This window comes from Cedecea sp. AS113, assembly GCF_037152415.1.
GTDB lineage: Bacteria > Pseudomonadota > Gammaproteobacteria > Enterobacterales > Enterobacteriaceae > Cedecea.
In genome coordinates, this window is the sequence record NZ_JBBCMI010000030.1 from 1 (window position 1) to 40,651 (window position 40,651).

The window sequence follows — 40,651 nt, forward strand, 5'->3', positions numbered from 1 at the left end:
GATTACCAGACACCAGCTGAATTCGCAACGGACTGGCGAAACAGGAAATATGAAGAAAAACCAACCGACATTACTAACTGAAGGTTGTATCTAATCCTGGGGGCAGGTCATTGCTGCATGAAACGTATTCGAGGGTATTGACGTCTAATAATTTTATAGTACAGTTACATCAGGCGGTACACGCATAATAGAAGGTCCAGAACCTTAAATTCTGGAACCGGTGATGTAATACATCACGTCTGGGACAGTCTGAGCGCGATTGTACCGCCACAATTTCATTTTCCCCGGCCAGGTTCATAAACCGTGTAAAACCATAATCTTGTTTCTGCTTCACCACTGACTTCAGCAGGGTTAATCTTTCTTTCTCTTTTTAACACAACCATTACTTCTGATGAGTTGCGATTCTTTAAAATTACTTTTGCTGTTAGTCCAACGAAATCAACTAAGCAAATATAACCATCTTTTCGGTTTTCATACTTTTGTACTGGGGTTAACACTCGCCATGTGGACACATCATTTATAATCCTTGCAGCAATAGGTAATAAATTGAAACTGGTTTCTATTCTTGCAATTGGTCGCTTTTTTCGGGTTATATGGCTCCAGCCAGTTCTGTTGATTAGAACTGGGCCAAAGTAAGGGTTTGTGGCTCCAGTAAGTTTCCATTTTTGGTAGAATTCAATGCTTTTCGCTTTCAAGGTTAACTTTAAATTACTGTTTAGACCTGCAGGTAATTTACCACTTAAAGTGTCATTTTTTGATAGGTCTATCAGTGGCTTATCAGCATAGTCAGCCGAAGTTCTTGCGAGCCGCCTTAGAGGGCCCTTACACTCCGGTGAGGGCATGAACCTATTTTTTAAAGGAACTTTAATTAGTGTGCTAGTCTCATCAGAATAAGTTAATTTCGATTTAAGGTCGGCCCAGTAGGAATGTGCAACTTCATTTTCATCCCAAAAAACGAATATAAGTATGCATGGAATAGGTGATTTACTCCAGATTTCCTTCTTTTTACTGAGGTTACTAATGTTGAGCTTTATCTCATCTTTATTACGACTACTAATGTGTGTATCTCCGCTTTTTACTTGAACATGAATTAACCCGCCAGTAAAATTCCAGGATTGTTTACTTCGATTTTCTTTGTCTTTCGGGTCGAATTTTTTAGACCTTATATAAATGATGCCATCAAATCCATCATCATTTTCTTGTGAAATTGGTTGATACCCCCACCCCCATTTCGTCAATAAACTTGCCACATGGCCTACACCTAGAGCCCCGATTCTATTGCTCTCAGAAGTCATACACATTCCTGTAATTTGCGAATTATTTAGTACTTTTTGGTTCATATTTTAACTAACTACAACATCACATAATCCGATTAGAACAGTCAAATTTTTCTAAGCTGAAAGTGAAAAAGTTAACTGCCATGTCCACTTCAGGTACGAGGCTGCCCTGATGTCTCAACGGCAGCTTAAAACGATAGAAAAAGTTCGAAATTGTTTTCAAAAAAATTAACGTCTGCTCTTGGCACTAAACAGATCTTCATACTCTAGATATGCAAATATAACTTTTCTGAAGAAAGCGTAAATGTAAATCAGCAAAAAAATACCAGCATTGAGCCCCTCCATTTTGGAGGAGCTCAACTCAAACCTTTTATAGGAAACTTATGAGGCGACGGAGAACTTAGACTGTCCTTTTTTTCCGATATAATCCGCATACCACTGCATCATCTCCCTCCGCCCTTCCAGATACAACGCATGGTTGTACGTCCCACGAATCGCATTCTTATCGACATGCGCAAGCTGGGTCTCAATCCATGCGGTATTGAACCCTTCCTCATGTAAAATTGTACTCATCGTGTGCCTAAAACCATGTCCAGTAACCTTCCCCGTATACCCAATCCGTTTGAATACCTGATTAATACTCGCTTCACTCATCGTTTTACGTGGATCATTGCGCCCTGGGAACACCAACGGATATTGCCCGGACATTACTTTGAGCAGCTGTACGATTTCCAGCGCTTGGGTAGAGAGGGGTACAAGATGAGGCCGTTTCATCTTCATACGCTCTGCAGGTATTTCCCACACCGCTTTTTCAAGATCAAACTCACTCCAAAAAGCACCTCGGAGCTCGCCAGTGCGAACCCCCGTAAGGATCAGCAGCCGAGCGGCAAGAACAACTAACGGGCTTCCTGTATAGCCTGTGAGAGCTGTAAAGAAGTCTGGTAACTCCTCTACAGTAAGGAAGGGATAATGCTTCGATTCATGCCCTGACATCGCGCTGGTTAGATCCGCTGCAGGATTGTATTCCGCACGACCGGTAACTATGGCGTAACGAAAGACTTCACTGCAGCGTTGGCGAACCTTCTTGGCCTTCTCTGTCGCGCCACGGCTTTCCATTCGACGCAGCACATTCAGCAGAACCAGTGGTTTGATTTCATTCACCGGAAGTTGGCCGATATAGGGGAAAATATCTTTATTGAAAGCTTCGATAATGTCGGAGGCATAGCCTTCTGACCACCGGCTCACCTTCGTACCATGCCACTCAAGTGCCACAGACTGAAACGTGTTGTTGAGTTGCACATCGCGAACCAGCTTTTCTTCTTTCTTGGCAAAAGATGGATCGATACCCTCAGCCAGCTTTTTCTTGGCGTCGTCACGCAGTGCTCTTGCTTGCGCAAGCGACACTGCTGGATAGACACCGAAAGCCAGACGTTTCTCTTTTCCATTGAAGCGATACTTCATCCGCCAGTATCTGGAACCAGAGGGAACAACCTCAAGATACAAACCAGCACCATCTGCCAGCTTATAGGCTTTCTCTCTGGGTTTAGCAGCGTCTACCTGTCGCGCATTTAGCTTCATTGGGGGCATCTCCCTGGACCGAACACAGAATGCCCCCACTTATGCCCCCAACTGTGACTTGATTTCGGTTGAGTCCAGTTGATAACAGGAGATAGGATACGGGCCATGAACCGCAGTATACGGGCTTTTAGTTGATTTCGGTAGACTTGGGAAGAGTTTGAAATGGTGCCGATAATAGGAGTCGAACCTACGACCTTCGCATTACGAATGCGCTGCTCTACCAACTGAGCTATATCGGCTTTCCGGACGCGCCACGAGCGTGGCTGCGGTGTAAAAGGTTAAGGAAGATTGGGTGATGCGTCAACCACTTATCAAACTGACCGCTGGTTTTTGCATCACCCTGTCTTCAATTACGCACGAATAGTGTCGTCGCCGAAACCGATCCACTTGTAGGTAGTTAAGGCTTCAAGCCCCATCGGGCCGCGGGCGTGCAGCTTCTGGGTGCTGACCGCCACTTCCGCGCCCAGGCCGAACTGGCCACCGTCGGTGAAGCGGGTTGAGGCGTTGACGTACACGGCAGAGGAATCCACTTCGTTAATAAAGCGGTTCGCGTTGCGCAGCGTGCGGGTCAGGATAGCGTCCGAATGCTGGGTACCGTGCTCGCGAATATGGGCGATGGCATCATCGAGATCCGCCACCACTTTCACATTCAGGTGCAGCGACAGCCATTCGTCGTTGTAATCCGCCTCTTTCACCGCTTCCACCGCCGCCGGGCCGGTTTGCAGTACAGGCAGCGATTTCTCGTCAGCATGCAGCGTTACGCCGGACTCCGCCATCTGCTTGCTCAGCGCAGGCAGGAAGCCGTCGGCAATCGCCTGGTGCACCAGCAGCGTTTCCACCGTGTTGCAGGTGCTCGGGCGCTGGGTTTTGGCGTTCACGATGATTTTCAGCGCCGGTTCAATCTCGGCGGTGTCGTCCACTACGATGTGGCACACGCCGATGCCGCCGGTGATCACTGGGATCGTCGACTGTTCACGGCAGAGTTTATGCAGGCCCGCGCCACCGCGAGGGATCAGAATGTCGATGTAGCGGTCGAGGCGCAGCATTTCGGTGACCAGCGCGCGGTCCGGGTTTTCAATCGCCTGAACCGCCGCTTTCGGCAGGCCGCACTCTTCCAGCGCCTGCTGGATCACCGCCACCGTGGCGTTGTTGGTGCGCCAGGTTTCTTTCCCGCCGCGCAGAATGGCGGCGTTGCCGGTTTTCAGGCACAGGGAGGTGACGTCCACGGTCACGTTCGGGCGAGCTTCATAGATTACGCCCACCACGCCGAGCGGTACGCGGCGGCGCTCGATGCGCAGCCCGCTGTCCAGCAGCCCGCCGTCGATCACCTGCCCTACCGGGTCAGCGAGGCTGCATACCTGCCGCACATCGTCGGCGATGCCTTTCAGGCGAGCCGGGGTGAGCTGCAGGCGATCGAGCATGGCTTCGCTGAGGCCGTTTTTACGCGCTTCGTCCACGTCCTGCTGGTTGGCGGTCAGGATCTGCTCCGAACGCGCTTCAAGGTAGTCGGCAATTTTTTCCAGCACGCGGTTCTTTTCGCGGCCGGAGAGCAGTGCCAGCTGGTAAGAGGCCTCTTTTGCCGCTTTGCCCATTTGTTCAAGCATTAGTCTGCTCCTTAATTAACAATCATGTCGTCGCGATGCACGGCCACCGGGCCGTATTCATAGCCGAGGATGTCGTCGATTTGCTGGGAGTGATGCCCGGCAATGCGGCGCAGCGCGTCGCTGTTGTAGCGGCAAACACCGTGGGCGATGTCGCGCCCTTCCAGGCTGCGAATGCGGATCACCTCGCCGCGGGAGAAGTTGCCGCTCACGCTTTTGATGCCTTTAGGCAGTAGCGAGCTGCCACGCTCCAGAATAGCGGACAGCGCGCCGTCATCCACGGTGATTTCGCCGGCAGGCGGAGCGCCAAAGATCCAGCGTTTGCGGTTCTCCAGCGGCGACTGCTGCGCGTGGAAGCGCGTTCCTACAGGGTTGCCGGCCATGACGTCGCCGATAACGCCCGGCTTGCTGCCTGCGGCGATGATGACGTCGATACCCGCGCGGCAGGCGACGTCGGCCGCCTGGAGCTTGGTGCCCATGCCGCCCGTGCCGAGGCCGGAAACGCTGTCGCCCGCAATGGCGCGCAGCGCATCGTCGATGCCGTGCACTTCTTTAATCAGTTCCGCTGCCGGGTTGTTACGCGGGTCGGCGGTGTAAAGGCCCTGCTGGTCGGTGAGCAGCAGCAGCTTGTCGGCCCCGGCCAGAATCGCGGCCAGCGCGGAAAGGTTGTCGTTGTCGCCGACTTTGATCTCAGCCGTCGCCACGGCGTCGTTTTCATTAATGACCGGCACAATGTTGTTATCTAACAGCGCTCTGAGCGTGTCGCGGGCATTAAGGAAGCGTTCGCGATCTTCCATATCGGCGCGGGTCAGCAGCATCTGCCCGACGTGAATGCCGTAAATAGAGAACAGCTGTTCCCAGAGCTGAATCAGGCGACTTTGCCCTACCGCGGCCAGCAGCTGCTTGGACGCGATGGTGGCGGGGAGTTCGGGGTAGCCGAGGTGTTCACGCCCGGCGGCAATCGCCCCGGAAGTCACAATCACAATACGATGCCCCGCCGCGTGCAGCTGGGCACACTGGCGAACCAGTTCAACAATATGGGCGCGGTTCAGGCGGCGGGAGCCACCGGTTAATACGCTGGTGCCTAGTTTTACGACCAGCGTCTGGCTGTCACTCATGATTCTCTGCCGTTTCTACAAATAAGGGGAAATTAAAAAGCCAGATGACGTTGTAACAGGAGTCGCGCGGCTTGCCAACAGGCGGCGTGGGAAAAGGGCTAATAAGCCAGAAAGGATCGCTGAGGATAGCGGATATATTTTACATTTTTATGACATATAAACTTTATTACGTTTATTTAATCTTTCTCCTAAATTGTCATAAATCTTTAATCTGAGAACGATAAAACCCTTCCTGTTTTTAGCAGGAGCCCGACTCCTGGATCAATTTTGCAAGCGTTCATCATTCTTGGGATAACAAATGAAAAAGAGCACACTGGCATTAGTGGTAATGGGTATCGTGGCTGCTTCTGCTTCTCAGGCAGCCGAAGTTTATAACAAAAACGGCAACAAGGTTGACATCTATGGCCGCGTTAAAGCTGAACACTACTTCAGCGACAACACCGGTTCCGATGGCGACCAGACTTACGCTCGCCTGGGCTTTAAAGGTGAAACTCAGATTAACAGCCAGCTGACCGGTTACGGCCAGTGGGAATACCAGATTGCGGGTAACAAAGCAGAGAACGACTCTACCGGCACCAAAACTCGCCTGGCGTTCGCGGGCCTGAAAGCCGGTGACTACGGCTCATTTGATTACGGTCGTAACTACGGCGTGCTGTACAACATCGCCTCTTACACCGATATGATGCCAGAGTTCGGCGATGACTCTTTCGTCAGAACCGACACCTTCATGACCGGCCGTGCGACCGGCGTGGCGACTTACCGCAACAACAATTTCTTCGGTCTGGTTGACGGCCTGAAGCTGGCTCTGCAATACCAGGGCAAGAACGGGGCTGACAGCGCGAACACCCGTTCCGATACTTCTCGCCAGAACGGCGACGGCTTCGGTACCAGCCTGTCCTACGACATCGCTGACACCGGCCTGAGCGTGGGCGCAGCATACGCCAACTCTAACCGTACCAACGCGCAGAAAGCGTCCGTTTACGGTAAAGGCGATAAAGCTGAAGCCTGGACCACCGGCATCAAGTACGACAAAAACAACGTGTACCTGGCAACCATCTACGCTGAAACCCGTAACATGAACCCAATCAGCGTTCCGGGCTCCCTGGCGGGCACCAGCAGCAGCGTGTCTGGTTTTGCTAACAAAAACCAGGCGTTCGAAGCCATCGCTCAGTACCAGTTCGACTTCGGTCTGCGTCCATCCCTGGGCTACGTGCAGTCTAAAGCGAAAGACATCGAAGGCATTGGTGATGCGGATCTGGTGAAATACATCGACGTGGCCGCCACCTATTACTTCAACAAAAACATGTCTGCGTTTGTTGATTACAAAATCAACCAGCTGAGCGACAACAACAAGCTGAAGCTGAACAACGACGACGTTGTTGCGGTAGGTATGGTGTACCAGTTCTAATTCGCGATACTGCGGATAAAAAAATCCCCGTCAGCTTGACGGGGATTTTTTATTTTCAGGCAGAGAGTTTAAGCGACTTTTCCGCAAAGTTCTCGGCAGGCACCAGCCCAAGCTCAAGGGTGGCGAGTAAATCTTTCAGGCGTCCGTGGAAACCGCGCAGCGTCTGCTCCAGCTTTTCATCCACTTCTTTATCTTTTGCCGGGGTCGCCGTCCATTTGCCGTCTTTATCAAACAGGCCGAACTGCCAGGTGTAGGTAAACTGCTTTTCCTGGGCTTCCAGCACCATCCACCATCCCCAAAATTCGCGTTTCTCCGGCGCGGGCTTTACGTTAACGCACACCGCCAGGCAATCGAAGAAGAAACGGTTGTCTTCACACTGCTCTTCCCGGATATACGGGCCAAGCGAGGCGAACTTTCTGATCAGTCTACTTTTCGGGTGTCCACTCGGTAACGTCATTACGATCTCCTGTTGTGAAGCAACTGTTTTAGCAAACCGCCGTAATTTAGCAAATATTTAACGTAATCTTTGTTTCATCCAGCCGGTAACTTCCTGCAGCGCTTTGTCAAAATTTTGATACACCGGCTTAAACGGGATCTGGAGTAATTTGCCGTCGGCAGATGACGAAGTGATTAAACGGGATTCTTCTTCCGGGCTGAACGGATCGTTCTCCCAAAAGCCGGACAGCATCGGCGTTGGGCAGCGGCGGCCCAGCAGCCCCTGCGTTTTCAGGGAGTAGCGGTTTAGCTCCACGCTCAGCGCGCTGTCGGAGATGCTGGTCATGCCCAGGCGGCTCGCAAGCACGTCAATGTACATTTCCGGCACGTTGGCCTGGCGCTGCGGGTCGCTCAGCAGGGCGTGAACCACCGGCCCAAGGCAGGCAACGGCTTTCAGGCGCGGCGCTTCGAGGTAGGCCAGGCGCACGGCAACGTTGGCGCCAAAGCGGAAGCCAAATGCTGCGACGCGCGTGTGGTCAACCCAAGGAATGTTGGGCAATGCTTTGAGCACGTGCTGGTGCAGCACGCTGGAATCCTGGGTCAGCTTCCACTTAGAGGAAAAACCGACTGACGGCATGTCGATGGTCAACATCGCGATGCCCTGTGGGGCAAAATATTTCTCAAACAGGCTGTAATAATCGCTCTGTAGGGCATCGAGGCCGCCGCACATCAGCACGGTCGGGAATGGCCCTTCTACCCCTTTAGGCATGTGCAGGAAGCCGCTGATGGTGCCGCCACCGGTCATCGGGAATTCAAGCTCGCGCAGCCCGCCGGACAACCGGGGAGCCGCCTCTTCGTAAGCCCGATTAGCCAACACCTGGGCCTGCTCCGCCAACGCGTCCCCTTTCAGGTGCGGGTACGCCGCAATGCTGTAGAGGTTAGCCGCCTGCAGCCAGCATTTGCCGATTTTCTCTTCGTCCGTTTCCTGGCCGGCACGCTGCTGCCAGAGCATCGCCTGCTTCGACCATTCGTAGATCCAGTTCCCCCCGCGATAGCCCATCACGGTATCAAACAGGTCGTCGTTGGTACGTTCAGCCTCGGTGCAGGCAATCCGGGCCTGGACTTCGAGGATTTCACGCGGATCGACCCCGCGCCAGATCCACATCAGGCGGTTGATCATGCGGTACCAGTGGGGCACGTTTTTGCCGTCCAGCGCGGACTGGATCGCGGGCGTGGCGGTATGCCGTGCGCGACGAACAAGCGTGGACGTTTCCGGGTGTTTGAATCTTGGCTTAAAGAGGGTTTCGCTGAGGTTGGCCTGCGACATCGTTTCACTGCCTCCATGAATACGAGAAACGTCGCTATTGTAGCCTGATACGGTCCAAATAACACAAACGCCCGGCTATGCCGGGCGCCAAATAAATGACAAAGCTCAAATCATGGAGGGATTAACGGCCAGCCAACGGCGGCACAAACACCACGCCCATATCCCACGGCTGCTCAATCCAGGTGTCCTGCGGGATATCAATCACGTAATCGTCCACCAGCGGCTGACCGGCTGGTTTAGCGAAGATAGTGACGAAGTGAGCTTTCGGATACATTTCGCGAATGGCTACCGCGGTACCGCCGGTGTCGACCAGGTCATCGATCACGATAAAACCTTCGCCGTCGCCTTCCGCACGCTTCAGCACGGTCAGCTCACGCTGGTTGTCGTGGTCGTAGCTGGAGATACAAACGGTATCAACATGGCGAATACCCAGTTCACGAGCCAGCAGCGCGCCCGGCACCAGGCCACCACGGCTAACGGCAATAATGCCTTTCCACTGTTCGGCTGGCAGCAGACGCTGAGCCAGTTTGCGGGCGTGAATCTGCAACATGTCCCAGGTGACGACGTATTTTTCGCTCATGTGAAGTGTCCCGGCCTGTAAATAACGGCTTAAAAAGTATTCGAAGGAGTTTTGGTTGCGCGAGATTATAGAGATCTGGCGCACTAAAAACCAGTGCCGCAGGCCACTGGCAGCGGATTTTGCTCGTATTCAGCCTTCACGCAACAAAAGAAAGTGGTATTCTCAGAACATCGCGCAAGCCGTGCTTGTGGTGTATCTGAACCCGGCTAAAAACGTAACCGGTCAGCCAAAAAAACGACTCCAGGGAGACTCAACGTGTCTGAATTGTCTCAATTATCGCCACAGCCGCTGTGGGATATTTTTGCCAAAATCTGTTCTATTCCGCATCCGTCCTATCATGAAGAAGCGCTGGCGGAACACATCCTGTCCTGGGCAAAAGAAAAAGGCCTGCACGTCGAACGTGACCAGGTGGGGAATATCCTGATTCGCAAGCCTGCTACGCCGGGCATGGAAAACCGCAAACCTGTGGCGCTTCAGGCGCACCTCGACATGGTGCCGCAAAAAAACAACGACACCGTTCACGACTTCGCTAAAGATCCTATCCAGCCGTACATCGACGGCGAGTGGGTAAAAGCGCGCGGCACCACGCTGGGCGCAGACAACGGCATCGGTATGGCGTCCGCGCTGGCGGTGCTGGCTGACGACAGCGTGGCGCACGGCCCGCTGGAAGTGCTGCTGACCATGACCGAAGAAGCCGGGATGGACGGCGCATTTGGCCTGCAGGCGGGCTGGATGCAGGCAGATATCCTGATCAACACCGACTCCGAAACGGAAGGTGAGATCTACATGGGCTGCGCGGGCGGGATCGACTTTATCACTACGCTGCCGCTGCAGCGTGAAGCCGTTCCGGCTGGGTTTGACACCTTCAAGCTGACCATCAAAGGGCTGAAAGGCGGCCACTCCGGCGCAGATATCCATCTGGGCCTGGGGAACGCCAACAAGCTGCTGGCTCGCTTCCTGCTGGCTCATGCCGCGGAACTGGACGCACGTCTGCTCGACCTGAACGGCGGCACCCTGCGTAACGCCATTCCGCGCGAAGCCTTCGCCACGCTGGCCGTGCCTGCGGCGAAAGCGGCCGAGCTGAAGTCTGCGGCTAACGCTTACCTGGCCGTTCTGAAAAATGAACTGTCTGCGGTCGAGAAGAACATTACCGTGCTGGTGGAAGCCACAACGTCTGACAAACAGGCGCTGACCGCTAAAACTCGCGATACCTTCCTGCATCTGCTGAACGCAACGCCAAACGGCGTGATTCGTAACTCAGACGAAGTGAAGGGCGTGGTTGAGACTTCCCTGAACGCGGGCGTCGTGACCATGAGCGACGACAGTGCAGAAATTATCTGCCTGATTCGTTCCCTGATCGATTCCGGTAAAGACTACGTGGTTAGCGTGCTGGAGTCCCTGGGTGAACTGGCCGGGGCGAAAACCGTGGCGAAAGGCAGCTATCCTGGCTGGCAGCCGGACGCTAAGTCTCCGGTGATGGCCCTGGTACGCGAGACTTACCAGAAGCTGTTCAACCAGACGCCAAACATCATGGTTATCCACGCGGGCCTGGAATGTGGTCTGTTCAAAAAGCCGTATCCGGAGATGGATATGGTTTCCATCGGGCCAACCATTACCGGCCCACATTCCCCGGACGAGCAGGTACATATTGAGAGCGTTGGCCAGTACTGGACGCTGCTGACCGAGCTGCTGAAGGCGATTCCGGCGAAGTAAGTTTTACCCTCACCCTAACCCTCTCCCTATAAGGGAGAGGGGATTTTCTTTGTCTGCCTCATTTTCAGCGAAAACGTGTTTTTCCCCTTCTCCCTTCCAGAGAGAAGGCCGGGATGAGGGTCTAATTCACAACCCCAGCAGCAGTTGTCTCTCCAGTTGCGGGTCGAGCAGCGTCACATGCAGCCCCACCAGCCGGACGCCGCGCCCTCCCCGCCGTTCTTCCCATGTTTTACGGGCGGTGGCAATCAGGTCTTCTTTGTTCAGCTTCGGCCAGACGTGCTCCTGGGTCGTCAGCTGAAAGTCATTAAACTTCAGCTTGATGCCTTGCCGGGCGATACGCAGGTCGGCCCGCTCTTTGGCAAGTCGCCTCTCAAGCTCCGGGTACAGGCGTTCAATAATCTCTTCGCATTCTGGCCATTCATGAATGTCTTCCGCGAGCGTCCGCTCTACCCCCACCGACTTTCTCTGACGATCGTTACTGATCTCACGCTCATCAATGCCCTGGCTGCGCTCCCACAGCACCCGGCCAAATTTCCCAAAGCGTTTTAACAACATGGCCAGGTCAGCATTTTGCACGTCAGCGCAGGTTCGCAGACCGAGCGTTTCCAGCTTTGCCACCGTGACTTTGCCCACGCCGGGAATTTTCCCGAGCGGTAGCGTCGCTAAAAAGTCCGGCACCTGTTCGGGCGTAATGACATACTGGCCGTTGGGTTTATTGAGGTCGGAGGCAATCTTTGCCAGAAACTTTATCGGCGCAATGCCAGCTGAGGCGGTCAGGTTCAGTTCGTCGGCAATGGCCTGACGAATTTCGCGTGCTATCAACGTGGCCGAGCCCTGGCAGTGTTCGCTGTCCGTAACGTCCAGATAAGCTTCATCCAGCGACAAGGGTTCGATCAGCGGGGTATAGCGGGAGAAGATTTCACGAATATGGTTAGAGGCTTCTTTATAGGCGTCGAACCGGCCCGGCAATAGCGTGAGATGCGGACAGAGTTTTAGCGCCATCGCGGTCGACATCGCGCTGCGCACGCCGTATTTTCTGGCGGGATAGTTCGCCGTGCTGATCACGCCTCGCCGTTGGGCGCTGCCGCCAATAGCGAGGGGAATATCGCGCAGGGCAGGGTTATCACGCATCTCAACGGCGGCAAAAAAGCAGTCCATATCGACATGAATGATTTTGCGCATATCCACTCAACCAGAAAAATAACACTGGATAAGTATACAGCTAATTTTCAAAATGAGGAAATTGTCGCAGGCCACCAAATCTTTTCCTGCAAGTGGCATCACCTCGGGCATAAAGTGACACACCGCAAAAACTCCAATTGATTCCAATAAAATGTGTAAACGCCCGCGTCTGGCGCTTGCGAAAATTAGCCACGATGCTAATGTGAGCGCAATCCTGTACAGAATTTTCTGATTTCGGGTCCCTTTAGCCGTCCTGGCTGTTAGTTTCAGGTTTATCAAGGAATCAAGCAGTATGCGTAAGATCGCACTGATTATTGCGATGCTCTCTATGCCGTTTTTCTCTTTCGCCAGCCTGCTTAACAGCAGCGGTGTCGCCGCCCCTGTCGGCAAAGATAGCAGACAGCAGCTAATGGGCTCCCCGGTTTATATTCAAATCTTTAAAGAAGAGCGCACCCTGGAACTGTGGGTGAAGATGGGCGAGCAGTACCAGCTCCTCAACAGTTACCGCATCTGTAACTATTCCGGCGGCCTGGGGCCAAAACAGCGTCAGGGCGATTTTAAAAGCCCGGAAGGGTTTTATAGCGTTGATCGCAGTCAGTTAAAACCGGACAGCCGCTTCTATAAAGCCATTAATATTGGCTTCCCGAATGAATTTGACCGCGCTCACGGCTATGAAGGGAAATACCTGATGATTCACGGCGCCTGCGTGTCGATTGGCTGCTATGCCATGACCGACTCCGGCATCGACGAAATCTTCCAGTTTGTGACCGGGGCTTTGGTGTTTGGGCAGCCACGCGTGCAGGTGAGTATCTTCCCGTTCCGTATGACCGACGCCAATATGGAACGCCACAAGTACTCCACCTACATCAACTTCTGGAAAGAGCTGAAACCGGGCTATGACTACTTCGCGGCTAACCATCAACCACCGGGCGTGGCCGTGGTCAGCGGGAACTACGTCATCAGCAAACCTACCGTGATGACGCCAGTTCAACCGCAGCTGGCTTCAAACTATAAGCTCACCGAGGCAAAATAACGCCGACTTGCCTGGCTCAATTTTGTGCCAGGTTTCGTTGGCGGTCAGCGGCTGAGTTGCGATGACCGTGACCACATCGTTCGGTGTGGTCTCTTCCTGAAAATCAATTTCCACGTCCTGATCCAGCAGCTTAGCGACACCGAATGGCGCTCTGCGGGTGATCCAGAACAGGTTCGTCGAGCAAAACGCCATCACGTAGCGCCCGTCCGACAGCAGCATGTTAAACACGCCCTTTTCTCTAAGCTCTGCGCCCAGTTCAGTGATGTAGCGGAATACCGCTTCCATATTGCCCGGCGTGCGCGGGTAACGCTGCGTGAGTTTGTGCAGCAGCCAGCAGAACGCCTGCTCGCTGTCCGTTTCGCCAATCGGGCGGAACGTCCCCGTCTCCAGCGTGCGATAGCCCTTGAGTTGCCCGTTATGGGCATAGGTCCAGTTGCGGCCCCACAGTTCGCGGGTGAACGGATGGGTGTTTTCCAGCGCAACCTTGCCGCGGTTTGCCTGGCGAATATGCGCAATAACCGAGCAGGATTTAATTGGGTAATCCTGGACGAGGCGGGCGATGGGCGAGTTAAAGCTCGGCTGCGGATCTTTAAACGTGCGGCAGCCTTTTCCTTCGTAGAAGGTTATACCCCAGCCGTCTTTATGGGGGCCTGTTCCGCCTCCGCGCTGCACCAGTCCGGTAAAACTAAAACAGATATCCGTCGGTACGTTGGCACTCATCCCGAGCAATTCGCACATCTCTTCTCTCCCACAACGAATGCCCCTGCTCCGGGAGGAGCTGGGGCATTACGGGCTAAGCTTTAACCATTTCTTTTTCGATTAACTGAATCAGGATGTGGATCACTTTGATGTGAATTTCCTGAATGCGGTCCGCATAGCCGAAGTGCGGCACACGGATTTCGATGTCAGCCGTACCGGCCATTTTGCCGCCGTCTTTGCCGGTCAGAGTAATGACTTTCATGCCTTTCGCGCGGGCAGCTTCAATCGCTTTGATGACGTTGCCGGAGTTGCCGGACGTGGAGATCCCCAGCAGCACGTCGCCTTCGCGGCCAACGGCTTCAACGTAGCGAGAGAAGACATAGTCGTAGCCAAAATCGTTGCTGACGCAGGAGATGTGGCTCACGTCAGAAATCGCGATCGCCGGATAGCCCGGGCGGTTCTCACGATAGCGGCCCGTTAACTCTTCCGCAAAGTGCATAGCATCGCAGTGTGAGCCACCGTTCCCGCAGGACAGTACTTTGCCGCCCGCTTTGAAACTGTCTGCCAGCAGCACCGCTGCGCGCTGGATGGCATGAATGTTGGCTTCATCCTTAAGGAAGTTAGTCAGCGTTTCCGCCGCTTCATTTAGCTCACTACGAATAAGATCCTGGTACATGAGGAGGTCCTTGAGGTTTGAGTGAATTTCACATCCCGCAGTGTACCGGATAGCGCCGAAAGCGAGAAGCGTAACCCCGCGTGTAAAGCCGGGGTTTTCCCTGGAAGTGCGGCAACAATGTGAGCGAGGTTGTAATTATTTTGTAAACACATTGCTAAAGAAAGCAACATCCACTACAACCAATACATCACAAGTGGTCAGACCTCCTACAAGCAAGGGAGCTTTCTTTATGTTGATTTTAAGCATTGTCCTTACCGTTGTTCTGCTGGGTGTGTTGTTCTATCACCAGGCAAATCTGCTGCTTAGCAGCGTGCTTCTGCTCGCGTGGACCGCCGCGCTGGGCTTCGCTGGCATCTGGTCTTTCTGGGTGCTGGTTCCGCTGGCGGTAATTCTGGTGCCGCTGCTGGTCACGCCGCTGCGTAAATCGCTGATCTCCGCACCGATCTTCCGTGGCTTCCGCAAAGTCATGCCGCCGATGTCCCGCACCGAAAAAGAAGCCATCGACGCCGGGACGACCTGGTGGGAAGGCGATCTGTTCCGCGGCAAGCCGGACTGGCAAAAACTGCATAACTACCCTCAGCCAAAGCTGACCGAAGAGGAACAGGCGTTCCTTGATGGCCCGGTGGAAGAAGCCTGTCGCATGGCGAACGACTTCCAGATCACCCATGAGCTGGCCGACCTGCCCCCTGAGCTGTGGGCTTACCTGAAAGAGCATCGCTTCTTCGCGATGATCATCAAGAAAGAGTACGGCGGCCTCGAGTTCTCAGCCTATGCTCAGGCTCGCGTGCTGCAAAAACTGTCCGGCGTTTCCGGGATCCTGGCGATTACCGTCGGCGTGCCTAACTCCTTAGGCCCGGGCGAACTGCTGCAGCACTACGGCACCGAAGAGCAAAAAGATCACTACCTGCCTCGCCTGGCGCGCGGCCTGGAAATCCCTTGCTTCGCGCTGACCAGCCCGGAAGCCGGTTCCGATGCCGGCGCAATCCCGGACAGCGGCGTGGTTTGCATGGGGGAATGGCAGGGTGAACAGGTGCTCGGTATGCGCCTGACCTGGAACAAACGCTATATCACGCTCGCCCCTATCGCCACCGTACTGGGCCTGGCGTTCAAACTGTCTGACCCGAAACGCCTGCTCGGCGGCGAAGAAGACCTCGGCATTACCTGTGCGCTGATCCCAACCCACACGCCTGGCGTGGAGATCGGCAAACGTCACTTCCCGCTGAACGTGCCGTTCCAGAACGGCCCAACCCGTGGGAACGACATCTTTGTGCCTATCGACTTTATTATCGGTGGCCCAAAAATGGCCGGTCAGGGCTGGCGTATGCTGGTTGAGTGCCTGTCCGTAGGTCGCGGCATTACCCTGCCGTCTAACGCTACCGGCGGCCTGAAATCCGTGGCGATGGCAACGGGTGCTTACGCGCATATTCGCCGTCAGTTCAAAATCTCTATCGGCAAAATGGAAGGGATTGAAGAGCCGCTGGCACGCATCGCCGGTAACGCGTATGTCATGGATGCCGCAGCTTCTTTAATTACCTACGGCATCGTGCTCGGTGAGAAACCCGCCGTACTGTCTGCGATTGTTAAGTACCACTGTACCCACCGTGGCCAGCGCGCCATTCTTGATGCGATGGATATCGTCGGCGGGAAAGGCATCATGCTCGGCGACGCTAACTTCGTGGCCCGTGCTTACCAGGGCGCGCCGATCGCCATCACCGTTGAAGGCGCTAACATTCTGACCCGCAGCATGATCATCTTCGGCCAGGGCGCAATTCGCTGCCATCCGTACGTGCTGGAAGAGATGGCCGCGGCGCAGAATAACGACGTGAATGCCTTCGATAAGCTGCTGTTCAAGCACATCGGCCACGTGGGCAGCAACAAAATGCGCAGCCTGTGGCTGGGCCTGACCAACGGCCTCGGCAGCAGCACGCCGACCCGCGATGCAACTAAACGCTACTACCAGTACATCAACCGCCTGAGCGCCAACCTGGCGCTGCTGTCGGATGTCTCCATGGCCGTGCTGGGCGGTAGCCTGAAGCGCAGAGAGCGTATCTCTGCCCGCCTGGGTGATGTGCTGAGCCAGCTTTATCTGGCGACGGCGGTGCTGAAACGCTACGAAGATGAAGGGCGTAACGAAGCCGATCTGCCGCTGGTTCACTGGGGCGTGCAGGATGCGTTGTTCCAGGCCGAACAGGCGATTGATGACCTGCTGCGCAACTTCCCGAACCGCTTTGTGGCCGGTACGCTGCGGCTGGTTATCTTCCCGCTGGGTCGCCGCTACGATGCGCCGTCCGATGTGCTGGACCACAAGCTGGCGAAAATCCTGCAGGTGCCGTCCGCAACCCGGTCGCGTATTGGCCGCGGTCAGTACCTGACGCCAAGCGAGCATAACCCTGCTGGCCTGCTGGAAGCCGCTCTGCTGGATATTATGGCCGCCGAGCCAATCCACCAGCGCGTATGCAAAGAGCTGAAGCGCAATCTGCCGTTCACTCGCCTGGATGAACTGGCGAAGCAGCTGCTGGGTGAAGGCAAGATCACCGCCGATGAAGCGGCGATTCTGACCAAAGCGGAAGCCAGCCGCCTGCGCAGCATCAACGTGGATGAGTTTGATCCGGAGGCGCTGGCGACACAGCCGGTGAAGGTGCCGGAAAAGCACAGAAAGGTTGAAGCCGCCTGACCATTAACCCCTCTTATGAGGGGTTTTTTATTGCCAACAAAAGCACGTTTTCTCGTGCTACAGTGGATGAAATATTCTGCTAAGAGGCTGCCGATGGTGTCTGGTCTGAAAGTTTCCGTTCTGCAACAACCGCTCGTCTGGATGGACGGTGCCGCGAACCTGCGTCATTTTGATGTGCTGCTGGAGGGCGTGCGCGGACGTGACCTGATTATTCTGCCGGAAATGTTCACCACCGGCTTCGCGATGGAAGCCGCCGTGCAGTCAATGCCGGAACAGGAAGTGATTGACTGGATGCAGTTCAAAGCCCAGCAAACGCAGGCGATGATCGCCGGCAGCGCCGCTCTGCAAACCGAACGCGGGCCGGTGAACCGCTTCCTGCTGGTTCAGCCGGACGGCAAAGTGCATTTCTACGATAAGCGCCACCTGTTCCGCATGGCCGATGAGCATCATCATTATCAGGCCGGGGAAGAACGCGTGATTATTGAGTGGAAAGGCTGGCGTATTTTACCGCTGGTTTGCTACGACCTGCGCTTCCCGGTGTGGTCCCGCAATCGCAACGACTACGATCTGGCGCTGTACGTCGCCAACTGGCCCGCGCCGCGCTCTCTGCACTGGCAAAGCCTGCTGCAGGCGCGCGCCATTGAGAACCAGGCTTATGTGGCAGGCTGCAATCGCGTGGGCACCGACGGCAACGGCCACCATTACCGGGGCGACAGCCGGATCATCAGCCCGCAGGGCGAGATCCTGGCGAGCGTTGAACCTCACCAGGCGGCACGACTTGATGCCGATCTTTCGCTGATTGCGCTGCGGGAGTACCGGGAGAAATTCCCGGCCTGGCAGGATGCCGATCCTTTCAGCCTTTAAGAATGAAAGTATGCAGAAACCGGCCTATTCAGGCCGGTTTTTTTATTGTTCCGCCAGCACAGTCACGGCGCGAGTGAAAGCCTGGACGGCAAGGGCCACGTCGCTTTCAATAACGGATTCTGCCGGATGATGGCTGATACCCTTCTCGCAGCGAACAAACAGCATAGCGCTCGGCCAACGCTCGGCGATGGCAATGGCGTCGTGCCCTGCGCCGCTTGGCAACGACAGGCTCCGCCCCTGAACTTCGCTCACCGCCTGCGTTAGCGTTGCCTGCAATGCCGCATCACACGGCGTGGCTGGAATAGCGTAGTAGGCTTCTGCGGTAAACTGCATACCGCGACGGGCGGCAATCGCTTCCCCTTCGGCAAGAAGCTGGCCTAACAAACTCGCCAGGCTTTCGTCACGCGGGCTGCGAATGTCCAGCGTAAGCTGAACGTCGCCAGGGATGACGTTCACCGCGCCTGGCGCGCAGCTTAACGTTCCCACCGTGGCAACTTCGTCGGGGCCGTGGCGGCGCGTGGCGGATTCAATAAAGGTCATCCATTCGGCAGCGGCGGCCAGCGCATCTTTGCGCAGCGCCATTGGCACCGTCCCCGCATGGCCCGCATGGCCGGTAAAGCTGCAGTTCAGGCGACGGGCACCGTTAATGGCCGTGACCACGCCCAGCGCAAGGCCCTGCTCTTCCAGCACCGGTCCCTGCTCGATATGCAGCTCAAGGTAAGCGCTGAAATCGCTTTTTGGCCGCTCCGCGCTGGCAATACGCGTCGGATCCAGACCGGCAATCGTCATGGCCTGCGCCACGCTGACGCCGCTGGCATCTTCACAGCTCAGCCAATGCGCCGGCCAACTGCCGGTGATGCCTCGGCTCCCCAGCAGGGTAACCCCAAAGCGGGTGCCTTCTTCATCGCCAAAACCGACAATTTCGATGGCCTGCTCGAGCTGGATATTGTTTTGATAAAGGTACGCGACCACTTCCAGGGCACACAGCACGCCGAGCATCCCATCGTAGCGGCCCGCATTGCGCACCGTATCAAGATGGGATCCCAGCAAAATCGCCTGCGCGCCTTCTTGCCTGCCTTCGTAACGCCCACAAATATTGCCGACAGCGTCCTGCCAGGTCGTCATGCCGAGCTGCTCCATCCAGCCAGCGACCAGCTGATTCGCCCGCAAATGTTGCACCGAAAGGTAAACCCGGGTCAGCTGGCCCGCGCTTTCGCTGATAGCAGCTAGCTGGTCAGCCCTGTCCATGACGCGCTGGGCGGCAACCGCGGCATAGTTAGCATCCATAAGCGGCGCGCCCATTAGCGGGCACCCTGCGCGTAAACGTTCCACGCTGCCTGCATCGCTTCACCCTGCACGCTTTTAAAGCCGAGACGGTTAAGCACCGCTTCCAGCGCGGTGAGCGTTTGCAGCACGCAGTCTTTGCGTGCGTTGTAGCCCATGGTGCCGATGCGCCAGATTTTGCCCTGTAGCGGGCCGAAGGAGGTGCCGATCTCGATATGGAAATCTTCCAGCAGCAGCTTACGAACCTCTTCGCCGTGAACCTGCGCCGGGATAGCCACGCCGAGGACGTTGTTCATCTTGTGGTCAAGATCGCCGAAAGTTTCCAGCCCCATGCCCTGGATCCCCGCCACCATCGCCCTGCCGTGCAGCTCATGACGGGCAATACCGACGTCCAGACCTTCTTCCAGGATCACGCGGGCGCACTCACGGGCAGCAAACAGCATGCTCGTCGCTTCGGTGTGGTGATTAAGACGTTCCGGCCCCCAGTAGTCCATGATCATGCCCAGATCGAAGTAGTTGGAGTAGATCATCTCTTCGTCCCCGTCCTGATGGGCGGCAGTGCGAATGCCTTCTTCCACGCATTTACGGCGGCGAATGGCCTCTTCCATTTTCGGACTAAGGGTGACCGGTGAGCTGCCTGACGGGCCGCCCAGGCACTTCTGCAATCCGGCGGAAACGGCATCCAGTCCCCAGGCATCGGTGAGCAGTTCGTTCCCGCCAAACGATGCTGTAGCATCGGTGTAGAACAGCACGCCGTGGCGGCGGCAGATCTCCCCCAGTTCTGCCAGCGGCTGCAGCATCGTGGTGGAAGTATCGCCCTGCACGGTCAGTAGCAGGCGAGGTTTTACCGCTTTGATGGCGTCTTCGATTTGCTGCGGGCTGAATACTTCGCCCCACGGCACTTCAATGGTGTGCACTTCGGCGCGGCAGCGGCGGGCAATCTCACACAGCAGGTGACCAAAACGGCCAAACACTGGCACAAGCACTTTATCGCCAGGGCGAATAGCCGACAGCAAAATGGCCTCGATCCCGGCGCGGGAAGTGCCGTCCACCAGCATCGTCCATTTGTTTTCGGTGCGGAAGAGCTCGCGGTACAGCACCATCACCTCATTCATATATCCCGTCATCACCGGGTCATACTGGCCGATAAGCTGGCTCGCCATGGCACGCAGCACGCGCGGATCGGCATTGATCGGGCCTGGCCCCATCAGCAAACGGTGCGGCGGGTTGATCTGGGAAAACTGCTGAATATCAAACATGGCGATTCCTTGAGTCTGAGATTGAAACAAAAGATTCTTATAATCATCTTTTGCAACTAATGTGCCAGCCGCAGGCAAAATTTTTTCCGGCTGACAGACTTAAGCCAGCGCGGAAAAACAGGTTTGGGTAAAAACGATGAACTCTTTTGGCTCACCCGAACTGTGCAGTTGCACCGTCGAGGAGCATCAACGCTGTTCGAGTTCGTCCAGCTCTGTATACAATTCAGCGATATTATGGATACGCTGACGCCCACTGGTCAATGATTCATGCAGCACCGCGTTAGCCAGTAAATTCACCAGGCTCATGGCGCTGCTGTAGCTGTCAAACGCCGAAACGCTGTCGAGCGGCGCGCTCAAATGCCAGCCAGGATAACTTGCCAGCACCGCCGAACCCGGTTCGCTCAGCATCACCAGCGGTATACCGCGCTGCTGTAAACTGGTGAGCAGTGGCTTAATAATGCGCGGCCTGCGGCGAAACGCCACGGTGACGACGCAATCTTCCGGGCCGATATCCACCAGCTCTTCCGCCAGCGTCTGCCCCGGCTGCGGGAGCAGATGTACGCCGCTGCGCACCTGCAAAAGCTGCTGGCGCAAGTGCATCGCCACCGGCCAGGAGTTTCGCATCCCAATGATAAACAGCCGTTTTCCGGTCACAAGGGCCTTGACCACTTCGGCAAACGGGCCCGCTTCCAGCTGATTCACCAGTTGAGTAAGGTTCGCCATTTCCTGCTTGTAATGACGCGCCAGCAGCGTGTTGCCCTGCACGGCATCGCGGTTTTCCGTCAGCGGCATCCCGCTCTGGCGCAGGGTCCGCAGCTCTTCGCGCATATCTTTGTAGCGCTCGTAACCTAAGCGCTTAAACAGGCGGCTCACGGTGGCCTTGGACACGCCTGAAAGCCGCGCCAACTCGGCGCTGTTGTAGCTGATCAAGTCATCAAAGTGGTCAACGATGAACGAGGCCACGCGCTGCTCCTGCGGGGAAAAGAGCGCCCATGACGCCCGCAACCGCTCGTCTAACTGTTTCATGCCGACTCCTGCAACTTTTGTTTCATCAAAGCCTGACACAGTGAAACGATCCTCGTCAACCTGGAACATCTCTTGCTTCTGACTCCCCTACCCGAGCGGATTTCCTGCAAGAGAAGAAAAATATGCAAAGCAATATGGCCCCCGGAGGCATGGCGGTGACGCCCCATCATCTGGCTTCTGAAAGTGCGCTGTCTGTGCTGCGTCAGGGCGGTGATGCCGTTGAAGCGATGGTCGCCGCAGCCGCCACTATCGCGGTGGTTTATCCCCATATGAACGGTATAGGCGGGGATGGATTCTGGCTGATTGTTCCGCCTGAGGGGGAACCTGTGGCCATCGACGCCAGCGGGGCCGCCGGATCGCTGGCGTCACTGGATTTCTACCGGGGAGAACGCGCTATTCCCCACCGCGGCACCCGTGCTGCGTTGACCGTGCCCGGCACGCTGAGCGGCTGGGCAGAAGCACTGAAAGTGTCATCGGAGCTTGGCGGCGGGCAGATGCCGCTTTCCCGTCTGATGGCCGATGCTATTCGCTATGCGGCGGACGGGATCCCGGTCACCGCCTCTCAGGCGAACGCGACACAAAGCAAATACGCAGAGCTGGTTGATATTCCAGGTTTTGCCGACACGTTCCTGCAGCGCGGTGAAGTGCCCGCGACCGGGAGTCGTTTCACGCAGCCCCGGCTGGCCAGGACCCTGACGCGAATTACCGTAGAAGGCCTGGACAGTTTCTATCGCGGCCCGCTGGCTTCAATCATTGCCGAAGAGCTGGCCGAACTGGGACTGCCAATCACCGCGGCTGACCTCGCCGCACATCGGGCAACCCGCAGCAAACCGCTTCGCCTTGAGCACCAGGCCGGGGAAGTTTTTAACCTCGCCCCGCCTACGCAAGGGCTGGTCTCGCTGGCGATCCTCGGCATTACCGACCGCCTGTCGATGGCAAACGCCAGTGAAGTTCAGACCGTACACCGCATCGTGGAAGCCACTAAAAAAGCCTTTGCGCTGCGCGACAAGCACATCACCGACCCGCGCCTGATCGCGACCTCAATACAAAACCTGTTAGATCCCGAGGCGCTGGATCTGCTGGCCGCAAAAATTGATGACCAAAGCGCCGCCCCGTGGGGCAAAGGTAAAGGCCCCGGCGACACGGTCTGGATGGGCGTCATTGACGGGAATGGCCTGGCCGTGTCGTTTATTCAAAGTATTTATCACGAATTCGGCAGCGGGGTTGTGCTACCCCAAAGCGGCGTGCTGTGGCAAAACCGCGGGGCATCTTTCAGCATCGATGCAGAACATCTGCTGGCGCTGGCGCCGGGCAAAAAACCGTTCCACACCCTGAACCCGGCAGCAGCCAGGCTCGCCGACGGCAGAATGCTGGTTTACGGCTCGATGGGCGGCGACGGCCAGCCGCAGACGCAGGCGACAATCTTTACCCGCTATGTACTTCAGGGCATCGGTTTACAGGAGGCCATTTGCGCGCCGCGCTGGCTGCTGGGCCGCACCTGGGGGCAAGTTTCCGACAGCCTCAAGCTTGAGAGCCGCTTTAGCCAGGACACCCTCAACGCGCTTGAAGCCCTCGGACACGAGGTAGAAACAGTCCCCGCCTTCAGCGAGATCGTCGGCCACGCTGGCGCCATCGTCAGACATACCAATGGCATGCTCGAAGGTGCGTGGGATCCGCGCAGCAACGGCAGCGCCGCAGGCTTTTGAGGAAAATACCAATGAACCAATCTTCTTTTGACTGGCAGCATTACATTGTCCTGATGGAGCAACTGCTCGCCGTGCCGCTGACCGACGAGCGCCGCAAAGAGCTGGAGTTGCAGCTGACACGCATTGCGGCCATGGCTGGACCGCTGATGGCCTTCCCGCTTGCCGATCGCCAGGAAACCGCCGGAGTTTATACGCTATGACCGCCCTTTCTATCCGACAGATCCAGCAGGGACTGCGGGACAAAGATTTTTCAGCTACCGAACTGGCCCGGCAAACGCTGGCAAAGATTGAGCAGCGAAACCCGCAGCTTAATGCCTTTACCGAAATCACCCAGGATCGTCTTCTGGAGGAGGCGGCCTCGGTAGACCAATTGATCGGTCACGGCAGCCCTTTGCCAGCGCTCGCGGGCGTGCCTTACGCGGTAAAAAATCTTTTCGACATTAAAGGGGTAACAACCCTTGCAGGTGCGGAGTTGTTTGCCGGGCAACCCGCGGCCTCTGAAGATGCCTTCGCTATTACACGGCTGCAAAAAGCGGGGGGAATGCTAAGCGGGGCGTTGAATATGGATGCCTATGCCTACGGCTTCACCACGGAAAACAGTTATTACGGAGCCACCAAAAACCCGCACGATCTGTCACGTATTGCGGGCGGCTCGTCCGGCGGCTCAGCGGCAGTTGTAGCTGCGGGCATGGTGAACTTCACCCTTGGCACCGACACCAACGGCTCCATTCGCGTCCCGTCTTCACTTTGCGGGCTCGTGGGCCTGAAGCCGACTTTTGGTCGCCTGTCGCGCGGCGGCAGCCATCCTTTTGTCGCCAGCCTCGACCATATCGGCCCGCTGGCTCGGAGCGTGGAGGATGTCGCGGCGGTTTACGATGTGCTGCAAGGGTACGACAGTAGCGATCCTTTTCAGACTTCGCGCGCCATTGAGCCGGTTTGCGCAGCGCTTGAGCGTGATACGCCGCTTCGCGTGGCGGTGCTGGAGGGTTTCTTTGAAAGCTGGTGTGACGCGGATGCCAAAGAAGCCGTTAGCCGGGTAGCCAAAGCGCTCCAGGCTACGGAAAAAGTTTCTATGCCGGAAGCCGAACTCGCCCGTTCGGCGGCTTTTTTGCTGACCGCCGCCGAAGGGGGAAATCAGTACCTGCCCGCACTGCGAACCAGCCCTGAGCGCTTCGAACCTAACTCGCGCGAACGCCTGCTGGCGGGGGCTATGACGCCGTCGGCCTGGTACACCCAGGCTCAGCGCTTCCGGGCCTGGTTCCGCGATCGCACGCTGCCGCTGTTTGACCATTTTGATCTGCTTGTTGCCCCCGCCACGCCGTGCTGCGCCACGCTTATCGGGCAGCAAACCATGCATATCAACGGGCAAGATATCCCGGTCAAAGCCAGTATGGGGATCCTGACGCAGCCAATCTCTTTCCTGGGATTACCGGTTGTCAGCGCCCCGCTGGTCGCGGCCAGCGGTTTACCGATTGGCGTGCAATTAATTGCCGCACCGTGGCGGGAAGACGTGTGTTTGCAGGCCGCTCGCCGCCTGGAATCTCAGGGTATTTTACAGACGAAGGTAAGTTAAATGATGCGAGATAATATCGACCGCCCGGCCGTTTTAAATGAAGTCACTGCGGCATTTTATCGCTACGAGCAGGCGCTGATTAGCAATGATGTCGCCGTTCTGGATGAGCTGTTTTGGGAGGATGCTCGCACCGTGCGTTTTGGCGCAACGGAAAACCTTTATGGCATTGAGCAGATCCGCGCTTTCCGCAACGGGCGTTCGCCGAAGGGGCTGGATCGCCAGTTGAGAAATACCGTTATCACCACCTTCAGCGACGACCTCGCGGTGGCGAGCACTGAGTTTACCCGAGAAAGCAGCGATAAGATTGGCCGCCAGATGCAGACCTGGGTCCGGTTTGCCTCAGGCTGGAAGATTGTGGCGGCGCATGTAAGTTTAATGGGGTGATAGTCTGTTTCTTCACCATAAAAATCTTCTGTTTATGAAAGCCCATGTCGTGTTCCGTTCACCTTAAATACCGCTTCATATGTTGCCACCATACAGGTGAACGTCTTAGGGGAGTCACCGTCACTCCCCTAAGAACCCGGACTCCCGGCGAAATAAATCGACCGCTGAATCGGCAGACCTCCGTTTTATCTCCCAGTCCTCGGTCGGCTGAGATGCGTTCCCGACGCTCTCAGCCTCCGGCTATGACCCAACTCAGGCGGGGTTGAGCTAGCCGGGCGCCAGGGTTGTCAGGGAGATGGCGTTATCTCCCTGACACGTTCACCGTGCTCTGAACGTGCAGGGGAAGCAGAGATACGGGTGAACGGAACAGCAGCAAAGTAACAAATATCTCAGAAACGAGCCTCAAAGACGTATCTGTATAAAAATGGCATCCACAAAAGAATGGGAAGGCCAATAACATCATTCAACAAAAGGATGCGTCTTCGTCCAATGTTCGGCAATGTCCTGCCTTCTGCAAATCCACACCCCTTCATGTTGCTGCACGTAATCCAGAAAACGCTGCAAGGCCCGGAAACGGCCCGGTCGCCCTAACAGGCGGCAATGCATGCCGATAGACATCATCTTCGGTGCCGTGTCGCCTTCTTCATACAGCACGTCAAAACTGTCTTTCAGGTAGGTGTAAAACTGCTCGGCGGTATTGAACCCCTGCGCGGTGGCGAAGCGCATGTCATTGGTATCCAGCGTGTACGGCACGATCAGGTGAGGTTTGGTGCTGCCGTCTTCGCAGGCCACTTTGCTCCAGAAAGGCAGATCGTCGCCGTAGTAATCGCTGTCGTACAGGATACCGCCTTGCTCAACCACCAGCCTGCGGGTATTAGGGCTGTCGCGCCCGGTGTACCAGCCCAGCGGGCGGGAGCCGAACAGATCCTCCAGGATTTCCATCGCCTGATGCAGGTGCTGGCGCTCGGTGGCAACGTCCATATTCTGATAATGGATCCAGCGCCAGCCGTGGCTGACCACGTCGTAGTCAGCGGCTTTGATCGCGGCCACGATCTCCGGGTTGCGGGCCAGCGCCATGGCGACGCCAAACACCGTCAGAGGCAGACCGCGCTTCTGGAATTCATTATGGATACGCCAGAACCCTGCCCGGGAGCCGTATTCGTACAGGGAGTCCATCGACATATGGCGGTCCGGGAAACTGGCCGCCCCGATGATGTCAGAGAGAAATTGTTCCGAGCCGCTGTCGCCGTGCAGCACGTTGTTTTCCGCCCCTTCTTCAAAGTTCAGGACAAACTGAACCGCAATACGCGCGCCGTTCGGCCACTGCGCATGGGGAGGCTTGCCGGCATAACCGGCGAGATCGCGCGGGTAGTTTTCGGTAAAAGGGTAGCGATTAGGCTTTTGTTCTTCCGTCATAGTTGGCCTCTTTTAACCTTAACCCAGACGAGCAAAAGAGCCGGAAAGCGGCTTTTTATTCGGATAAGCGAGATCGCCAAATTTGCTGGTGCCGATCCCCAGCGCAACCAACGACTCCACTAGCTTCACCGCCGCCGTGACGCCGTCGATAACCGGGATACCGATCTCTTCGGTCAGCTCTTTCGCCAGGTTTGCCATGCCGCCACAGCCCAGCACGATCGCCCCACTGTTGTCTTCTTTTTTGGCCTGAATGCAGCGCTCACGCACCATGCGCTGGGCCAGCCCGGTGCCGTCTTCCAGCGCCAGCACGGGCAGATCGATGGCATGCAGCGCCGCGCAGTGATGCTCGAAGCCGTATTGCTGCAGCAAATGGCGGGCGATGATCACCGTACGTGGCAGCGTGGTGACAATAGAGAAGCGGGTGGCGACCATCGTGGCCATATGCATGGCCGCTTCGGCAATGCCAATCACTGGCCCGCTGGCTATCTCACGCGCAGCCAGCAGCCCTGGGTCGCCAAAGCAGGCGATGACGTGCCCGCTCACGCCCTGCGCTTTGCCCTGCTGAATTTGTTCCAGCACACCGATGGCCGCAATGGCTTCGTCAAAGTGCCCTTCTATTGACTCCACGCCCTGCTCCGGACAGGTCGCGAGGATTTGCGTACCGGGGGCGGCAACGCTACGCGCGGCTTCAGCAATGGTGTGCGTCATCGCCTGGCTGGTATTGGGGTTGATCACTTGAATAATAGGCTGGGGCATGGTTATTCCTGTCGGGTGCCAAAGAGGCGGGCGAAGTCTGGGGTGGTTTCACCGCTGCGCTCAAAATGCAGGCTGGAAACAATGTGATCGAAGTGGTGCTTCATCGCCAGGGTCAGCGGCTCAATGTCTTTTTTACGCAGCAGATCGATAAGGTGTTCATGATCGTCACAGCGGCAGCCCCGCTGCCACGGCGCGCCCCAGGCAGCGATCACCAGCGAGGAGCGGTGCGTCAAACTGGTGACCATTTCCGTCAGCACGGCATTGCCGGAGATAGCCTGCAGCTGAATATGAAACGCCGCTGAAAGGCGGATGGCCGCCGGCCCGTCTCCGTCGCGGTGCGCTTTTTCTTCCTGCTGGATGATTTTACGCAGCGCGGCCAGGTGCGGTGCCTGAAGATGCTCGAGGACATGAGGCAGGTTGGCGCATTCGAGGACGGAGCGTGTCTGGAAGATCGCTTTTGATTCTTCGACGTCCGGCATCGCCACAAATGCACCACGCCCGGGCAGCAGGGTGATCATTTGCACCGTTGCGAGGCGCGTTAAGACTTTACGGATCCCGGTTCGGCTAATGTCAAAAACGTCCGCCAGCGCTTCTTCCGGCAGTTTGCTGCCCGGCGGCAGCTGGTGTTCGACCATCGCCGTCATCAGCGATTGCCAGATAACGGCTTCTTTATCATGCAGTTCTGCTGGGGCTGTCACCCCGAAATCACGCTTCATTCACCTCTCCCGTTAGCACCAGGCACTTTTTATTTGTATACAATATCACTGATAATTGAATACAAGAAATGCAAACCTGGCCTGGTTCCTGCAATACCTATGGCAGACGTAATCCATCTTCTGTTTTTATAGGAGCAGATCCCATGCCAGGTATAGAGAACAACGCAACAGCCATGAAAGAGAGTGCCAACGCCGGCTACAGCCCGCGCCTGTGCAACGATGACCTGGCCCCAACCCGCCACCAGACTTGGTCCTGGTATAATATTTTTTCGTTTTGGATGTCGGATGTACACAGCATGGGCGGCTACGTGGTGGCAGCCAGCTTCTTTACGCTCGGGCTGGCCAGTTGGCAGGTACTGATTTGCCTGCTGGCAGGGATTTGCATCGTGCAGTTTTGTGCCAACCTGGTCGCCAAACCCAGCCAGATGGCGGGCGTGCCTTACGCGGTGATTTGCCGCCAGGCTTTCGGCGTCTTCGGCGCGAATATTCCGGCGGTGATCCGCGGGCTTATCGCCTTCGCCTGGTACGGGATACAAACTTACCTGGCCGCTAACGCCTTAATGCTGGTGCTCTTGAAGTTCTGGCCAACGCTTGCGCCGATGACGGGCGTGAGCTTCCTCGGCCTGTCTCAGCTCGGCTGGATCTGCTTCGGCATTATGTGGGTGCTGCAGGCGATGGTGTTCTGGCACGGGATGAATGCGATTAAGCGCTTTATTGATATCGCGGGCCCTGCGGTATACATCGTGATGATGGCGCTGGCAGGCTGGATCCTGTATCAGACTGGCTTCGATGGCATCTCCTTTACCTTAGCCAGCAAACAGCTTAGCTCCGGCGAGCAGGTGTGGCAGATGATCACCGCCACCGCGCTGGTGGTGTCGTACTTCTCCGGCCCGCTGCTGAACTTCGGCGACTTCTCTCGCTACGGTAAAAGCATGAATGAGATCCGCCGCGGCAACCGCTGGGGCCTGCCGTTTAACTTCCTGCTGTTCTCTATTGTCACCGTGGTGATTGTGTCCGGTACTCAGTCGCTGTTCGGCAAAATGATCACCGACCCGATCGAAACCGTGAGCCATATCGGCAACAGCCTCGCAATGGCGATAGGCCTGCTGACGATGATCACCGCGACTATCGGGATCAATATCGTGGCGAACTTTGTTTCTCCGGCGTTCGACTTCTCTAACTGCTCTCCGCAGAAGATCAGCTTCCGTGCGGGTGGGATGATCGCCGCGGTGGGTTCTGTGCTGCTGACGCCGTGGAACCTGTTCCAGTCCCCGGAACTTATCCACTACACGCTGGATGTGCTGGGCTCGTTCATTGGGCCGCTGTTCGGCATCCTGCTGGCGGATTTCTACCTGGTGAAAGGCGGTAAAATTCACGTCGACGATCTGTTTAACGACACGCCGAAAGGCCGCTACTGGTACAGCCGAGGCTTTAACCCGAAAGCGATTATCGCCCTGGTGCCTTCGGTTGCCGTTTGCCTGACCATCAGCTTTATTCCTTCGCTGCATGAAGTCGCCAACTTCAGCTGGTTTATCGGCGTGTTCCTCGGCCTGAGCTGCTACCGCTGGCTGGCCCGTAGCGAAAAAGTCAGCGTTGCTGCCGGTTTTGCTGGCCGCGTCGCCACCTCCAAAGAGTAAACATTGAGGCCTGGGCCCGAAGGGGTTCAGGCTTTTTCATTTCCAGACATACTCTTTTTCTTCTCTGAGACGACGGCTGGCCCAGCACGAGTGATATATTCTCCCTTCGACCTTTCCAGCAAAATTCCGTGTCAAAGGAGAGTCCCTTGCTCAGCAGTAAGAAGTCGGCCACTGAGGCTGCCCCCCATAAGCCGTCGGCCTGGTATGTTTTGCTCCTGTTCACCATTCCGCCGCTGCTTTGGGCGTGCAATTACATCGTCGGCAAAGCCGTTCGCAATGATATTCCCCCGGTGGGGCTCACCTTTATGCGCTGGCTGGTGGCGCTCATAGTGATTCTGCCGTTTGCGCTGCCTTATATAAAAAGAGACTTTCGTCGCTACCGGGAGTATCTGGGCTGGATTGTCGCCGTGTCGGTGACGGGGATCGTCTGCTTTAGCCTGCTGGTCTATATCGGCCTGCACCACACTTCGAGCACCAACGCGCTGTTGCTTAACTCCTGTATACCGGTGCTGATTATGCTGTTTGGTGCGCTATTCTTTGGGCACAAGCTCAGCGTTAAGCAGGTGGTCGGCCTGGCAATTTCCTGCTGCGGCGTGCTGTTTATTATCTTTAAGGGCGATATCCACGGGCTGCTGCAAATGGCGTTTTCATCGGGTGACCTGATGCTGCTGGCGGCCATGGCTTGTTTTGCGCTGTATACGCTGTGGATCCGAAAAATCCCTTCCGATATTAGCCGCATGGGGCTGCTGGGCGTTCAGGTGGCTATCGCGCTGGTGGTGACGCTGCCGCTGTGGCTGCATGAAATGAGCACCGGGGCTGTGCCACACTGGAATACCATGACGATTTCAGCGGTCGTGTTCCTCGGTGCATTCCCCTCTTTTGTTTCCTATCTGCTGTACGGACGCTGCGTGGAAGCCGTCGGTGCCGCGCGTGCCGGGCTTAGCATTCACCTGATCCCAGTCTTTGGCGTAGTGCTGTCGCTGGTGTTTCTCGGCGAAACGCTGCATCTTTTCCATATCATCGGGATTGCGACTATTTTGGTAGGTGTGGCGTTGGCCAGCAGGCACTAGAGGTGGTTTCAGCCAGCCCTCGCGCGATTGCGGTGCGGGGGTTAGGTGAGTTTTTAAGAGAGGCAGAAACGACGAAGGCCTGAGTCATTGCTGACTCAGGCCTTCTGAATTGTGGCGGAACGGACGGGACTCGAACCCGCGACCCCCTGCGTGACAGGCAGGTATTCTAACCGACTGAACTACCGCTCCGCGTTTTGTTCCCCGTCGGGAACGAAGCGGATATTACGGATTGCCCCGATAACCGTCAACGCTTTTTATCATAAAATTAACCGTTTGCCGCAAAAATCACCTGGGTGGTGATTTTTAACTCGTTTTGGCTATTTTTAGCTGCGCCAAAGACAGCTGCCGCCCTTCTTCTGCACCAAATCAAGGCGCGATTCATGGGCCACCAGCTCTTCATCACTGGCGTGGATCACCCGCATACCTGTTGCACGACGCACCACGCGCTGAATGCCGCCGCTGCCCTGCTGCTGCTGCACATCACCTTCCATAGAAAATTTGAGTGACGTTTGCCCGCCGGTCATCATCAGATAAACGTCGGCCAGGATTTGGGCATCGAGCAATGCGCCGTGCAGCGTACGTTTGCTGTTGTCTATTTCATAGCGAGAGCAGAGCGCATCGAGGCTGTTCCGCTTGCCCGGGAACATCTTACGGGCCATTGCCAGGCTGTCGGTTACCTTACAGAAGGTATCCGTTTTAGGAATGTCGCGCCGCAGCTTGCTGAACTCGTAGTCCATAAAGCCGATATCAAACGAGGCGTTATGAATGACCAGCTCGGCGCCGCGAATGTAGTCGAGGAACGAGTCTGCAACCTGATCGAAGGTCGGCTTATCCGCCAGGAACTCGTCCGCAATACCGTGAACGCCAAAGGCTTCCGGATCCACCAGCCGGTCGGGCTTGAGGTAGACGTGGAAGTTGTTGCCCGTCAGGCGACGGTTGATCACTTCAACCGCACCGATCTCGATAATGCGATGCCCTTCGTAATGAGCACCGATCTGGTTCATACCGGTGGTTTCGGTATCGAGGACTATTTGTCTGGTGGGGGTAGAAATCATATAGCTGTGCTCATCGCGCTCGTTTGTGTCAGACTTGACGTTTTCATCACAGGAAGTCTACCAGAGATGCGTAAACAGGTAGAAGTTTTCACCGATGGCTCCTGCCTGGGGAATCCAGGGCCGGGCGGCTTCGGGGCAATTTTGCGGTACAAGCAGCACGAGAAAATCTTCAGCGAAGGGTTTCGTCTCACCACCAATAACCGCATGGAAATGATGGCCGCTATCGTCGCGCTTGAGGCGCTGATCGAACCCTGCGATGTGGTCCTCAGCACCGACAGCCAGTACGTCCGCCAGGGCATTACCCAGTGGATCCACAACTGGAAAAAACGCGGCTGGAAGACGGCAGATAAAAAGCCGGTGAAAAACGTCGATTTATGGAAGCGCCTGGACGCCGCCCTGAGCCATCACCAGATTAAGTGGGAATGGGTCAAAGGGCATGCGGGACACCCGGAGAACGAACGCTGCGACGAACTGGCGCGCAACGCAGCCTCCCGCCCTACTCATGAGGATGTGGGTTATCAGCCGGACGCGGCGGCACCTTAGCAACGGCTTCGCGGTACTGCCGCGTGGCCCCTACCGCCGAGCGAATCTGATTTTTCGCTTTGCGGCTTTTCATTGGGTTCAGCGTCAGCGGCAGCGTGCGTTTTCGCGCCACGATAACGTGCATACAGCCCAGCGCCGGCAGATGCGTACTCAGCAAACGCCCACCTTGCTTATGCCAGGGCAGGACCTGAAAACTGCGCCGGTACATCACTTCAAAATTCAGTAACGACAGCCAGTCTTGTTGCCTCATGGGGGTAAACATTCGGCTATTATAAGGCACACGCTTACGCAGGAACGGGACCATTTTCCCCAGCCCCAGCAAGCTAATGGGATTAAAACTGCTGAGCACGATCCAACCGTCGTCGATCAGGACACGATCCACTTCCCGCAGCAGGCGGTGGGGATCAGGGCACCAGGGTAACGTGTGGGCCAACAGGCAAGCATCCACCGACTTCGCCGCAAAAGGCAAGTGCAGAGGATCGGCATTAACCTGAAGATGTTCACCCTGCAGGGCCACATTAACCTGATGCGAAATAGCACAAGCTTCGGTGTTCACTTCCGCACTCAGGTTGCCAATTTTCAATAAGTGAAAGCCGAACATTTTCGCCAGCCACGGGCGGAGCTGCTCTTCGAGCGCATCCCGATAGTGTTCTCCCCATCGCAGCTGCGCCCAATGATGGGGGGAAGTGATAATCTCAGGTATCCTTGCCGGTTTCATCACTACCTTCTTAATGGCCATAGAGAGGTTGAACTATGAATCTTAACAGTATTCGTGCCTTCCAGGATAACTACATCTGGGTGCTTAATAACGAGCAGGGAAAATGTGTGATCGTTGACCCTGGCGACGCCGCACCGGTATTGAGGGGAATAGAGGAAAACGGCTGGCAGCCAGAGGCCATTCTGCTGACCCATCATCATGCCGATCATGTGGGTGGCGTTCAGCAATTAAAGGACAAGTTTCCGAAGATTAAGGTCTACGGCCCGGAGGAAACCCGGCAGAAAGGCGCCACTCAGATCGTGGGCGAAGGGGATAAGTTTAGTCTGCTTGGGCGTGAATTTCGCGTGATAGCAACACCTGGTCACACTTTAGGACATATCTCCTTTTTTAGTTTTCCTTATCTATTTTGCGGCGACACAATGTTTTCAGGCGGCTGTGGAAGGCTTTTTGAAGGCACGGCAGATCAGATGTTTAATTCATTTCAAAAGCTTAATGAACTCCCCGCCGATACACTGATTTGTTGCGCACATGAGTATACGGAATCGAACATAAAGTTTGCCTTAAGTATTCTACCCCATGATGAGCATTTAACGGGATACTATCGAAAAGTTAAGGAGTTACGCGCAAAAAATCATTCAACATTGCCGTCTTCCCTGCAAACTGAACGTGAAATAAATATTTTTTTACGCACTGAAGGCACTGTTTTAAAAGAAGAAATAAAAAAAGAAACAAACTTGCAACAACCCCATGAGATATTCGCCTGGTTAAGGACAAAGAAGGACAGCTTCTGAATATTCTGGTTGTGTTGTCGAAAAGGCGACGGTATCATCGCTCGTCTTTTAAGCAACCATTGACACACACATGAAGGCAAAAGCGATACTACTCGCCTCTGTCTTGCTTGTCGGGTGCCAGGCGTCAAAGCATGATGCCAACATTCAACAGCACGCACAGAGTCTGTCTGCAGCTGGTCAAGGTGAAGCAGGAAAGTACACGGGTCGAGCGACCTCCGCGCGATGGATGGATGATGGAACCTTCCTCGCGCAAGATCAAAACCTGTGGAACTTCATCGGCAACGAGCTAAAGATGGGGATACCGGAAAACATCCGTATCCGCGAACAGAAACAGAAGTACCTGAGTAATAAGAGCTATCTCCACGATGTAACATTACGGGCAGAGCCGTATATGTACTGGATTGCCGGGCAAGTTAAGAAACGCAACATGCCAATGGAACTAGTACTACTACCCATAGTGGAGAGCGCTTTTGACCCCCACGCGACGTCTGGTGCAAATGCCGCAGGCATTTGGCAGATTATCCCAAGTACGGGGCGCAATTACGGTCTGAAGCAGACCAAAGCGTACGATGCACGCCGTGATGTAGTGGCTTCCACCACTGCCGCACTGGATATGATGCAGCGTTTGAACAAGATGTTTGACGGCGACTGGTTGTTGACCGTGGCGGCGTACAACAGCGGTGAAGGCCGCGTGCTGAATGCTATTAAAGCGAACAAATCGCGGGGTAAACCTACCGATTTCTGGTCGCTGGCTTTGCCACGTGAAACAAAGATCTACGTACCGAAAATGCTGGCGTTGAGTGACATACTCAAAAACAGTCAGAAGTACGGCGTACGTCTGCCGACAACGGATGAAAGCCGCGCGCTGGCGCGTGTTGAAGTAAGCATTCCGGTTGAGTTAACGCAGGTCGCCGAAATGGCAGGCATGTCGCTCACCAACCTGAAGACCTTCAACGCCGGCGTGAAAAGCACCACCGTTGGGAAAAATCAGCGCTATGTGATGGTGCCGAAAAAGCATGCCGAGCAGCTGAAAGCCTCTCTGGCTTCAGGTGAAATCGATGCTTTACAGCCAACGTTGGTGGCGGATAACCGCCTCAACGCGGGTGGCAACAAATCCTATAAAGTGCGTTCAGGGGATACTCTGTCCAGCATTGCTTCACGCCTCGGTGTGAATGCTAAGGATTTGCAGAGCTGGAATAACCTGCGCGGCTCGCACCTCAAAGTTGGGCAGACGCTCAGCGTGAAAGGTGGCGCCACGCAGCTGGCTGATAACAGCAGCATCACTTATCAGGTGCGCAAAGGCGACTCGTTGTCGAGTATTGCTAAACGTCACGGCGTGAACATCAAAGATGTGATGCGCTGGAACAGCGGTACCGATGACCTGAGACCGGGTGACCGTTTGACGCTGTTTGTCAGCGGCAACAGCTCGCCGGATACCTGATAGCCAGAACAAAAAAGGCACCTTACGGTGCCTTTTCTTTTTTACCTCACGCCTTTCGCGCTTCCAGCATGATGATATCGCTGGTGAATGAGCCGTCCCGCTGCAATTCAAAGTATTGTTTCACCTCGTCAGAGGCGCTTTTTTGATAGGCGCGGATTGCGTCCGATAACACTATCGGCGTGCGCATTCTGGCGATCCAGCTGGTAAATTCCAGATTCAACCTGTCACACAACACGCTGTGCGTGACCAGGCCCGCCTCATTGAACAGGCTAAGCCACTCTCCGCTGGAATAATTACGCACATGCGAGGTATCTCGAAGCGCCTCGACCGTTTGCAGCCAGATATCCTTAACCGGATGGCCTGGCGAGGTCACATCCATAAAGATGGCAATACCACCGGGCTTAAGCACGCGCTTTACTTCGCGCAGCGCCTGACCAACATCGTGCCAGTGATGCGCTGAGTAGCGACTGATCACCACGTCAAAAATACCGTCGTCAAACGGCAATGATTCCGCGTATCCCTGACGTGTCGCGATATTCGCTATTCCGCGCGTTGTTACCGCTTCAGCAACGACCGCCAGCATCTGCTCGGACAGATCATAAGCCACCACCGATTTCACTTTAGCCGCGGCAATAAAGCTGGCGTGCCCTGCCCCGCATCCCATGTCCAGGAGCGTGGCATGAGGGAAGTCATTCAGCCTTGCGCTAAGCCGCTCCAGATCGCGCCCGGAAGCATGAACCGTACTAGTCAAATAGGCGCTGGCCTGAGATCCAAACTGCTGGCCAACTTTGTCGTGATGGGATTGCGTTGTCATCGTTATGTCCTTGCGGTTAAGTGAGAAAAAGGGCAGCGCACAGGTCTGCCCAACGGCAGACCTGACGAACCTTATTTCAGCTCAGGCTTGCCGGGACGGAATTCAACTAGTAGCGGATTATGGTCTGATGCACGAGTCACCAGCACCGAAGCTTCGGTGACGTTCAGGCCACGATAGAACACAAAATCAAGAGGGCGACCAAACGCCCGACGGCGGTGATCGTCAGTAAAGCGGACTTCCCTGAGCGTCATCTCGCGGGCAAAGCGGAAGAGCGCGTTCATGCGTGGACGGCTCCAGGCATTGAAATCACCGGCCATGATCACCGGCCCGTTGTGATGCCCTATCTGGTCTCCAATAGGCCCCAACTGCTTGCTGTAGACATCGACACCGAGGCTAAAATTGACGGCGTGGATATTAATCACCATCAACATGCGTCCGTCTGGCAGCGGATAAACCGTGACCAAAGCTGATTTAGACAAGCGCAGGATCGGCTCGCGTTCACGCAGCGGGCAGCAATATACCGGATGGGCTGCAGACAACGTCATCACGCCAGAAGGATGCTGGGGTAAAACGAAGGCAGGAACCTGGTCGGCAGCCAGATAGTTAGAAGTCGCAAACCTGACCAGCTCAGGCGTCGTTTGCGCTTCCTGGAGCAACATCAGATGTGCGTCTTTGCCGAAGGTTTGCAGCACTGAAAGCCAGTCGGCCCGCTGCTGCTTAAAGATGTTCCACACCAGAACGCGAATTGTGTCCTGACCGGGTAAAGGTTCACCGGGGGGTAATGCCTGGCCGATAGTCGCGAACGAGCCAGGAGGCAGAATGCGCTCTGCTGGCTGTCCGGCTACATATCTCATGGCATAGGTATTCTTGTGCACGTTTGGCTAACGACCTCAGTAACTCAACTTGCCCGCAGCTCGCAGGCTATCTTTCAGTTATAGGGACTTTAGCGCAGACTTTCAACGACCATTACAAACCATTGCCTTTCCGGAACGTAAACAATCACGCTCCGGAAGGATAAAACTTAACCGATGGCAACCCGTGATTGCTTATCGAGTCGGCCACTTAAGCCTATTAACAGCAGTGCCAGAACAACAATCACGGCGCCAATCCAGGGCGTTTGCGCCAGGCCGAAGTTCTGTACAGTCTGACCGCCAATAATAGAGCCCAGGGCAATCCCTACGTTAAAAGCCGCGATGTTGAGCCCAGAGGCAACATCTACCGCGTTGGGCGTGTATTGTTCAGCTTTTTGGACAACATAAACCTGTAATCCCGGCACATTGCCGAAAGCAAAAACGCCCATCACCAAAATCGTCAGCAAGGCAGCAACATGTGAATGCGCTGTGAACTGGAAGACCAGAAGTAACGCAGCCAGAGCAGCAAAGATAAACTTCAGGGCCGGCACCGCACCGTGACGATCCGCCAGTTTCCCACCCCAGATGTTACCTATAGCCACCGATACGCCATAACCGAGCAGGATCCAGCTAACCGCAGAAGGTGAGAAGCCGGCCAGATCCTGCATCATTGGAGCAAGGAAGGTGAAGGCGGTGAACACGCCACCATAGCCCAGAGCAGTAACCAGATAGATCAGTACCAGACGCGGATGCGTCAGGACCTGTAATTGCTCTTTTATTCCCGCCATCGCACGGTTAGGAATATCTTTCGGGATAAGGATCATGCTGCTGATTAACGCGATCACGCCAATAGCCGATACCGCGAGGAAGGTTTCACGCCAGCCAAAATGCTGCCCGATGAAAGTGCCTAATGGCACGCCGGTCACCAGCGCTACCGTCAGGCCACCAAACATAATGGCAATGGCCGAAGCTGCTTTCTCTTTAGGCACAAGGCTTGTCGCAATCGTAGAGCCAATAGAGAAAAACACGCCGTGCGCCAGGCCAGTTAGTAGACGAGCCACAACCAGGGTCTCGTAATTAGGCGACAGCCAGGCAATAACGTTGCCCACTGTAAAGAGAGCCATTAGCCCAATCAGCAGCTGTTTACGCGGCAATTTACCCGTTAAAGCGGTCAGGACAGGCGCGCCAATGGCTACGCCCAGGGCATAGATAGAAACCAGCAATCCTGCCGACGGCACGGAGATCGCGAGTTGTTCAGCGATGGTCGGCACAAGCCCGACAATCACAAATTCGGTAGTACCGATTGCGAAAGCACTGATTGTCAGTGCCAGAAGCGCCAGAGGCATAATTTACTCCATAACAGGTGTCTTTTGATGACACGCAGTATGGCGGGATGCTTAAATAACAAAAATATGTAAAATCTCAATAGAATTTTGCTTGTGGAGCAACAATGAAGGCTACATCGGAAGAACTTGCGATTTTCGTTGCCGTAGTAGAAAGCGGGAGTTTTAGCCGCGCAGCAGAACAGCTGGGACAGGCTAACTCTGCGGTAAGCAGAACGGTTAAAAAGCTGGAGATGAAGCTGGGAGTAAGCCTGCTCAACCGCACAACCCGGCAGCTGAGCCTGACGGAGGAAGGTGAACGCTACTTCCGTAACGTGCAGCAGATTCTGCAGGCGATGGCCGCAGCCGAAAATGAAGTGATGGAAAGTAAGCAAACGCCGCGGGGATTATTGCGCATTGATGCCGCAACGCCGGTAATGTTGCATTTACTGATGCCGCTGATAAAACCGTTCCGCGAACGCTACCCGGAAATGACGCTCTCGCTAGTCTCTTCAGAAACCTTCATTAACCTCATCGAACGCAAAGTCGATGTGGCGATCCGCGTGGGCAATTTAACCGACTCAAGCTTACGTGCTCGCCCACTCTTTAGCAGTTATCGCAAGATTATTGCATCACCTGAATATCTGGCGGCACACGGTGTGCCGGAGACTGCCGACGATTTGATGAATCATGTCTGCCTGGGCTTTACCGAGCCGTCATCTCTTAACCGCTGGCCTGTTTCACAAGCGGATGGGCAGCTTTTTGAGATCAAGCCTGGGTTATCTTCGAATAGTGGCGAGACACTTAAGCAGCTCTGCCTGACGGGAAACGGCATTGCCTGCCTGTCGGATTTTATGATTGATAAAGAGATTGAGAGCGGAGAGTTCATTGAGGTGCTTGCCGATAAACTTTTGCCGGTCAATATGCCTTTCAGTGCGGTGTACTATAGCGACCGGGCGGTCAGTACACGTATTCGTGCATTTATTGATTTTCTGAGTGACGCAGTAAAACGGCCCCATGCAGGGCCGTAATCAGGATCAGTTATCCCACTTAGGTGCCAGACCTTCCGGGCTCACCAGGCGGTCATTGCATTCCAGAGCAGCAATAGCCGCCATGTCTTCTGCATCCAGCTTCAAGTTCAGCGCCTGCAGGTTGCTTTCGAGATTCACACGTTTGGTAGATGAAGGAATGACTGCGTAACCCAGAGCCATCGCCCACGCCAGAATCACCTGAGCAGGGGTCGCCTGATGCTTCTGTGCAATGCGGCCAATCGTTTCGTCTGCCAGTGCCTTGCCATACGCCAGCGTCATGTAAGACGTGATGTGGATGTTATGCTGTTTTGCCCACTCAACAACGGTGCGGTTTTGCAGGTATGGCGACAGTTCGATCTGGTTAGTCGCAATGTTTTCAGCGCCAATGGCGTCAATGGCCTGCTGCATCAGCTCTACCGTAAAGTTCGAAATCCCAATCTGGCGAGTCAGACCCGCTTCTTTCGCCGACAACAGCGCCTGCATAAATTCAGCAACCGGTACGGCGTCGTTTGGTGATGGCCAGTGGATCAGGGTCAGATCGACATAATCAGTATTCAGTTTCGCCAGGCTATCCTTCAGGCTCGGGATCAGCTTGTCCTTACTCAGATTTTCGATCCAGATCTTGGTGGTGATAAACAGTTCATCACGCGGAATACCGCTTTCTTCCAGGGCCTGACCAACAGCCGCTTCATTATCATAGATTTGAGCAGTGTCTACTGCGCGATAGCCCAGTTCCAGCGCAGTTTTAACCGATGCGATGACGACGTCGTCTTTCAGGCGGAAAGTGCCCAGACCGAATGCAGGAATTGCCATTATTAACCTCATTATAGGGTGTGCGTTTGTATGAGGCAGAGTATGCAGGGGAGAACTTTGATGAAAAAGGCAGATAAATGCAGAAGATTTTTGCTAAATCAGCAACAATGCCGCCGTGTGTGATGAAATTTAAAAACAAAAAAGCCCTGAGTCGAAGACTCAGGGCTTAAATAAGTGGCGGAACGGACGGGACTCGAACCCGCGACCCCCTGCGTGACAGGCAGGTATTCTAACCGACTGAACTACCGCTCCACCGAATTTTTCTACAACCACCGGTTTG

General features: G+C 55.4%; 37 protein-coding genes and 3 tRNA genes. 15 read left to right on the forward strand and 25 right to left on the reverse strand.

What is annotated here, in order from left to right; genetic code table 11:
* Positions 1-275: 275 nt before the first annotated feature.
* From WFN87_RS22700 to proB, 5 genes are all read right to left on the reverse strand, one after another.
* Positions 276-1,295: a DUF4365 domain-containing protein gene (locus WFN87_RS22700; protein WP_336983935.1), complete on the reverse strand. Its 1,020-nt coding sequence runs from the start codon at positions 1,293-1,295 to the stop codon at positions 276-278.
* Between the two features lie 363 nt (positions 1,296-1,658).
* The gene (locus WFN87_RS22705) at positions 1,659-2,855 is read right to left on the reverse strand and encodes a tyrosine-type recombinase/integrase (protein WP_336983934.1); all 1,197 of its coding nucleotides are present in this window, start codon (positions 2,853-2,855) and stop codon (positions 1,659-1,661) included.
* Between the two features lie 163 nt (positions 2,856-3,018).
* Positions 3,019-3,094 (reverse strand) — tRNA-Thr (locus tag WFN87_RS22710).
* A 111-nt stretch (positions 3,095-3,205) separates the two neighbouring features.
* Complete coding sequence (gene proA / locus WFN87_RS22715) at positions 3,206-4,459, reverse strand: glutamate-5-semialdehyde dehydrogenase (RefSeq protein ID WP_336983803.1); 1,254 nt, start codon at positions 4,457-4,459, stop codon at positions 3,206-3,208.
* Positions 4,460-4,470: 11 nt separating this feature from the next.
* Entirely contained in the window at positions 4,471-5,574 is a 1,104-nt protein-coding gene (gene proB / locus WFN87_RS22720; protein WP_008457354.1) for a glutamate 5-kinase, read from the reverse strand.
* A 298-nt stretch (positions 5,575-5,872) separates the two neighbouring features.
* Between proB and ompC the strand changes: the two genes are divergently transcribed.
* The gene (gene ompC, locus WFN87_RS22725) at positions 5,873-6,982 is read left to right on the forward strand and encodes a porin OmpC (RefSeq protein ID WP_008457352.1); all 1,110 of its coding nucleotides are present in this window, start codon (positions 5,873-5,875) and stop codon (positions 6,980-6,982) included.
* Positions 6,983-7,037: 55 nt separating this feature from the next.
* Here the strand turns inward: ompC and crl are convergent, their stop codons facing one another.
* From crl to gpt, 3 genes are all read right to left on the reverse strand, one after another.
* Positions 7,038-7,439, reverse strand: coding sequence for a sigma factor-binding protein Crl (gene crl, locus WFN87_RS22730; protein WP_008457351.1), 402 nt, complete (start codon positions 7,437-7,439; stop codon positions 7,038-7,040).
* 57 nt (positions 7,440-7,496) lie between these two features.
* Positions 7,497-8,744: an esterase FrsA gene (gene frsA, locus WFN87_RS22735; protein ID WP_166994267.1), complete on the reverse strand. Its 1,248-nt coding sequence runs from the start codon at positions 8,742-8,744 to the stop codon at positions 7,497-7,499.
* A 121-nt stretch (positions 8,745-8,865) separates the two neighbouring features.
* The gene (gpt, locus tag WFN87_RS22740; protein WP_008457349.1) at positions 8,866-9,324 is read right to left on the reverse strand and encodes a xanthine phosphoribosyltransferase; all 459 of its coding nucleotides are present in this window, start codon (positions 9,322-9,324) and stop codon (positions 8,866-8,868) included.
* Between the two features lie 255 nt (positions 9,325-9,579).
* Here gpt and pepD point away from each other — a divergent pair, with 255 nt between their 5' ends.
* Positions 9,580-11,037, forward strand: a complete 1,458-nt coding sequence (pepD, locus tag WFN87_RS22745) for a beta-Ala-His dipeptidase (protein WP_008457348.1) — start codon at positions 9,580-9,582, stop codon at positions 11,035-11,037.
* Between the two features lie 126 nt (positions 11,038-11,163).
* Here pepD and dinB read toward each other — a convergent pair whose 3' ends face one another.
* Positions 11,164-12,219 carry a DNA polymerase IV gene (dinB, locus tag WFN87_RS22750; RefSeq protein ID WP_008457347.1) on the reverse strand — a complete coding sequence of 352 codons (1,056 nt, stop codon included), beginning with the start codon at positions 12,217-12,219 and terminating at the stop codon, positions 11,164-11,166.
* A gap of 292 nt (positions 12,220-12,511) precedes the next feature.
* On the opposite strand from dinB, the gene dpaA reads away from it, so the two are divergent.
* Positions 12,512-13,252: a peptidoglycan meso-diaminopimelic acid protein amidase gene (dpaA, locus tag WFN87_RS22755; protein ID WP_336983802.1), complete on the forward strand. Its 741-nt coding sequence runs from the start codon at positions 12,512-12,514 to the stop codon at positions 13,250-13,252.
* On the opposite strand, the gene WFN87_RS22760 is transcribed toward dpaA, so the two are convergent.
* Together WFN87_RS22760 and lpcA are read right to left on the reverse strand one after the other, a co-directional pair.
* Entirely contained in the window at positions 13,223-13,990 is a 768-nt protein-coding gene (locus WFN87_RS22760; protein ID WP_008457309.1) for a class II glutamine amidotransferase, read from the reverse strand. The genes dpaA and WFN87_RS22760 overlap by 30 nt on opposite strands.
* A gap of 55 nt (positions 13,991-14,045) precedes the next feature.
* Positions 14,046-14,627: a D-sedoheptulose 7-phosphate isomerase gene (lpcA, locus tag WFN87_RS22765; RefSeq protein ID WP_008457307.1), complete on the reverse strand. Its 582-nt coding sequence runs from the start codon at positions 14,625-14,627 to the stop codon at positions 14,046-14,048.
* 229 nt (positions 14,628-14,856) lie between these two features.
* Here lpcA and fadE point away from each other — a divergent pair, with 229 nt between their 5' ends.
* Positions 14,857-17,301: an acyl-CoA dehydrogenase FadE gene (gene fadE, locus WFN87_RS22770; RefSeq protein ID WP_008457305.1), complete on the forward strand. Its 2,445-nt coding sequence runs from the start codon at positions 14,857-14,859 to the stop codon at positions 17,299-17,301.
* A gap of 96 nt (positions 17,302-17,397) precedes the next feature.
* Complete coding sequence (locus WFN87_RS22775; RefSeq protein WP_008457303.1) at positions 17,398-18,165, forward strand: amidohydrolase; 768 nt, start codon at positions 17,398-17,400, stop codon at positions 18,163-18,165.
* 42 nt (positions 18,166-18,207) lie between these two features.
* Here WFN87_RS22775 and hpxK read toward each other — a convergent pair whose 3' ends face one another.
* From hpxK to WFN87_RS22790, 3 genes are all read right to left on the reverse strand, one after another.
* Positions 18,208-19,467: an allantoate amidohydrolase gene (hpxK, locus tag WFN87_RS22780; RefSeq protein WP_336983801.1), complete on the reverse strand. Its 1,260-nt coding sequence runs from the start codon at positions 19,465-19,467 to the stop codon at positions 18,208-18,210.
* A complete protein-coding gene (locus WFN87_RS22785) occupies positions 19,467-20,708 on the reverse strand; it encodes an aminotransferase class V-fold PLP-dependent enzyme (protein WP_166994259.1) in 1,242 nt (413 codons plus the stop codon). Before WFN87_RS22785 ends, hpxK begins: the two co-directional genes overlap by 1 nt.
* A gap of 186 nt (positions 20,709-20,894) precedes the next feature.
* Positions 20,895-21,734, reverse strand: a complete 840-nt coding sequence (locus WFN87_RS22790; protein ID WP_008457289.1) for a MurR/RpiR family transcriptional regulator — start codon at positions 21,732-21,734, stop codon at positions 20,895-20,897.
* Positions 21,735-21,856: 122 nt separating this feature from the next.
* Between WFN87_RS22790 and WFN87_RS22795 the strand changes: the two genes are divergently transcribed.
* Genes WFN87_RS22795 through hpxZ form a run of 4 tightly spaced genes read left to right on the forward strand, consistent with a single transcriptional unit; the run spans position 21,857 to position 25,397 of the window.
* Positions 21,857-23,440, forward strand: a complete 1,584-nt coding sequence (locus tag WFN87_RS22795; protein ID WP_336983800.1) for a gamma-glutamyltransferase family protein — start codon at positions 21,857-21,859, stop codon at positions 23,438-23,440.
* 11 nt (positions 23,441-23,451) lie between these two features.
* Positions 23,452-23,640, forward strand: a complete 189-nt coding sequence (gene hpxX, locus WFN87_RS22800) for an oxalurate catabolism protein HpxX (protein ID WP_008457287.1) — start codon at positions 23,452-23,454, stop codon at positions 23,638-23,640.
* Positions 23,637-25,013 (forward strand): AtzE family amidohydrolase, encoded by a 1,377-nt coding sequence (locus WFN87_RS22805; protein WP_336983799.1) that lies wholly within the window; start codon positions 23,637-23,639, stop codon positions 25,011-25,013. Before hpxX ends, WFN87_RS22805 begins: the two co-directional genes overlap by 4 nt.
* A complete protein-coding gene (hpxZ, locus tag WFN87_RS22810; RefSeq protein WP_336983798.1) occupies positions 25,014-25,397 on the forward strand; it encodes an oxalurate catabolism protein HpxZ in 384 nt (127 codons plus the stop codon).
* Between the two features lie 459 nt (positions 25,398-25,856).
* On the opposite strand, the gene puuE is transcribed toward hpxZ, so the two are convergent.
* Genes puuE through WFN87_RS22825 form a run of 3 tightly spaced genes read right to left on the reverse strand, consistent with a single transcriptional unit; the run spans position 25,857 to position 28,285 of the window.
* A complete protein-coding gene (gene puuE, locus WFN87_RS22815) occupies positions 25,857-26,813 on the reverse strand; it encodes an allantoinase PuuE (RefSeq protein WP_336983797.1) in 957 nt (318 codons plus the stop codon).
* A gap of 18 nt (positions 26,814-26,831) precedes the next feature.
* A complete protein-coding gene (gene hpxA / locus WFN87_RS22820) occupies positions 26,832-27,569 on the reverse strand; it encodes an allantoin racemase (RefSeq protein ID WP_336983796.1) in 738 nt (245 codons plus the stop codon).
* A 2-nt stretch (positions 27,570-27,571) separates the two neighbouring features.
* Positions 27,572-28,285 carry a GntR family transcriptional regulator gene (locus WFN87_RS22825; protein ID WP_336983795.1) on the reverse strand — a complete coding sequence of 238 codons (714 nt, stop codon included), beginning with the start codon at positions 28,283-28,285 and terminating at the stop codon, positions 27,572-27,574.
* A gap of 143 nt (positions 28,286-28,428) precedes the next feature.
* Here WFN87_RS22825 and WFN87_RS22830 point away from each other — a divergent pair, with 143 nt between their 5' ends.
* Complete coding sequence (locus tag WFN87_RS22830; RefSeq protein ID WP_336983794.1) at positions 28,429-29,922, forward strand: NCS1 family nucleobase:cation symporter-1; 1,494 nt, start codon at positions 28,429-28,431, stop codon at positions 29,920-29,922.
* Between the two features lie 146 nt (positions 29,923-30,068).
* The gene (locus WFN87_RS22835) at positions 30,069-30,992 is read left to right on the forward strand and encodes a DMT family transporter (protein WP_008457273.1); all 924 of its coding nucleotides are present in this window, start codon (positions 30,069-30,071) and stop codon (positions 30,990-30,992) included.
* A 112-nt stretch (positions 30,993-31,104) separates the two neighbouring features.
* On the opposite strand, the gene WFN87_RS22840 is transcribed toward WFN87_RS22835, so the two are convergent.
* Positions 31,105-31,181 (reverse strand) — tRNA-Asp (locus WFN87_RS22840).
* A 134-nt stretch (positions 31,182-31,315) separates the two neighbouring features.
* Positions 31,316-32,047 carry a DNA polymerase III subunit epsilon gene (dnaQ, locus tag WFN87_RS22845; RefSeq protein WP_008457272.1) on the reverse strand — a complete coding sequence of 244 codons (732 nt, stop codon included), beginning with the start codon at positions 32,045-32,047 and terminating at the stop codon, positions 31,316-31,318.
* Between the two features lie 66 nt (positions 32,048-32,113).
* On the opposite strand from dnaQ, the gene rnhA reads away from it, so the two are divergent.
* Entirely contained in the window at positions 32,114-32,590 is a 477-nt protein-coding gene (gene rnhA, locus WFN87_RS22850) for a ribonuclease HI (protein ID WP_039290486.1), read from the forward strand.
* Here rnhA and WFN87_RS22855 read toward each other — a convergent pair.
* A complete protein-coding gene (locus WFN87_RS22855) occupies positions 32,544-33,308 on the reverse strand; it encodes a class I SAM-dependent methyltransferase (protein ID WP_336818457.1) in 765 nt (254 codons plus the stop codon). The genes rnhA and WFN87_RS22855 overlap by 47 nt on opposite strands.
* Positions 33,309-33,343: 35 nt before the next feature.
* On the opposite strand from WFN87_RS22855, the gene gloB reads away from it, so the two are divergent.
* Positions 33,344-34,099, forward strand: a complete 756-nt coding sequence (gene gloB, locus WFN87_RS22860) for a hydroxyacylglutathione hydrolase (RefSeq protein ID WP_336983793.1) — start codon at positions 33,344-33,346, stop codon at positions 34,097-34,099.
* A 70-nt stretch (positions 34,100-34,169) separates the two neighbouring features.
* Positions 34,170-35,540, forward strand: coding sequence for a murein transglycosylase D (gene mltD, locus WFN87_RS22865; RefSeq protein WP_336983792.1), 1,371 nt, complete (start codon positions 34,170-34,172; stop codon positions 35,538-35,540).
* A 46-nt stretch (positions 35,541-35,586) separates the two neighbouring features.
* On the opposite strand, the gene WFN87_RS22870 is transcribed toward mltD, so the two are convergent.
* The 3 genes from WFN87_RS22870 to WFN87_RS22880 form a co-directional block, all read right to left on the reverse strand.
* On the reverse strand, positions 35,587-36,354 hold the full coding sequence (locus WFN87_RS22870) for a class I SAM-dependent methyltransferase (protein WP_336983791.1): 768 nt from the start codon (positions 36,352-36,354) through the stop codon (positions 35,587-35,589).
* A 71-nt stretch (positions 36,355-36,425) separates the two neighbouring features.
* Positions 36,426-37,229, reverse strand: a complete 804-nt coding sequence (locus tag WFN87_RS22875; RefSeq protein ID WP_008457262.1) for an endonuclease/exonuclease/phosphatase family protein — start codon at positions 37,227-37,229, stop codon at positions 36,426-36,428.
* 146 nt (positions 37,230-37,375) lie between these two features.
* A complete protein-coding gene (locus WFN87_RS22880) occupies positions 37,376-38,551 on the reverse strand; it encodes an MFS transporter (RefSeq protein ID WP_166876476.1) in 1,176 nt (391 codons plus the stop codon).
* A 104-nt stretch (positions 38,552-38,655) separates the two neighbouring features.
* Here WFN87_RS22880 and yafC point away from each other — a divergent pair, with 104 nt between their 5' ends.
* Positions 38,656-39,558 carry a DNA-binding transcriptional regulator YafC gene (gene yafC, locus WFN87_RS22885; RefSeq protein WP_336983790.1) on the forward strand — a complete coding sequence of 301 codons (903 nt, stop codon included), beginning with the start codon at positions 38,656-38,658 and terminating at the stop codon, positions 39,556-39,558.
* Positions 39,559-39,564: 6 nt separating this feature from the next.
* On the opposite strand, the gene dkgB is transcribed toward yafC, so the two are convergent.
* The gene (dkgB, locus tag WFN87_RS22890; protein ID WP_008457256.1) at positions 39,565-40,371 is read right to left on the reverse strand and encodes a 2,5-didehydrogluconate reductase DkgB; all 807 of its coding nucleotides are present in this window, start codon (positions 40,369-40,371) and stop codon (positions 39,565-39,567) included.
* Positions 40,372-40,546: 175 nt separating this feature from the next.
* Positions 40,547-40,623 (reverse strand) — tRNA-Asp (locus WFN87_RS22895).
* Between the last annotated feature and the right edge of the window lie 28 nt (positions 40,624-40,651).

Coding starts and splice junctions, on each gene's coding strand:
- WFN87_RS22700 (WP_336983935.1), bottom strand. CDS start 1,295: ATGACTTCTGAGAGCAATAGAATCGGGGCTCTAGGTGTAGGCCATGTG.
- WFN87_RS22705 (WP_336983934.1), bottom strand. CDS start 2,855: ATGAAGCTAAATGCGCGACAGGTAGACGCTGCTAAACCCAGAGAGAAA.
- proA (WP_336983803.1), bottom strand. CDS start 4,459: ATGCTTGAACAAATGGGCAAAGCGGCAAAAGAGGCCTCTTACCAGCTG.
- proB (WP_008457354.1), bottom strand. CDS start 5,574: ATGAGTGACAGCCAGACGCTGGTCGTAAAACTAGGCACCAGCGTATTA.
- ompC (WP_008457352.1), top strand. CDS start 5,873: ATGAAAAAGAGCACACTGGCATTAGTGGTAATGGGTATCGTGGCTGCT.
- crl (WP_008457351.1), bottom strand. CDS start 7,439: ATGACGTTACCGAGTGGACACCCGAAAAGTAGACTGATCAGAAAGTTC.
- frsA (WP_166994267.1), bottom strand. CDS start 8,744: ATGTCGCAGGCCAACCTCAGCGAAACCCTCTTTAAGCCAAGATTCAAA.
- gpt (WP_008457349.1), bottom strand. CDS start 9,324: ATGAGCGAAAAATACGTCGTCACCTGGGACATGTTGCAGATTCACGCC.
- dinB (WP_008457347.1), bottom strand. CDS start 12,219: ATGCGCAAAATCATTCATGTCGATATGGACTGCTTTTTTGCCGCCGTT.
- dpaA (WP_336983802.1), top strand. CDS start 12,512: ATGCGTAAGATCGCACTGATTATTGCGATGCTCTCTATGCCGTTTTTC.
- WFN87_RS22760 (WP_008457309.1), bottom strand. CDS start 13,990: ATGTGCGAATTGCTCGGGATGAGTGCCAACGTACCGACGGATATCTGT.
- lpcA (WP_008457307.1), bottom strand. CDS start 14,627: ATGTACCAGGATCTTATTCGTAGTGAGCTAAATGAAGCGGCGGAAACG.
- fadE (WP_008457305.1), top strand. CDS start 14,857: ATGTTGATTTTAAGCATTGTCCTTACCGTTGTTCTGCTGGGTGTGTTG.
- hpxK (WP_336983801.1), bottom strand. CDS start 19,467: ATGGGCGCGCCGCTTATGGATGCTAACTATGCCGCGGTTGCCGCCCAG.
- WFN87_RS22785 (WP_166994259.1), bottom strand. CDS start 20,708: ATGTTTGATATTCAGCAGTTTTCCCAGATCAACCCGCCGCACCGTTTG.
- WFN87_RS22790 (WP_008457289.1), bottom strand. CDS start 21,734: ATGAAACAGTTAGACGAGCGGTTGCGGGCGTCATGGGCGCTCTTTTCC.
- WFN87_RS22795 (WP_336983800.1), top strand. CDS start 21,857: ATGCAAAGCAATATGGCCCCCGGAGGCATGGCGGTGACGCCCCATCAT.
- hpxX (WP_008457287.1), top strand. CDS start 23,452: ATGAACCAATCTTCTTTTGACTGGCAGCATTACATTGTCCTGATGGAG.
- WFN87_RS22805 (WP_336983799.1), top strand. CDS start 23,637: ATGACCGCCCTTTCTATCCGACAGATCCAGCAGGGACTGCGGGACAAA.
- hpxZ (WP_336983798.1), top strand. CDS start 25,014: ATGATGCGAGATAATATCGACCGCCCGGCCGTTTTAAATGAAGTCACT.
- puuE (WP_336983797.1), bottom strand. CDS start 26,813: ATGACGGAAGAACAAAAGCCTAATCGCTACCCTTTTACCGAAAACTAC.
- hpxA (WP_336983796.1), bottom strand. CDS start 27,569: ATGCCCCAGCCTATTATTCAAGTGATCAACCCCAATACCAGCCAGGCG.
- WFN87_RS22825 (WP_336983795.1), bottom strand. CDS start 28,285: ATGAAGCGTGATTTCGGGGTGACAGCCCCAGCAGAACTGCATGATAAA.
- WFN87_RS22830 (WP_336983794.1), top strand. CDS start 28,429: ATGCCAGGTATAGAGAACAACGCAACAGCCATGAAAGAGAGTGCCAAC.
- dnaQ (WP_008457272.1), bottom strand. CDS start 32,047: ATGATTTCTACCCCCACCAGACAAATAGTCCTCGATACCGAAACCACC.
- rnhA (WP_039290486.1), top strand. CDS start 32,114: ATGCGTAAACAGGTAGAAGTTTTCACCGATGGCTCCTGCCTGGGGAAT.
- WFN87_RS22855 (WP_336818457.1), bottom strand. CDS start 33,308: ATGAAACCGGCAAGGATACCTGAGATTATCACTTCCCCCCATCATTGG.
- gloB (WP_336983793.1), top strand. CDS start 33,344: ATGAATCTTAACAGTATTCGTGCCTTCCAGGATAACTACATCTGGGTG.
- mltD (WP_336983792.1), top strand. CDS start 34,170: ATGAAGGCAAAAGCGATACTACTCGCCTCTGTCTTGCTTGTCGGGTGC.
- WFN87_RS22870 (WP_336983791.1), bottom strand. CDS start 36,354: ATGACAACGCAATCCCATCACGACAAAGTTGGCCAGCAGTTTGGATCT.
- WFN87_RS22880 (WP_166876476.1), bottom strand. CDS start 38,551: ATGCCTCTGGCGCTTCTGGCACTGACAATCAGTGCTTTCGCAATCGGT.
- yafC (WP_336983790.1), top strand. CDS start 38,656: ATGAAGGCTACATCGGAAGAACTTGCGATTTTCGTTGCCGTAGTAGAA.
- dkgB (WP_008457256.1), bottom strand. CDS start 40,371: ATGGCAATTCCTGCATTCGGTCTGGGCACTTTCCGCCTGAAAGACGAC.